This window comes from Nocardioides sp. NPDC023903, from assembly GCF_040639295.1.
Classification (GTDB): domain Bacteria; phylum Actinomycetota; class Actinomycetes; order Propionibacteriales; family Nocardioidaceae; genus Nocardioides.
In genome coordinates this window covers 674,464-729,736 of sequence record NZ_JBEZZS010000001.1, presented here as the reverse complement: position 1 = coordinate 729,736, position 55,273 = coordinate 674,464, and the positions used below count along the sequence as shown (strand labels likewise).

Genomic DNA, 55,273 nt, shown 5'->3' with positions numbered 1-55,273 from the left:
AAACCCGGTATTGGCCCCACCCACGCTGGAACTCAGGCACAAGGCACCAGCACCGTGGATCAGCCGCGCGCCTGCCGGTCGTACGCCGTGTAGCTCCGCTGCGTAGCGATGTGGCCGGCGACGTGCTTGGCGTCGTGCCACACGCCCCAGATGAAGGACGAGCCGCGGCGGGAGAGCCAGGGGAGGCCGACGAAGTAGACGCCGGGCTCGGTCGAGACGCCGCGGCGGTGGGCCGGGCGGCCGTTCTCGTCGAGCGCGTCGACCTGGAGCCAGCCGTAGTCGGTCGCGAAGCCGGTCGCCCAGATCACCGTGGTGATGCCGGCCTCGGCAAGGTCGAGGGAGAGCAAGGGCGTTGTCGCAGCTGAAGGGCTGGGGCCGAGGTCGCGGGCGGCGGGCTCCTCAGGCAGGTCGATGCCGTTGCGGGTGACGTACTCGTCGGCGGCGTCGAGGAGGGCGAGGTAGTTGGCGTCGCCCTGGGCGATGTTCTCGGCCAGGTCCTCACGGAAGGTGAGGGTGCCGGCGTCGTAGGTGTCGGTCATGCCGACGAGCTGGATCCCGCTCGCCTCGAGGGCACGGAAGTCGACGGTGTGGCCGCCGCGGGCGCCGCTGACGGCGATCGTGACGTGCTCCGCGCCGGCGGCCGGGGTCTCCAGGTCCCACAGACCCAGGACGCCGAGCCACCAGCAGAAGTCGCGGCCGCGGTAGCTGCGCGGGGGACGGTCGTGCGGGCCGACCGAGAGGTGGACCTGGCGCCCGGAGCGCTGCAGCTCGTCGGCGATCTGGACGCCGGAGGAGCCGGCGCCGACAACGAGGACGTTGCCCTCGGGAAGCTGGTCGGGATTGCGGTAGTCGCTCGAATGCATCTGCACGTCGACCGCGCCGTCGGGGACGATCGGCGGGTAGACCGGCCGCTGGAACGGGCCGGTCGCCGCGACGACGAACCGGGCGTCGATGACGCCGTCGGAGGTCTCGACCCGGAAGCCCGGACGGCCCTCGTTGCGGGTCACCGAGGTGACCTCGACGCCGGTCCTGATCGGGGCGGCGATCTTCTCGGCGTACGCCTCGAAGTAGGCGGCGACCTGGTCCTTGGTGGCGAACGCGTCCGCGTCGATGTCCTGGAACTCCAGTCCCGGGAACCGGTCGTGCCAGGCCGGGCCGTTGGCGACGAGCGAGTCCCAGCGCATCGTGCGCCAGCGCTCCGCGATCCGGTCACGCTCCAGCACGAGATGGGGGACGCCGTTGTCGCTCAGGTGCTCGCTCATCGCCACGCCGGCCTGGCCGGCGCCGACGACGAGGACCTCGATCTGTTCGTTGGACATACTCAGATCCTGAGCCGCCGGGTTGCTCGTGTCCAACAGATGTTGTTGGCCTTACCCATCGGATCGACTGATGCAATCCCGGGCGGCGTCACTGCATCTGTTTCATTGACGATAGTCCTTGGAAACATCTGTTGGACACATGCTTTGGGACGAGGTGGACTGGTCGTCGTGGAGACCAACAAACCCAGCAGCAGCATCGTCGTCGGCGGGCACACCCGAATCCGCCCGTTCAACACCAGCGTCACCTACCCCGAGCAGAACCTCGACAACGACCTGTGCCAGGCCGTCGTCGCGGGCAACACGGTCTACGTACGCGGTCAGATCGGGCAGGACCTGGACACCAGCGAGTCGGTCGGCATCGGCGACGTCGAGGCGCAGACCGAGCAGGCGATGGCCAACATCAAGATGCTGCTCGAGGAGGCCGGTGCCGAGATGGAGCACCTGGTCAAGCTCACCATCTACATCGTCGACCCGCGCTACCGCGAGACGGTCTACCGGACGATCGGCCGCTGGACGAAGGGCGTGCACCCGATCTCCACCGGCCTGGTGATCTCCGCCCTGGCCCGCCCGGAGTGGCTGGTCGAGGTCGACGCGATCGCGGTCATCCCCGAGGTGGCGAAGTGACCTTCTCCGTCCTCGCGACCGACGGCAAGGGCGCCGTCGGCATCGCCGTGACCTCCTCCAGCCCGGCCGTCGCCGCGCGCTGCATACACCTGCGCCCCGGCGTCGGTGGCGCTTCGTCGCAGAACATCACCGACCCGCGTCTGGGCACCGAGCTGCTCGAGGCCCTCGCCTCCGGGCTCGACGCCCGGGCCGCGCTCGCCTCGGTCACCCAGGGCCGTGAGCACATCGAGCATCGCCAGCTCACCGTTCTGGGACTCGACGGCGCCGGTGCGGCGTACAGCGGCTCCGGGTCGCTCGGCATCCACCACCACGCCGTCGCGCCACAGGTGGTCGCCGCCGGCAACCTGCTGGCCGGCACCGAGGTCGTCGACGCCGTCGTCGCGGGCTTCGAGACCGCGACCGGGGACCTGGAAGAGCGGCTCCTGGCCGCCCTGGAGGCCGGGCTGGCCGCGGGCGGCGAGGCCGGACCCCTGCACTCGGCGGGCCTCTCCGTCGTACGCGACGTCGCCTGGCGGGTCACCGACCTCCGGGTCGACTGGAGCGAGCGCCCGGTCGAGGACCTCCGCGACCTGCTGAAGGTCTGGATGCCGCAGCGCGACGACTACGTGACCCGCGGCCTCGACCCCACCGCCGCCCCGTCCTACGGCGTGCCCGGGGACGAGTGAGTCGATGACCACCTCGAAGCAGTACGCCGCGACCACGGTCAGCAGCGACGCCGAGCGCCTCGTCCGGCTCTCCGAGCAGCTGCACGCGAACCCCGAGACCGGCTGGGAGGAGCACAAATCCTCGCGCTGGGTCGCGCAGTTCCTCGAGGAGGCCGGGTTCACCGTCACTTCGGGATATCTCGGTCTGGAGACCGCGTTCCTGGCGACCTTCGGCAGCGGCCCGTTCCGCCTCGGCCTGTGCGCCGAGTACGACGCCCTGCCGGGCCTGGGCCACGCCTGCGGCCACAACCTGATCTCCGCGATCACCGTCGGCGCCGCCCGCGCGCTCGCCCCGCTGGCCGACGCCGCAGGGCTCACCATCGAGGTCTACGGCACCCCTGCGGAGGAGGGCGGTGGCGGCAAGATCGAGCTGCTCGAGCGCGGCGCGTTCGCCGGCCTGGACCTCGCGATGATGGCCCACCCCGCTCCCGTCGACGTCGCCGAGGCCGAGCCGTTCGCGGTGTCGCACTCGCACGTCGAGTATCGCGGCAAGGCGGCCCATGCGGCGGCCTACCCCGAGCAGGGCGTCAACGCCGCCGACGCCTTCACCATCGCCCAGGTCGCGATCGGCCTGCTCCGCCAGCAGCTGCCGCCGACCGTGCGCGTGCACGGCGTGATGACCAACGGGGGAGAGGCGCCCAACGCGATCCCCGCGCGCACCGAGGGCCGCTGGTACGTCCGCGCCGAGAGCCTCGCCCAGCTCGCCGAGACCGAGGAGAAGGTCTGGCGCTGCTTCGAGGCCGGCGCGCTCGCCACCGGCGCGAAGCTCACCGTCGAGCCGGAGAGCAAGCCGTACGCCGAGTTCCGCACCTTCGCGCCCGCGCTGGCGGCGTACCGGCGCAATGCCGAGGAGATCGGCCGGGTCTTCGACCCGGGGACCCCCGCTCGCCGGATGAACCGCGCGTCCACCGACCTGGGCAACGTCTCCCAGGTCGTGAACGCGATCCATCCCTACGTCGGCATCAACTCCGGGACCGCTCTCAACCACCAGCCCGAGTTCGCCGCGCACTGCGTCGGCGGGGACGCCGAGAAGGCGCTCCTCGACGCAGCTACCGCGCTGGCCTGGACCGCGCTGGATGTCGCCGAGGAGGCCAGCGCACGATGACCACCGTCGATGCGCCGGCCACCCGCACCGAGCACGACTCCCTCGGCCCGTTCGAGGTCCCGGCGGCCGCCTACTGGGGCGTGCACACCGCCCGCGCGCTGCGGAACTTCCCGATCAGCGGCACGACGGTCGGGAGCCACCGCTCGCTCGTCGCCGCGCTCGGCGCGGTCAAGCTCGTCGCCGCCCGCGCGAACCACGAGCTCGGCCTGCTCGACGACCGTCGCCACGGCGCGATCGCGGCCGCAGCGCAAGAGGTCCGCGACGGCGCCCTCGACGACCAGTTCGTCGTCGACGTGATCCAGGGCGGCGCCGGCACCTCGACCAACATGAACGCCAACGAGGTAGTCGCCAACCGCGCGCTCGAGATCCTCGGCCTGCCGTACGGCAGCTACGACGAGATCCACCCGCTGGACCACGTGAACCGCTGCCAGTCGACCAACGACGTCTACCCGACCGCCGTCCGGCTCGCCCTGGTCGGGGCGATCGACCGCCTGGCCGAGGCCACCGAGGCCCTCGCCGACTCGTTCGCCCGCAAGGCGGCCGAGTTCCGCGCGGTCCCCAAGATCGGCCGTACGCAGCTCCAGGACGCCGTCCCGATGACGGTCGGCCAGGAGCTCGGCGCCTTCGCCATCACCCTGCGCGAGGAGCTGGCCCGGCTGGCCGACTCGCGGGTGCTGCTGTGCGAGATCAACCTCGGCGCCACCGCGATCGGCACCGGGATAACCGCGCATCCCGACTACCGGCGGCTCGCTGTCCAGCACCTCGCCGAGATCACCGGATTGCCGGTGGTCGGCGCGGGCGACCTCGTCGAGGCGACCAGCGACACCGGCGCGTTCGTGCAGGTCTCCAGCGTGCTGAAGCGGATCGTCGTCAAGGCGTCCAAGATCTGCAACGACCTCCGCCTGCTCAGCTCCGGACCGCAGGCCGGGCTCGGCGAGCTCCAGCTCCCCGCCCGCCAGGCGGGGTCGAGCATCATGCCCGGCAAGGTCAACCCGGTCATCCCGGAGATGGTCAACCAGGTCGCCTTCTGGGTGATCGGTAACGACCTCACCGTCACCATGGCCGCCGAGGGCGGCCAGCTCCAGCTCAACGCGTTCGAGCCGGTGATGGCGCACGGACTGCTCCAGGGATTCACCTGGACCGCCGCGGCCTTCGACTCGCTGCGAGAGCTGTGCGTCGACGGGATCACCGTCGACGCCGCCAAGCTCGCCGCCGCTGCTGCCGGCAACGCCGGCCTCGCCACCGCCCTGACCCCGCTGCTCGGCTACGCGCGGTCCGCCGAGATCGCCAAGGCCGCCTTGAGCGGCGGGGGTGACGTACGGGATCTGGCTCTTGCCGCCGGTGGTCTCGACCCGGCGGTGCTCGACGCGCTGCTCCGTCCCGAGACGCTCGCGAACCTCGACGCAACCGGCGTCGACGGCGCCAACGGGGCCAAACGAGAGTGACTTCGGGCAGGATGGCTCGCATGGCCGAGCCGTCCTTCACCTTGACCCAGCTGCGCTACTTCGCCGCGGCTGCGGAGCTGGGCAGCATGACCGCCGCGTCGCGGCAGCTCGTGGTCTCGCAGTCGGCCGTCTCGACGGCCGTCGCCCAGCTCGAGAAGGAGCTCGGCGTCCAGCTGCTGCTGCGCCACCACGCACGCGGCCTGACCCTGACGGCGGCAGGCGAGGAGTTCTTCCGCGAGCTGCGCAGCTACCTCGTCCACACCAGCGAGCTGGTCGAGGTCGCGCGCTCCGCCGGCCAAGCGCTCGTCGGCGACCTCGCCATCGGCTGCTTCACCACCCTGGGCCCCTTCGAGCTGCCGCGGCTGCTGGCCGCCTGCGAGCAGGACCACCCCGGCATCCACGTCTCCGTCGTCGAGGACGAGCACGCTGCCCTCAAGCACGCGCTGCGCTCGGGCAGCTGCGAGCTGGCGCTCATGTACGGCTACGACCTCGACGACGACATCGACCACGTCCGGGTCGGCCTCGCGGCGCCGTACGTCCTCATCGGCAAGGGCCACCGGCTGGCGCGCCGCAAGAAGGTCGCGCTCGCCGAGCTCGAGGAGGAGCCGATGGTGCTCCTGGACCTGCCACACAGCGGCCAGTACTTCGAGCGGCTCGTCGAGTCGGCCGGCTTCCGCCCGCAGATCCGCCACCGCAGCGCCGGCTTCGAGACCGTCCGGGCGATGGTCGCCAACGGTCAGGGATGGTCGGTCCTCAACCAGCGCCCGGCCAGCGACACGACGTACGACGGCGCCCAGATCGTGACTCTCGAGATCACTGACGAGGTCGAGCCCCTCGAGGTCGTGCTGGCCTCGATGAAGGGCGTACGCCTCACCGCCCGCGCCCAGGCGTTCGTCCGCTCCTCGGGCCGAGCAGCGCGACGGCGGGAAGGCCGCTGACGCGACCTCCCCGCCGGTGAGCCGGTGGCTGAGGGTTCCTCAGGCGATCGCCATCTCGCTCGGTGCGAGCTTGCGGCCGCGCGCGAGCAGGTAGTAGATCGGCGCGGTGGCGACCAGGCCGATGATCCAGCTCAGGTCGGCGCCGCCGAGCTTGTCCGCGACCGGCCCGGTGTAGAGCGGTGTGGCCATGAACGGGATCTGGACGAGGATGCCGATCACGTAGGCGAGGATCGCCTGCCCGTTGAAGCGGCCGTAGATGCCGCCGTCGGCCGCGAAGATCGAGTCGAGGTCGTAGTTGCCGCGGTGGATCAGGTAGAAGTCGATCAGGTTGATCGCGGTCCACGGGACCAGCACGACGAGCAGCGCGAGCACGATGTCGACGAAGTACGAGATGAAGTTGCCGGAGACGCCGATGGCGAAGTACGTCGAGGCAGCCATCACCACCAGCGACAGCACCACGCGGCTGCGGGCGGTCGGAATCCAGGACGCGACGAACGTCTGCACGCAGGTGATGACCGAGAGCACGGTGCCGTAGAGGTTGAGCGCGTTGTGGCTGATCACCGAGAGCAGGAAGAGGACGAGCAGCGGCGTACCGAACGCACCGGTGGTGTCGCGCACCCCGGTCATGACCTCGATGCCCGGCTTCATCGCCAGGGCCACGATCGCACCGAAGACGAACGGCAGGATCGAGCCGAGGGTGCAGCCGAGGTAGGTGGCGGTGAAGGTCGCCTTCACCCCGACACCGGCCGGCAGGTAGCGCGAGTAGTCCGAGACGTACGGCGCGAACGCGATCTGCCACAGAGCGCCCAGCGAGACCGTCGCGAGGAAGCCGGCGGTGCTGTAGCCGCCCTGCGTCCAGAAGCCCGCGGGCAGGCCGGAGACGAAGATCGCGACGGTGCCGAGCACGATGCCGATGCCGAGGACCCAGGTGGCGACCTTGTTGAGCGAGTGGATCACCTTGTAACCGATCACCGCGATCAGTCCGGACCCGAGCGCGCCGAGGACGATGCCTGCCTCGACCGGGATCGGGTCGGCGATGCCGTGCAGCGACTGGCCGGCGAGGACGATGTTGGAGGCGAAGAAGGCCAGGTACATCACGGCCGCGATCACCACGACGATCAGCGCCCCGTAGGAGCCGAACTGGCCGCGACTCTGGATCATCTGCGGGATGCCCATCTGCGGGCCCTGGGCCGAGTGCAGCGCCATGAAGACGCCGCCCACGAGGTGGCCGACCACGATGGCGACGACGCACCAGAACAGGTCGAGGCCGAAGACGGTGACGCCGGCGGCACCGGTGACGACGGGCAGGGGAGCGATGTTGGTCCCGAACCACAGGGTGAAGAGGTCGCGCACCTTGCCATGGCGGTCCTCGGGTGGGACGTAGCCGATGGTGTGCTTCTCGACGACTGGCTGGTCAGACATGGTCATTCTCCAAAGGGTGTGAGGCGCCCCACCATCGTCGTGACTCGCCTGATCCTCTGGCAAACGAATCCTTTTGGCGTAAGACATCGGCAAAACCGATGCACTCCGGATCGACGTCGAGCGCGAACCCAAACCGTCACACTCCTGTGCTCGCGTTCTTAGGTAAACCTTTCTAAGGTGAGGCTTACCAATTGAAAGGACGGCCGTGAAGCCTATCTCAGCTGTTGTGGTCTCGGTCTCGGTTGCCCTCCTCGGGGCAACGCTCACCTCCTGTTCCTCCGACGACGCGCTCGTCGTCTACAACGCCCAGCACGAGCAGCTCATGGAGGAGCTGGTGCCGGCGTTCGAGAAGGAGACGGGGATCGACGTCGAGCTGCGCAACGGCAAGGACCTCGAGCTCGCCGCGCAGCTGGTCGCGGAGGGCAAGAAGTCGCCGGCCGACGTCTTCCTCACTGAGAACTCCCCGGCGATGGCCGCCGTCGAGCGGGAGGGCCTGCTGGCGACCCTGCCCGATGACGTGACCGCGCCGATCCCGCAGCAGTACCGACCGGAGAGCAACGCCTGGACCGGGTTCGTCGCCCGCTCCACCGTGCTGGTCTACAACACCGACCAGATCACCGAGGCCGAGCTGCCCGCCTCGCTGCTCGACCTGGCCAAGCCGGAGTGGAAGGGCAAGATCTCTTTCTCGCCGACCGGCGCCGACTTCCAGGCGATCGTCGCCGGGGTCCTGGCCACCGAGGGCGAGGCGGCCACCAAGAAGTGGCTGGAGGGGATCAAGGCCAACGGCACCGTCTACGACGGCAACAACGTCGTGCTGGAGTCGGTCAACGCGGGTGAGGTGCCGGTCGGCGTCATCTACCACTACTACTGGTATCGCGATCAGGCCGAGTCCGGTGAGGTCAGCGACAGCTCGAAGCTCCACTTCTTCGGCAACCAGGACCCGGGCGCCTTCGTGAGCGTCTCCGGTGCGGGGGTGCTGGCCTCGGCGAAGCACAAGACGGATGCGGAGAAGTTCGTCGGCTACCTCACCGGCAAGACCGGGCAGCAGGGGCTGGCCGACAGCTACGCGCTGGAGTACCCGCTGAACCCGGAGGTGCAGCTCGACCCGCCGGTCAAGAAGTTCTCCGAGCTCGCCCCGCCCGCGGTCGCGATCTCCGACCTCGACAGCGACGCCGTGGTCGACATGATGACGGAAGCCGGGTTCCTCTGAGCAGCGTGCATCTCGGCACGTTTCCGGCCGGCTCCTCCGGGAGGTGGCTGATGCCGGCGGTGGCCGGCGCGATCGCTGCGGCCTGCCTGCTTCCGGTGGCGTACGTCGTGTGGTCGACCGCCTCGCTGGGGCCGGCGGAGGCGTACGACTTCCTGGTCCGCCCGCGTATCGGCGAGCTGCTGTGGAACACCGGCAGGCTGCTGGTCGGCGGGGTCGCGCTCTCGGTGGTGTTCGGGGTCTGCGGCGCCTGGGTGGTCGAGCGGACCTCCCTGCCCCTGTCCGGTTGGTGGCACGGCGCGCTGTGCGCGCCGCTGGCCATCCCGGCCTTCGTCAACGGCTACGCGTGGGTCGCCACGACCCATGCGGTCCAGTCCTATCTCGGGGCGGTGCTGGTCGTCTCGCTCTCCTACTATCCGCTGGTCTACCTGCCCACGGTGGCAGCCCTGCGCCGCCTCGACCCATCGCTGGAGGAGGTCGCGGCGGTGCTCGGGCGGCGGCCGCGGGAGGTGTTCCTCCGCGTGGTCCTGCCGACCGTCGCGCCGGCGGTGCTGGGTGGCGCGCTCCTGGTCGGGCTGCACCTGCTGGCCGAGTACGGCGCGCTCCAGCTGCTCAACTACCCGACCCTGACGACCGCGATCCTGCAGCAGTACGGCACTGCCTTCAACGGGCCGGCGGCGACCCTGCTGGCCGGCGTGCTGCTGCTTGCCTGTCTGGGGCTGCTGGCCCTGGAGATGCTGATCCGTGGTCCTGCCCGGCGCGCCCGCGTCGGGAGCGGCACCGCCCGCCCCACGACCCGGCTGCGGCTGGGGCGGGGGACCGTGCCGGTGGTCGTCGCCCTCGGGGTCTTCGTCGCGCTGGCCGTCGGACTTCCGGCGGCGAGCCTGGTGCGCTGGCTGGTCCGGGGTGCCTCGGCCGAGCTCGACCTGAGCCGTCTGCTGCCTGCTGCCGGCACCAGCGTCGCGCTGGCCGCCGTCGCCGGAGTCGTCGCGACGGCCGCCGCGGTGCCGGTCGTGTGGCAGGCCGTCCGCCGTCGGACGAGCTGGTCGCTGGGCGTCGAGCGGGTTACGTACGTCACCAGCGCGCTGCCCGGTGTGGTCGTCGCGCTCGCCCTGGTCACCGTCGCCATCGGCTGGCTGCCCGGGCTCTATCAGACGGTGCCGCTGCTCGTGGCGGCGTACGTCATCCTGTTCCTGCCACGCGCGCTGGTCGCCGTGCGCGGGGTTCTGGAGCTGGTGCCGCCGCGGCTGGAGGAGGTGGCGCTCAGCCTGGGGCTGACCCGGGCCGGGGTGATGCGCCGGGTGACCCTGCCGCTCCTCCTGCCCGGGCTGGCGACGGCGACCGCGATGGTCGCGCTCGCGGTCTCCACGGAGCTGACCGCGACGCTGCTGCTGGCCCCGATCGGGACCACGACGCTGGCCACCGAGTTCTGGAGTGAGGCGTCCTCGGTCGCCTACGGCGCCGCCGCGCCCTACGCGCTCGCGCTGGTGCTCCTCGCGATGCCGGCGACGATCCTGCTGGGTCGCTCCTCGAGAGGGGTGGCCCGATGACCGCGGCGTTGGAGGTGAGCGGGCTGCGGGCCGGACACGGTCGGCGCCAGGTGCTCGACGGGCTCGACCTGACCGTCGAGGGCGGCGTGACCGCCGTCCTCGGTGCCTCGGGCTGCGGCAAGACGACCCTGCTGCGGTGCGTGGCGGGGTTCATGACGCCGACCGCGGGCGAGATCAGGATCGGCGGTCGCCCGGTCGCCGGGCTGGCGCCGCGCCGCCGCGGGATCGGGTACGTCCCCCAGGAGGGCGCGCTCTTCCCGCACCTCGACGTCGGCGGCAACATCGCCTTCGGGCTGCGCCGGAACGTGGCCCGTGCCGAGCGGCAGGACCGCGTGGCCGAGCTGCTCCGGCTGCTCGAGCTGCCGGCCGAGCTGGCCGATCGGCATCCCCACGAGCTCTCCGGCGGCCAGCAGCAGCGGGTCGCCGTGGCCCGCGCGCTCGCACCCCGGCCCCGCCTGGTGCTCCTCGACGAACCCTTCTCCTCGCTCGACGCAGGGCTGCGCGAGGAGTCCGGGCGCGCGGTCGTGCGGGCGCTGCGTACGGCCGGCGCGGCAGCGCTGCTGGTCACCCACGACCAGGGCGAGGCGCTCTCGCTGGCAGACCAGGTGGCCGTCATGGCCGCCGGGCGCTTCCTGCAGGTCGGCTCGGCGGTGGACGTCTATCTGACGCCCGAGCATCCCGGGGTCGCGGCCTTCCTCGGCTCGGCGACGCTGCTTCCCGGTGAGGTCGGCGGCGACGGGCGGGTCGACTCGCCGCTCGGCGAGGTCGCGCTCATCACGCCGCAGCCCGCCGGGCCGGTGACACTGGTCGTTCGCGCGGAGCAGGTGCAGGTCTCGGTCGACGCCACCTCCGGCAGCAAGGGCGTCGTCGAGGAGGTCTCCTTCTTCGGCCACGACGCCACCATCCGCGTGCGGCTGAGCGATGACGTACGCGTGACCGCCCGGGTCCCGGGCACCGGGATCCCGGACATCGGAGCCACGGTCGCCCTCGAGGTCGTCGGGCCGCTGGTCGGCTATACCGGGGACGCGCGATGAGCTCCACGATCGCGACCGGTGCGCATTTGCTCCTGAAGGGGCGGCCCGGGGACCCGGCGGTCATCACCGACGAGACGACGCTGACCTACGCGGAGCTGGAGCAGGCGGTGATGGACCGGGCGGCCGCGTACGGTTCCGCCCGCGGGGTCGTGTTGCTCGAGGCGGGCAACGACCTGGACTCGGTGATCGGCTACCTGGCCGCGCTCGCCGCTCGTCGTCCGGTGCTGCTGACGCCGCCGGGTGGTGATCACGCCGAGCTGCGGACGCGCTACCGGGCGGCGTTCGATGGCAGGGCTGATCTCCATCCCGACCTCGCGCTGCTGCTGTCGACCTCGGGGTCGACCGGGTCGCCGAAGCTGGTCCGGCTCTCCAGGGACAACCTGACCGCCAACGCCGCCAGCATCGCGGCGTACCTCGGGCTCACCTCCGCCGACCGGGCGATGAGTTCGCTGCCGCTGCACTACTGCTACGGCCTCTCGGTGCTCAACTCACACCTGAGCGTGGGGGCCGCGGTGATCCTCACCGATCTCTCGGTCGCCGACGAGTGCTTCTGGGACGTCGCGGCGCGTCACGGCGCCACCTCGTTCGCGGGCGTTCCCTACACCTTCGACCTGCTCGACACCTCGGGGTTCGCCGAGCGCTCGTTGCCCTCGCTGCGCTACATCACCCAGGCCGGCGGCAAGATGCCGCCCGAGACGGTCCGTCGCTATGCCGCGCTGGGGGAGTCGCGTGGATGGGACCTGGTCGTGATGTACGGCCAGACCGAGGCCACCGCCCGGATGGCCTACCTACCGCCGGCCCTCGCCGCGAGCCGGCCCGAGGCGATCGGTATCCCGATCCCCGGCGGGCACTTCCGTCTCGATCCCGTGGACGGTCCCGTAGGCGAGCTGGTCTACACCGGGCCGAACGTGATGATGGGGTACGCCGAGAGCGTCGCCGATCTCGCCCGCGGCCCCGAGCTCACCGAGCTCCGCACCGGCGATCTCGCCCGTCAGGCCGACGACGGGCTGTGGGAGATCACCGGCCGGAGCAGTCGGTTCGGCAAGATCCTCGGGCTGCGCATCGACCTCGACCGGATCGAGTCCGAGCTCGGGTCGACGCGTGCCGTCGCTCCGGGTGGCCGCCTGCACCTGTTCACCGACGATCCGGGGTCCGCCGACCGGCTGCCGGCGCTCGTGGACGGCATCGTGGCGCTGCCACGCGCGCTGGTCCAGGTCCACCGGATCGACGAGGTGCCGCGTACGCCGAACGGCAAGGTCGACTACGCCACCCTCAACGCCTGGGCCAGCGTGGCGGACGCGGCCGGGCCACCAGATGCCGGGCTGGCGGAGGGAGCGGACGCCGAGGCGCTGCGTACGGTCTATGCCACGGTGCTGAGGCGCCCGAACGCGACCGTGGCCGACAGCTTCGTCTCGCTCGGCGGCGACTCGCTCTCCTTCGTCGAGATCGCCACCCAGCTCGGCGAGCGGCTCGGCACCCTGCCCTCCGGCTGGCAGCACCGAAGCATCGCCGAGCTCGCCGCGAGCGCGCGGAGTCCGCGGCGGTGGCTGCGGCCGGTCGAGACACCGGTGCTGCTGCGCGCGGTGGCCATCGTCGCCATCGTCGGCAGCCACGCCGACGTCTGGACCCTCCTCGGCGGCGCCCACATCCTGCTCGCGGTGGCCGGCTTCAACCTCGCCCGCTTCGGGCTCACCGCTCCCACCCGAACCCTGCGCGCGCGCCGCCTGCTACGGGGTGCCGCCGCGGTCGCGCTCCCGGCCGCACTCTGGGTGGTCGCGGTGGCCCTGGTCAGCGACCGCTACCACTGGCCGACCGCCCTGGGGCTCAACCAGGCGTTCGGCAGCGACGAGTGGACCCGCGACTGGCAGCTGTGGTTCCTGGAGGTCATCACCTGGTCCTTCGCCGGGATCGCCCTCCTGCTCCTGGTGCCCGTCCTCGACCGATGGCAGCGGCGCCACCGGTTCGGCGCGGCTCTCGTGGTGGTGGGTGCGACCCTCGCGGTGCGGTACCTGTGGGTCGGCATCGAGGCCGGTGCGACCGAGCGCTACACGATCGGCTGCGTGCTGTGGTGCCTCGCGCTGGGATGGGCGGCGGCCGAGGCACAGCGGCCGTGGCAGCGGGTGCTCGTCGCGATGACGGTCGTGGTGGCGACGTACGGCTTCTTCGGCGACCCCGTCCGCGAGGCGACCGTTGCCCTCGGCATCCTCGTCCTGCTGGTCCCGTGGCCGCCCCTGCTGCCCTGGCCGCTCGCCCGGCTCGCCGCCGTGCTCGCTGCGTCGTCGCTGTGGATCTACCTCGTCCACTGGCAGATCTATCCCGGTCTCGAGGCCGCCGGGCTGGGGTGGCTGGGCGTCCTCGCCTCCATCGCGGCCGGTGTGGCCGCCGCGCTCGGCCCGGCGGCCTGGGTCGCCCGAGCCCGAGTCCCTAGATCCCGGCTCGCTAGATTGACCGCGTGAGGATCACGGTCGTACGCGAGGACATCACCGAACAGCAGGTCGACGCGGTCGTGAACGCCGCCAACTCCTCGCTGCTGGGCGGGGGAGGGGTGGACGGGGCGATCCACCGGCGAGGCGGCCCAGCGATCCTCGAGGAGTGCCGGCGGCTGCGGGCGGGTGACTTCAGTGGTGGCTTGCCCGTAGGGCAGGCGGTCGCGACGACCGCCGGCGATCTCCCGGCGCGGTGGGTGATCCACACGGTCGGGCCGGTGTACACCGACGGCCAGGACAACGTCGCCCTACTGACCTCGTGCTTCCGTGAGTCGCTCCGCGTCGCCGACGAGCTCGGGGCGCGCACGGTGGCGTTCCCTGCGATCTCCACCGGCGTCTACCACTACCCGCTCGACGAGGCCGCGTACGTCTCCCTGTGGACCCTCGCCCGGACTCCGACCTCGGTCGACGAGGTGCGTGTCGTGCTCTTCGACCAGAAGGCGTACGACACCTTCGACCGCGCCCGCGAGGCGCTCGATCCCTCCGATGCCCAGGTCGAGACCGAGCTGCGGAGTGTGCCGGAAGCGACGTGGCTCAAGGCCTTCTCGGCCGCTGATGCGCTGACGGCCCAGGACCGTGACTTCGCCTGGGGTGGCGGCCAGAAGACTGAGAGCGGCGCGATCCAGGCGCCGTATCCCGCCTACAGCGACCGGGTCCGTCAGCTCTACCGCTCGCTCCCGGGGGCTTCGATCGACTGGATGAAGTGGATGCGGGGCAATCCGCTTCTCTCCGACCCCTCGCTGCTCGCCACCGCGCCGTTCGCCGACGCTGCCCGTCTGGCCACGGTCTACACCCGGGGCGAACGGTTCAACGACGGTGTCTTCGGGCATGCTCTTCAGGACGGGTCCATCGACGCGATCGTCGCTCGGTTGCGTACGTGGTGTGAGACTGAGCGCTGAGAGGCCAAGACCCTTGTCTCGGGAACGAAGGGAATGCTGTGAGCACTCGTGTTGTCGTCGTCGGTGTTGTAGTCGCACTGCTCGTAGTGGGAGGCGGCGTCTGGAAATGGTTCAGCGGCCTGACGCCCCACTACGAGAAGGCCACGGTGTGTGGCATCTCGACAGACTTGGTCGAAGACTTGTTCGGCACGGACCGGTTCGTGGAGCGCTACGGCTTCGGGCGGCGGTGCTCAGCGCTCGTCGGAGGTGCCGGTTCGGAGGCCGGTGAGCTCGAGTTCAGCCTGCACTCCGATGACGCTTCCACCTGGCCGATACGCCTCCGGGCCATTGCGTCGAGCCCGCATCGTCTGACGGTCAACAAGGGACGCGCCGGTTACGCCCAAGTCGATGGCAGCTTCGAGGGCAAATGGGTGTGTTCGCGGTACTGGCCGGGCGTATCGGCGGTTTCCGTCTGGGCCTCCTCCGAGGTCGGAGGGTCGGCGAAGGCGTTCGAGAAGGTGCTCGGAGCGGCGGCGGAGTATGCCGCCGGCTGCGACGCCGATCCGTTGGACGGACCTTTCGAGACGTACGCCGAGCAGACCGCCTGTGGGATGAGCACCCGCCACGTCGCGTCGGTGCTCGGCACCAGGCTGTTCAGAGGGGCTGACCCCGAGCCGTTGCCTCTCGAGGATCGGGGAAGTTGGACCTGTGCCGTCGTCACCGACAGCGTAGGCGGGGAAGTGGGCAGCGTCGTGGCTGCGGCATCGGTCGAGCAGGACGACTGGGAGGGTGAGCACCGGCGGATCAGCGCGCTGAAGAACTCGTTCGCGGTCGCCGGCGGCCAGGCGTACGTCGATGGCGGCGGCCGCGCCGCGAGCGCGTTCTGGGCATGTGATCTGGGGCCGGACGTCGACGGTGGTGGCACGATCGCAACGATCGGTGCCGCGGGCGTTACGCAGAAGCCGCTGCCTGTCGCGGACCTTCGGGCGATGGTCACTGAGATCGCGATTGCAGCTGGCTGCGGACCGCCCTGACCTGCTGCACCGGTCGAGCTTGTCGAGATGACGCCACTTACCGTCCACAGAGACGATGCCGTTCGCTTACCGCAAGACAGGTTTTGACCTGACTACCGGATGGCACGATTCGGTTCACCCGTCGTCCGTGACTGCGCCGTCGGATACCCGCCGGAAGTCGCCGGTGAGGCGCCCTAGTTTCGAGGCATGGGTACGCATGTCGACATCGATCCGGCCATCCTCTACTTCGGTACGCCGGTGGTACTGCTCTCCACTCTCAATGAGGACGGCACCACGAACCTGATGCCGATGTCGTCGGTCTTCTGGCTGGGACGTACGGCGGTCCTAGGGATCGGCGGGTCGTCGCAGACGGCGCGCAATGTGAGGGAGCGGCCGGAGATCGTGCTCAACCTTCCGAGCGTCGACCTGGTCACCCAGGTCGACCGGCTCGCGCTGACCACGGGCAATGCGGCGATGTCGGCGGCGAAGGCCGAGCGCGGGTATGTGCACGTGTCCGACAAGTACGCGCATGCGGGCCTGACGCCGTACGGCTCCGACACGGTACTGCCGACGTCGGTGGCGGAGTGCCCGGTGCACATCGAGGGGACGGTGGCGGCGCTCCACGAGCTCGGTGAGCCGAAACTGGTCGCCGTGGAGGTCTCGGTGACTGCGGTGCGGGTCGCACCGGAGCTGCGCCTCGACGGCCACGCCCACCGGATCGATCCTGATCGGTGGCGGCCGCTGGTGATGAGCTTCCAGCAGTTCTACGGGCTGGGGGAGCGGGTCCACCCGTCGCGGCTGGCGAGCATCGACGAGGAGCTCTACCGGTGAGCGGCGGCGCCGGATCGATACAGCCGAGCACCGGATTGTGGTCCGGGCCGACATAGACCTGTGGCGGGCGTCACATCTACGGTCGGTCTGCCTGCCGGGCGGCGGCGGGCTGGTCTCGCTCAGGAGGATCGGTCATGGGTCTCGGGTTTCGGATCTCGTCCAGGCTTCGGCAGCAACGGATCGGCGCCGCACTCGCGGGCCTCGGCCTGGCGCTGGCCGTCGGAGCGGCCATCGCGGTAGCGCCACCCGTCGAACCCGCGGCCGCCGCCGGCACGTGGTCGGCGAGGACGGCGGGCGGGATGACCACCCAGCTGTACGTCCCCAGCACCGCTCCGACGCTCGGCACCGGGCGTGCGCTCATGGTCAACCTGCACGGCTGCGTCCAGACATCGGCCGCCCTGCGTGACGGCGGCAATTGGGCGGCGACCGCGGATGCGCGCGGGATGGTCGTGGCGATCCCGGCGGCGCCGAACGGCGGCGTACTCCTCGGCTGTTGGGACTACTACGACAGCAACCACTCCCGGACCTCGCCGGGGCGGCACGACGACAACCTCCTCCAGTTGGTCAGCGACCTGCTCGCCGACCCGGCCCTGGACATCGATCCTGACCAGGTCTATCTGTCCGGGCTGTCCTCGGGCGGCGGCGAGACGATGGTGATGGGCTGCCTCGCACCCGACGTGTTCGCCGGGATCGGGATCAACGCCGGCCCGTCGGTCGGGACGACGTCGGGGCAGATCGGGTCCGTGGCGGTGACGCAGTCACAGGTCACCAACACCTGCCGGACCTTCGCGGGCTCCGCCTCGTCGGGATTCGGCAGCCAGGTCACCTCGGTGATCTACGGCTCCAACGACACCACCGTCGCCCCCGGCTACAACACCCTGAACGCGCAGGTCATGGCCGGGATCTACGGTGCCGGGTCGCAGTCGTCCTTCTCCCTGTCGGGCCTGGCCGGCAACAACACCACCGGCTCCGGCACGCTGTGGTCGGACGGCAGCGGTCCGCGCGTGTCCCTGATCCAGAACACCGGGATGGGACACAACTGGCCGGCAGGCAGCGGCCCCGGTGGCTCGTACGTCACGACGAACTCGATCGACTACCCGGCGTACGTCACGGACTTCTTCTTCGACAACAACCGCCGGGTCGAGCGGGGCGCCGAGCCCACCGACCCGCCGACGGAGGAGCCCACCGACCCGCCGACAGAGCCGGGCCTCTACTGCGGAGCGGCGACCAACGCCCAGCACGAGGCCGCCGGGCGTGCCCACTCCTACGGCACCAACCCCTACAACCCCTTCTACGCGAACGTCTCGGAGGACTACCTGGGACAGGGCGACGCCACCGTGACGACCCTCCAGGAGTCGGCGGGCGGCCGCTTCGACGTGGTCACCGCCTGCTGAGCGGGTCACGATTCACGGAGCCTGAGGCGGCCGAAGATGCGGTTGAGCCAGGGCGGCAGGTACCAGTTGGCGCTGCCGCCCAGCCGCATGGCTGCCGGGACGAGGACGCCGCGGATGATCGTGGCGTCGACGAGGATGGCCACGGCCGTACCGATGCCGATCATCTTCAGATACATGACCTCGCCGGAGGCGTAGACGGCGAAGGAGGCCGCAAGGGTGACGGCGGCTGCGGTGATCAGCGGGGCGGAGCGTTGCAGGCCGAGGAGCACGGCTTGTCGATTGTCCCCGGTTCGGTCGTACTCCTCGCGGATGCGGGAGACCATGAACACCTCGTAGTCCATCGACAGCCCGTAGACGACGCAGAACATGAGTATCGGGAACGCGGGATCGAGGGTGCCGATCGGGGTGAAGCCGAGGAGGTCGGCGAACAGCCCGTTCTGGAAGACGACGGTGAGCACCGCGAACATCACAGCGATGCTCACCATGTTCAGGAGCACTGCCTTCAGCGGGATCAGCAGGCTGCCGCTGAACAGGAACAGCAGCACGAAGGTGACCGCCAGGATCAGGACGCCGACCAGTGGGAGCCGCTCCATCAGCGCGTCGCGGAAGTCGACCAGCTCCGCCGGGTCACCGCCGACCACCTGCTCGGTGAAGGGACTGTCCAGGGTACGCACCTGGTCGACGAGCTCGGACGGGACACCGGCGTCGAGCGCAGCGCGTGACGGGACCACCTCGAGACGCTGCCCGTCGGCCTGGTCGAGGCGGTCGGGTGCTGTGGCGATGCGGGTGCCGTCGGCGAAGACCCCGGCGGGGGAGTTGACCTGCACGACCCCGTCCACGGTGGAGAGGTCGATGGCGTACGCGACGATGTCCTGGGGTGCCGCGGCGGGCCCGGTGTTGATGACCTGTAGAGCGTCGTTGGGTTCGGCCGAGAAACCTGCCCGCAGCTCGTCGTAGGTGTCGCGTACGGAATGACCTGGAGGGAGTACGCGGTCGTCGGGGACTCCGATCTGCACCCCCGCCGCGGGCGCGGCGAGCGCGATCAGGCAGATCAGCGCGATCCCGCCCCAGGCGAGCGGACGGTCCATCACCCGTTGCCCCAGCCGGTACCAGCGCCCGGACTCGATCGGCCTCGAGGCTGGGAGCGTGCGACCGCGCCGGGTCATTCGCGCGCCGATGACTGCGAGCGCGGCCGGGAGAACGACGATGGCACCGATGCCCGCCGCGAGGACGGTGAGGACGCCGGCCCATGCGAAGGAGCGCAGGAAGTCGTACGGCAGGAAGAACAGCATCGACATCGCTGCCGCGACCGTCAGACCGCTGAAGATCACCGTACGTCCGGCGGTGTCCAGGGTCTCGGCCAGAGCCTCCGACACCGACCGCCCTGCGCCGAGGGCCTCGCGGAATCGAGAGATCACGAACAGGCTGTAGTCGACGCCCAGGCCGATGCCCATCACCAGGGTGATGTTCGCGGCGAACGAGGCTATCTCGGTCACGCCGGTCAGGGCGCGGAGTCCGGCCAGCGTGCCGACCACGGCGAAGACACCGACGGCGAGGGTCAGCAGCGCGAAGCTGAGCCGGCGGTAGATGATCAGCAGCAGGACGAGCATCAGCGGAAGGATGATCAGCTCGGCGCGCACGAAGTCGAGCGCTGCCTGCTCGCTGATCTGAGTCGATGCTGCCTCTCCGCCGGCCACGCGTACGTCGATCGTCTCGCCGTGGATCGTGTAGGCGGGGATCAGCTCGGCGATCACCTCGCGCGCACTCGTGGCGTCGCCGGCGACGTGGGCGAGAACGACCGCGGAGCCAGCGTCGTCGCTGCGCATGGACGGGTCCATTCCGGTCGACCAGTAGGACCAGACCTCCGCCACCCGCGGCTCCTCGGCGAGCTCGGCGGAGACGGCCATGGCCTCCCGCTCGACCGAGGGATCATCGACCGATCCGCCGGTCGCCTCGACGAGCAGGATGACGTTCGCCGTGCCGGTGCCGAAGCGCTCGGCGAGCTCGTCCTGCGCCGCCACCGACTCGGTGCCCGCCACCTCCCATCGAGACAGTACGAACGATGACATCGCCCCGGAGGCGACGAACCCGAGAACGAGCAACGCGCTGATCGCGATGCCGAGGATCCATCCGGGACGACGGGCGACAACGCGGCCCAGGCTCGCCAGCCAGGTCGAGCGGAGTGCCGGCGCGGTGGAGGTAGTGGGGGCGTATTCGCGGATCGGCTCGACCATGGTCGCGCTCTCCCTGATAGTTTTACGAGTAGATGCTCGCGATAAAGATACGAGCATCTACTCGCATATTCAAGGGAAGGGCGAGATGACCGATCCTGTGGGCCCGATCCGGACACGCCGCAAGCGGCAGGCGCGCGGGGAGGAGCGAATGCGCGAGATCGTGCGTGCCGCCGCGGTGGTCTTCGCCGAACGAGGACCGGAGGGGGCGACGACCAACGCGATCGCGGCCGAGGCCGGGATCTCGCCGGGCTCGCTCTATCAGTTCTTCAGCAGCAAGGCCGACATCGCCCGCGCGCTCAGCGAGCACTACGCCGGAGAGCTCTCCGGTATGCGCCAAAGGATCATGGACCTCGGCCAGGAGGCGTCGATCGAGGCCTCGATCGACGCCGTGATCGGTCCGCTGGTCGAGTTCAATCTCGCTCACCCCGGGTTCAAGGCCCTCTTCGCACGATCTGACCTCCCGGCCGACATGCGCGATGCCGTCGCCCCGGTCCAGCAGGCGATGCACCAGACGGTCGCGACGTTGATCGCACGGTTCATGACCGAGCGCGACCCGGCAGACGTCGACCGCATCGCCACCGTCGCGATCCAGATCGTTCGCAGCATGATGCCCCTGATCACCGAGGCTCCCGAACCGGCAACCCGCGATGCGCTCACGGCCGAGCTCCGCACTGCGTTGACCGGCTATCTCACTCGCGCCTGAACCTGTGCCGCTCCGAGGCGGACCGTCCGGGGTGGCTGACGTAGGCTTCGTCTCCCGAACAGAACGAGGTGCAGCATGACAGCGAGCAGGTCAGCTCGTGAGCGGAAGGCAGCCTCGCAGGCCGGGCCCCTGGCCACGGTGAGGATCGACCTCGACGCGCAGGAGCAGTTCGTCTACAAGATCACCTGCACGGAGTGCGTCGTCAGGGACAGGATCAAGTGGGCGACCTATCGCGCCGGTGAGGACAACGGCTTCATGGCAGCCATGGACCGATGGATCTTCCACCTGACGCAGAAGCATCCCGAGGCGGACGCCCCGTGCCTGAAGTTCCTGCCCGAGGCGCAGCAGCGGCTCGAGGAGCGGCGGCAGGGACGACCCGTCGACTGACAGCGTCAGCCCTGCATGGCGGCGGCCTTGATCTCCTCGAACTGCTCGCCCATCCGGGTGGCGAGGGCCTCGGCGGCACGCAGCGGGCGGACCATCACCTTGAAGTCGACGATCCGGCCCTCCTCGTCGTAGGTGAGGAAGTCGCAGCCGTTGAGGTCGAGGCCGTCGACCTTGGCGGTGAACTCGTAGGCGTGGTGGACGCCGTCGTGGATCTCGCGTACGTAGGTGAAGTCCTCGAACACCTTCACCACGGCGCGCAGGATCGCTGCGGTGATCGCCCGGCCGGGGTAGGGCTTGAACGCGACCGGGCTGGTGAACACGACGTCGTCGGCGAGCATCGCCTCCACGGCGTCCACGTCCTTGGCCTCGATCGCCTCACGGAAGGTGGTCATCTGGGCTCCTCCTGGGGTCGGCTGCTGGGCCGAGCCTAGAGGCACGGGTGGTGGAGCGGCGGGGGAGTCACCATTCGGCGATGATCGGTGACCCTGGCTCCTGCTGGGTCCACGCGGCGTCGAGTCGTGCCAATCGCTTCGGGGATGCGATGCCGCGAACCGTAGCGATCTTGCCGCCGAGGACGTCGAAGGCGACGACACCGACGACCCGGTCGTCGACGACGGCCAGCATCGCGGGCGTGCCGTTGACGAGCGCGTAGTGGAAAGCGGGCGTGCCGCCGGCCAGTCTCCGTTTCGCGGGCGTGGGCCTGAAGCCCGTCCGCGCGATCGCGGCGATCTTGCGAGGAGTGTCGTACCGCAGGAGTCGTTCACTGATGCCGCTGCCGGCGCCGTCGGAGACCGCGGTGGCGTCGTCGGTCAGCAAGGCGACCAGGCGATCGGTGTCCCCCGAGGAGGCAGCCTGCAGGAATGCCTCGACGGTCTTGCGGGCCGAGGCTGGGTCGACCTCGACGACCCCGCGCTGCCGTCCTGCCGCGATGCGTCGTCGGGCCCGATGCAGGTGCTGTTGGCTGGCGGACTCGCTGATCTCCAGGACCTCGGCGATCTCGGCGTGGGCGTACGAGAACGCCTCGCGCAGGACGTACACACCGCGCTCGGCGGGCGAGAGCCGTTCCATCAGCGCGAGTACGGCCAACGAGACCATCTCGCGCTGCTCGACGGTCTCGGCGGGCCCGAGCATCGGGTCGCCGTCGAGGACGGGTTCGGGCAACCAGGCGCTGGCGCGCTCGTTACGCCTGTGTGCTGAGCGCAGCCGGTCGAGGCTGAGGTTGGTGACGACCTTGGTCAGCCACGCCTCGGGGACGTCGATCCGCTGCCGGTCGGCGCACTGCCACCGCAGGTACGCGTCCTGGACGGCGTCCTCGGCCTCGGACGCCGACCCCAGCAGGCGGTACGCCAGGGAGGCCAGCCGGTCACGGCTGGCCTCGAAGCGATCCGCGTCGAAGCGGTCGATGACGTCGCTCACGCTGGGACATGCTCCACGACGGAGTCCCGGAAAGCCGCCACGCGGTGCTTGCGGCGCGGCAGGCCGAAGGTCGGATGCGACGTGGCCCACAGCGAGACCTTCAGGACGGTCGCCTTGAAACGTACGGCCCTGCGCCCGGCCACGTGCTTGGGCTTGGCGTGTCCCTCGTCGTCGACCAGCTGCAGGATGCCGTCCTTCCGTCCCAGGCTGATGTGGTTGCCGGGGTAGGAGAGCTTGGTGGTCGGGACCCGACGACCCGTGAGTTCGCCAATGATCGACTCGACCGCCTGGCGGGCGGTGAAGCCGGCCGATGCGCACGACATCGGCAGCGGCCGGTCGTTGTCGCCGATCGCGTACACGCTGTCGCCGGTGGCGTACACGTTGGGATGCGAGGTCGACCTCATCATGCGGTCGACGACGATCTGGCCGGACTCGGTGACCTCGAGGCCACTGGCAGCGGCGATGGGGCTGACCGCGAACCCCGCGGTCCACACCGTGGCGTCGGTGGCCAGAACGGTGCCGTCGGCACAAATGACTCGGGTGGCCTCGACCGACTCGACCTGGGTGTGCTCCACGACGGTGACCCCCAGCCGTTCGTAGACCTGGCGCAGATGGAGGCGCGCTCCGGCAGAGAGCCGAGAGCCCAGCTCGCCGCGCGCGACCAGTGTCACCGCCAGCTCCGGCCGCGACTCGGCGATCTCCGCGGCGGTCTCGATCCCCGTCAGCCCATCCCCGACCACGACCACGTTTCCACCCTGCCCGGCCTCGCTCAGCTTGTCGAGGCGCCGCCGAAGCCGCAGCGCGGACGGTCGGCTCGCGATGTCGAAGGCGTCCGCGTCGGCTCCCGGCACCTGGGAGTCTCCGCTGCTTCCGAGCGCATAGACCAGCGTGTCGTAGGTGACCTCCTCGCCGCCGTCGGAGTCGGCGACCCCGACCACCTGGCGGACCGGGTCGATGTCGACGACCCGGCCCAGGCACAGGCTGACGTCCGTGCCGGCGAAGACCTCGGTCAGCTTCGGCGCCTCGACCTCCTGGCCGGCGGCGAGCTGATGCAGCCGCAGACGCTGGACGAAGTCGGGCTCGGCGTTGACCACGGTGATCTCGACGTCCTTCGGCGAGAGCCGACGAGCGAGGGTCCCTGCTGCGTACGCTCCGGCATAGCCGGCTCCCAGCACGACGATGTGGTGCCTGCGGCGTTCGTTCATGGCGATGCTCCTTCTCTCTGATGTGCTTGCGAGAGATGAGCGAGACAGCGGCGCGGTTCCTGACACCTGGCTGATGTGATCTGGAACACATCGCCGGCGTCTAGTGCGACGGGTGCTGCTGCGTACGGCTCGGGAGGTTCCGGAACCCGGCGCCGACGGCGATCCCGACCGCTGCGGGGGCGAGGACGAGCCCGGCGAGGAACGGGGTCAGGTTCCACAGGTCGCTCCACAGCACGCCGAGGTCCTGACCCTCCTCGATCCAGATCCGGAACGGGCTGCTGAGGCCGACCACGCCGGCGATCAGCGCCCAGCGGACGAAGACGGGCGGGAGGGTCTTCGCGTGGTGGCCGTCCCACAGCCCCCAGATTCCCGAGACGGTGAGCAGCAGCGCGAAGTAGATCAGGCCGGCACCGATGTTCGCGTCCTCGGTCGGGAAGAGGTTGGTCATCACGATCGAGAACAGGAGGCTGCCGCCGAGGATCACGGCGAGGCGTACGAGGAGCTTCATGTCTCCAGCCTCGCTGATCGGGCTGCGGGGCGCATGAGTGCGAGTACTCAGCCTTGCGGGAACGACTCGACCCTTGACACTGATCAGCTATGCCTCGATCGTGCTCGATAACGATTTCGAAGGAGTTCGTCATGACTGTCAGCCAGGACCCCGGGTTCGTGCCGGGAGGCGCGGTCCGTCCGACGCCGACGCCGCTCGCCGCCGCCAGGGGCACGGGCAACGTTGCCGCTCTCACCTTCGACGACGGCCCGAACCCCGGCGAGACGGATCGCTTGCTGGAGATCCTGGCGGCTCACCAGGTCACCGCGGTGTTCTGTGTCATCGGCCAGAACGTCACCGCCCCGGGCGGCGCCGAGCTCCTCAGACGCATCGTCGCCGCGGGCCACACGCTGTGCAACCACTCCACGTCCTACGCCGACATGGGCAGCTGGTCGCACGCCCAGGTCGAGCGGGATCTCAAGGCCAACCTCGCGACGATCCGAGAGGTGCTGGGAAACCCGGCTCAGAAGGTGCCCTACTTCCGGGCTCCCAACGGCAGCTGGGGCAACACTGGAGAGGTCGCCGCATCCCTCGGCATGCAGCCGCTCGGGCTGGGCAACGTGATCTTCGACTGGGACGGCAACGACCTGTCCGAGGAGACGCTGGCGAGCAACCTCCGCGCGGCGATCCAACCCGGCGCGGTGGCCCTGGCCCACGACGGTGGTGGCAACCGCGAGAACACCGTCGCCGCGGTCGAGACGGTGCTCCCGGAGAAGCTTGCCGAGGGATACACCTTCACCCTGCCGCAGGGCGGCATCCCGGGCGCAGGCTGGATCCCCGGAGCGCGGTAGTGACGTACGAGCTCCTCGGCCCGGGCCGAGGTCGGCGACGTCGGCTAGATTGCGCGTCGTGAATGGATCGACGAGCAGCCGGAGTGCCCTGGTGGTCGGTGCGGGGATCGGAGGGCTCACGACGGCGCTCGCGCTGTCTCGGGTGGGATGGCAGGTGACCGTGCTCGAGCGCGCGCCGGAGCTCGGCGAGGTCGGGGCCGGCCTCTCGATCTGGCCGCGGGCATGGAAGATCCTTGCCGACCTCGGGGTCGCGGACCGCCTCGTGGACGGGACCCGGCCGGCGATCCAGGCGGGACTGCGGCGGCCCGACGGGCGCTGGCTGGCGAAGGTGGGTCCCGACGCCGCCGAGCGGACCCCGGTGATGGTGCATCGGGCCCGGCTGCACGAGGCGCTGGTGGGCGAGCTGGAGACGCGCGACGGGGTCGAGGTACGCACCGGGGTGACCGTCACCTGCCTGGCTGATCTCGACGACATCGAAGACATCGACGGCCGCGGCCCTGCCGACGTGGTGGTCGCTGCCGACGGAATCCGCAGCACGATCAGGAACGAGCTGCACCAGCGCGACGACGTACGTTATGCCGGCTACACCGCCTACCGCGGCGTCACCGCGGAGCCGGTGCCGGGTGAGGCCACGACGACGGGAGGGGAGACCTGGGGGACCGGGGTGCGCGTCGGCTACGCGCCGCTGGTGGATGGCCGGACCTACTGGTTCGTCACCGCCAACCGGCCGGAGGGGGAGACCGGCGGGGATCACCACGCCGACGTCACCGCGCTCGTCGGCGACTGGCACGATCCGATCCCGCAGCTGTTGGCGGCGACGCCGCCGAGCGCCGTCCTCCGTGGAGACATCTGTGACCTGCGGCTGCCGCTGAAGCGGTTCGACCACGGGCGGGTCGTGCTCCTCGGTGACGCCGCGCACGCGACCACCCCCAACCTCGGCCAGGGTGCCTGCGCCGCGATCGAGGACGCCGCCGTCCTGGCGGCGCAGCTCGCCGGGCATGCTCGCGTCGAGAGTGCGCTGGTGGCGTACGACCGGACCCGGCGGCCCGCGACCTCTCGGCTGGTGCGGGCGTCTCGGCTGGTCGGGGTGCTCGGCCAGGTCGACAACGGTCCCGTCGTGGCGGTCCGTGATGCCGGGCTCGCGGGGCTCGGCGCGATCGCGGGGCTGCTGAGCAGGTAGGCGTCACAGCCCCGGCACCGCTGGTGTCTGGATGACCATGACGGCTACCTATCTCACCCTGACGCTCATCGCCTCGATCGCCGCGCTCGGCGGGGCGGTGCTCAACCTGACCGGTCATCGGATACCGGTGACCGAGGCCCAACGGCTCTCGGTGCCGCTGGAATGGCTGAGGTTCCCGATCGGGGCGTCCTACGCGCTGGGCTTCCTGGGCCTGCTCGTCGGGCTGGCGGTCCCGGCGGTCGGGATCGTCGCCGCCGCCGGGTTCGTGGTCTTCTTCGTGCTCGCGATCGGGGCGCACCTGCGGGCGGGGGACCGGAGCCTGGGCCGCGCGGCCGGTGGTCTTGCGCTCTCGCTGGCAACGCTCGTCGCCACCGGGATGTACGCGGCCGGGCAGGACGATCTCGGCGGGGTGGTCGAGGCGTACGTCAACGATCTTCCGGACCCGTGGTGGCCGGTCGTGCTGCTCGCGGTGATCCAGATCGGCGACGCGGCGATGTGCTTCAAGCCGGCCAGCTTCATCGCCCAGTGCTTCACCGACGTCGGGCTGCCGCGGGCGCTGTGGCCGGTGATGCCGTGGATCAAGGTCGCCGCCACCGCCGGCCTGGTCGCCGGGCTGTGGGCGCCGTACGTCGGGGCGCTGACCAGCGCGGCGCTGGTGGTCTACTTCGTGTTCGCCGTCTCGGCCCACATCCGCGCCCGCGACTTCGGCCGCAACCTCGCCCTCAACGCAACGGGGTCGCTGGTCCTGTGCGTGGCCGTCTTCGTCTTCTGCTTCCTGCGCTGAGCCGGTCTACGCGGCGCCGAACAGGGGCAGGCACGGCGCCAGGCCGCTGACCGCGATCTCGCTGCGGTCGTTGAGCTCCCACCGTTCCCGGCCGAGCCGGAGGCGGTGGGAGACGAGCACCTCACCGTCACGTACGTCGCGGGAGATCCCGTCGGGCTCGTAGCCGAGCTTGGTCGACACCCCGACGGAGGCGGCGTTGTCGGGGAAGGCCTCCGAGGTGGCGTAGGCGCCGCCGAGGTGGTCGAAGACCAGGGCGAGGGCGCCGAGACGGGCCTCGGTGCCGAAGCCGCGGCGATGGTGTCGCAGGCCGAGCCAGGACGCGGTGCTGACCTCACGGCGGGTGGCGAACTCGCTCGCCGAGACCCATACGGCCCCAATCGGGTCGCCGTCGAGGAAGATGGCCAGCCCCAGGCTCCAGTCATCGGGCTTCCACTCGCCCCGGCTGGACCAGGCGCCGCGCATCACGTGGCGGGCCCGTTCCAGCGGTGGCCGCTCGGCCCACGGGGTCAGGAACGGCCGCTGCGTCGGCTCGTGCACGCCGTCGGCGGCGACCTGCGCCAGCCGCGCGAGCTCGACGTCGGTCGGCAGCCGCAGCTCCAGGCGCGGGGTCCGGATCACCAGGCCGAACAGCGGCCACACCTCGGTCGGAGTCATCCGGCCATCATTCGAGAACGCGTACGCCGCGAGCAACCGGATATCACCCCTCGGAGTGACTCCTCACGTGGTCGAGCAGGTCGGCTGCCGCCGAGGTGTAGCGGTCGACCTCCTCGCCGGTGTCGCAGGTACACAGCAGGATGGTCACCTCACCGGCGCGCGGCCAGATCGCCTCCCAGGTCGCGCCGGCCTGCTCCCAGCGGAGCAGTCGCTCGAGGTCGTACGTCATCTCGTGATCCGTGGGGTCAGCCGAGGACGGCGTCGACGGACTGGGCCCAGAGCCCGGCGGCCTCGTCGATGGCGGCGGAGTCGACGACGAGGGCGGGGATGAACCGCACGACCTGGCCCCAGGCGCCGCAGGTGAGCAACAGCAGGCCGCGTCGGGCGGCCTCCTGCTGGGCCGCGGCGGCGGTGGCGCCGTCGGGCTCGCCGTCGGGGGTGCGGAACTCGTTGCCGAGCATCAGCCCGAGGCCGCGTACGTCGGTGATCGCCTCGTGCTTGCTCGCGACCTGCTCCAGAGCCGAGCGGAGCTCGGCGCCGCGCTCGGCGGCGTTCTTCACCAGACCCTCCTCCTCGATGACGTCGAGGGTCGCCAGCGCAGCGGCGCAGGCGACGGCGTTGGCGCCGTAGGTGCCGCCCTGCGAGCCGGGCCAGGCCTTCGACATCAGCGCCTCGCTCGCCGCGATCGCGGACAGCGGGAACCCGGAGGCCAGGCCCTTGGCGGTCATGATGATGTCGGGACGTACGCCGAAGTGGTCGTGTCCCCAGAACTCGCCGGTGCGACCGAAGCCGGTCTGCACCTCGTCGATGATGAGCACGATGCCGTGCCTGTCGGCACGCTCGCGCAGGCCGTTGAGGAAGGTCTCGTCGGCGGGCACATAGCCGCCCTCGCCGAGGACCGGCTCGACGAGGAACGCGGCCGTGTCGGCAGGGGCGCTCTGGGTCTGCAGCGTGTAGTCGAGCTGGCGCAGCGCGAACTCGGTCGCCTGCTCCTGCGGCCAGCCGAAGTGGGGTGCGTCGGGGAAGGGGGAGACCACGACGCCGGCCATCAGCGGGCTGAAGCCGGCGCGGAACTTGGTGCCCGAGGTGGTCATCGAGGCGGCCGCGACGGTGCGGCCGTGGAAGCCGCCGTGGAAGACGACGATGTTGGGGCGGCCGGTGGCCTGCCGGGCCAGCCGGATCGCGGCTTCGGCGGCCTCCGAGCCGGAGTTGGCGAAGAAGAGACTGTCGAGGCCCTCTGGGAGGACGGGTCCGAGACGGTCGACCAGGTCGAGGAGCGGGCGGTGCCTGACGGTTGTGTACTGCCCGTGGACCAGGTTGGCGATCTGGCGCTGGGTGGCCTCGACGACCTTCGGATGACTGTGGCCGGTGCTGGTCACGCCGATGCCGGCGGTGAAGTCGAGATATCGGCGGTCGTCCTCGTCGAAGAGCTGGACGCCTTCACCGCGAGCCGCCACGACCGGGGTTGCCTGCTTGAGGATGGGGGAGAGCTTGGCCACCGGGGACTCCTGTTGATTGTCGACAATCCGACTGGCTACTACAGTAGGCGAGCGTTCGACGGCTGTCAGTAGGACAGTCGAATGCTGACCTTGGAGGCTGATGCGGGATGGGCGGAGAACCGAACGAGGCACGGGTCGTGGCAGGGGTGCCGAAGGGGCTCCTTGTCGCAGGTCAGTGGGTGGATGCGAGCGACGGCGCGACCTTCGACGTACTCGACCCGTCGACGGGGGAGACGCTGTGCGCGGTCGCCGACGCGACCCCCGAGGATGGCCGTCGTGCGCTCGATGCCGCGGCAGGCGCACAGAAGGAGTTCGCCGCGACCGCGCCGCGCGCCCGCGCCGACATGCTCATGGCCGCCTTCGACCTCCTGCACGAGCGGATCGACGACCTCGCGCTGCTGATGACGCTCGAGATGGGCAAGCCACTGGCCGAGGCGCGGGGCGAGATCGCGTACGCCGCGGAGTTCTTCCGCCACTTCGCCGAGGAGGCTGTGCGGATCGAGGGCGGCTACCAGACAGCGCCCGCAGGAGGCTCCCGGTTCCTGATCACGAAGCAGCCGGTCGGGCCGGCGCTGCTGATCACGCCGTGGAACTTCCCGATGGCGATGGGCACCCGCAAGATCGGACCGGCGATCGCGGCCGGCTGCACCAGCATCATCAAGCCCGCCCAGCAGACGCCGCTCTCGATGCTGGCGCTGGGGGAGATCCTGCGCGAGGCGTGTGTGCCCGAGGGAGTTGTCAACATTCTGCCGACGACCCGGCCAGGTGAGCTGACCGAGCCGCTGCTGCGCTCCGGCGTGATCCGCAAGCTCTCCTTCACCGGTTCCACAGCGGTGGGGCGGGTGCTGCTCGCCCAGAGCGCGGAGAAGGTGTTGCGTACGTCCATGGAGCTCGGCGGCAACGCCGGCTTCGTCGTCTTCGAGGATGCCGACATCGACGAGGCGGTCGCCGGTGCGATGGCCGCGAAGATGCGCAACACCGGGGAGGCGTGCACGGCCGCCAACCGGATCTTCGTGCAGCGCTCGGTCATCGAGGAGTTCGGCGACCGGCTCGCCAAGGCGATGTCCGAGCTGCCAGTGGGTCGCGGCGTCGAGGAGGGCGTACGCGTCGGGCCGCTCATCGACGAGGCGGCCAGGGAGAAGGTGCAGACCCTCGTCGACGACGCGGTGGCCGGCGGTGCACGGGTGCTGACCGGCGGCTCGGCGCCCGACGGGCCCGGCTACTTCTACCCGCCGACCGTGCTCACCGGCGTCCCCGCCTCCGCGAAGATGGGCAGCGAGGAGATCTTCGGCCCGGTCGCGCCGCTGACGCCGTTCGACACCGAGGACGAGGTGGTCGAGGCGGTCAACGACACCGAGTACGGCCTGGTCAACTACCTCTTCACCAACGACCTGCGCCGCGGCTTGCGGGTCGCCGAGGCGCTCGAGTCCGGCATGGTCGGGCTCAACCAGGGCGTGGTCTCCAACCCCGCCGCCCCCTTCGGCGGTGTCAAGGCCTCGGGGCTGGGGCGGGAGGGCGGGCGTACCGGGATCGAGGAGTTCCTCGAGACCAAGTACGTCGGGATCGCGATGTGATCCCGGGAGACGTCAGAGCAGGATCGCCTTCAGTTCGGTGAACTCCTCGATCCCGGCCTTGCCCATCTCTCGGCCGGTCCCGGAATGCTTCCGTCCACCGAAAGGCGCCAGCGGCGTGAACGCCCCACCGTTGACGTGAACCTGGCCGACCTCGAGCCGCCGTGCGATCGAGAGAGCTCGGTCAGGACTCCCGAACACCGCCGCCGTGAGGCCGTACGGCGTGCCGTTGGCGATGCGTACCGCATCGTCGTCGTCGGTGCAGGCGATGACGCTGAGCACCGGTCCGAAGATCTCCTCCTGGGCGATCGTCGAGTCCGGGTCGACGTTCGCGAAGATCGTCGGGCGGATGAACGCACCGCCCTCGAGGCCGGGCACCCGTCCAGGCCCGCCGACGACGAGCTCGGCTCCCTCCGCGAGACCCTTCTCGATGTAGCCGTTCACCCGGCGCCACTGGGCCTCCGATGCGACCGGTCCGAGGCGGGTCGCATCGTCGGCAGGGTCGCCCACCGTGTACGCGCCGGCGGCCTCGCGCAGCTTCGCCACGATCTCGTCGTGTCGTGCGGCGGGGACGAGCAGCCGCGTCCAGGCGCCACAGGCCTGACCGCTGTTGCTCCAGGCGTACTGCAGGGTCTGCGCGACCACTTCGTCGAGGTCGGCGTCGTCGAGCGCGATGCTGGCGGTCTTGCCGCCGAGCTCGAGCCCCACTCGCTTGACCGTGCCGGCAGCGACCGCTGCGACACGCCTGCCTGCGGCCGTCGAGCCCGTGAACGACACCATGGCGATGCCGGGGTGCGCCGCGATGGCCTCGCCGACGACGCTTCCCGTGCCGTAGACGATGTTCAACACACCAGCCGGGATACCGGCGGCCGCTGCTGCCTCGGCCAGGATCGGTCCGGTCAGCGGAGCGGTCTCGGCAGGCTTGAGGACCACCGTGTTGCCGGCCAGCAGCGCCGGGACGACCTTCGTCACGACCTGCTGGAGCGGGAAGTTCCACGGGGTGATGGCGCCGACGACACCGACGGGCTCGCGGATGAGCACTGCGTTGCCGGCCTGCTCCTCCCAAGTGATCTCGGCGGCCAAGGCGGCGACTGCGCTGGTCACCAACGGTGGGAACCCCGCCTGCGCGAGCCGGGAGAATGCGATCGGCACGCCGATCTCGGTCGAGATGGCGTGAGCGATCCGCTCGCTGCGAGCCGTCAGCTCGTCCGCGAGGGCCCGCAGCACATCGGCTCGGGCGGCGGGGCCGAGGTCGGCCCAGCCCGGAAGTGCCGTACGAGCGGCCTCGACCGCCCGATCGACGTCGGCGGCGGTGCCGAGCGGAGCGGTGGCGACAACTCGCCCGTCAACCGGGCTGACGATCTTCATCGTGGTGGTCGCGGGGACGACGGTGCCGGCCACCCAGTGGCCAGGAACGTCATAGGTCAGGTCAGTGCTTGTCATGCCACCACGGTGCTTCGCCCGACGGACCCCATCCATGCCCGGTCATGACAAGGCTGGAGGGAGTACGAGATCGCCTGCCGTTGTTGAGACGACGTGAATCGCGTACGACTCGCAGAGTTTCTGCGCACGCGCCGCGAGGCGCTTCAACCAGAGGACGTCGGACTTCCCAGGGGCGGTCGCCGCCGGACGCCAGGACTCCGGCGCGACGAGGTCGCAGAGCTCAGTGGCATCTCCACGCACTACTACACCCGCATCGAGCAACCGCGTGGCCCGGTGCCGTCAGCACAGGTGCTCGCGGCGATCGCCCGAGGGCTGCGGCTCAACTCCGACGAGCTCGATCACCTTCAGCGCCTGGCGGGCCATCCAGCCGTACGTCCGGCGGACCCGCAACACGGGATCAGCCCGGGTCTGCGGAGGATCTTCGACCGGCTCCAGGACGAGATGGCCCTCATCGTCGACGAGGTCGGCGAGACCCTCTTGCAGACCCCCTCGGCGGTCGCTCTCCTCGGGGACGAAACCCGCTACTCCGGGATGATGCGCAGCCGCATCTATCGATGGTTCACCGACCCTGCGACGCGCCTGCGCACGCCCATCGAGGATCATCCGGCTCACAGCCGAGCACTGGTTGCCCAGCTCGCACACGCCGCCGCCTCCGGCAGGTGTCCCCGCGCCGAAGCGATGATCACCGCGCTGCGGCGCTCGAGCCCCGAGTTCGAGGAGCTGTGGAGCGATCACCCGGTCGTCGGGCCCTACTGCGATGCGAAACGCCTGATCCACGACGAGGTCGGCGAGCTCGAGCTGCACGGCCAGACTCTGCACGATCCGGATCGACCCCAGGCTCTGACGGTGTTCACGGCCGAGCCCGGGAGTGAGAGCGAGCGTCGACTCAGGATGCTGTCGCTGGTCTAGACGTAGCCCTCGTCGTTGTCCTCGGCGTGGGTGAGGCGCCGTAGCGCCTCGTCCATGTGCAGCTCGACGCGCTTGAGAGTCAGCTTCACATCGCCGGCCTCGATGGCGTCGACGATCTGGATGTGCTCCTCGACCAGCTCGAGAGGCTGCTGGTAGGTGCCCTCCAGCGCAGTCAGGCACATCCGCGTCTCGACGATCAGGGTCTGGTGCATCCGGGCCAGGCGCCGGCTTCCGGAGCACTGCACGAGTACGTCATGGAAGCGGAAGTCGGCATCGCTCAGTTTTGCTGGGTCGCCCAGCTCGAGGGACTTGGTCATCGCGTCGCAGGCGGCGCGGAGCTCGCGCAGCGCCGCGGGGATCCGCGCCTTTGCGATCATCGTGGCGGCGGCACCTTCGACGGCTGCCCTGGCCACGTAGATGTCTCGGATGTCGGCCTCGTCGAGCTCGATCACGAAGAGCCCGCGGTTGGGCTCGCTGCGGAGCAGGCCCTCCTGGACCAGGCGCTGCATCGCCTCGCGCAGCGGGCCGCGGCTGACGCCGAACTGGGCCGAGAGCGCGGTCTCGCTCAGCTGTGCACCGGGCTGCAGGGTGCGCTCCATGATCGCCGTGCGCAGCTGGCGAGCGATGACCGAGGCCGTCGACTCTCTGTGCACGGGTTCGAAGCTCGATGTCACTGTCAACGTGGTCTCCGATAGGTCACCGAGAAAGAGTTTGATTGTTGACAATCATTGCATGTGGCCAGGGTCGCGGGACGGAAAGACCAGCGAGCGGGCCGGGCACGAGTGACGCGCTCGGCCCGCTCGTCAGCAGTCGCTGATCAAAGGGTCTCGGCCTTGTCGAGCTGGGCGAGCTCCGCCTCGGACTCCGGCGTACCCGGGATCTCGGTGCCCCGGATCGACTTGCCCGCCGTCTCGACGACGAAGAACAGCGCGATCAGGCCGACCACGGATCCGGCGATCATGTAGTAGGCCGGCATCAGCACGTCGCCGGTGGCGCCGATCAGGGCGTTGTTGACGTACAGGGCCGTGCCGCCGAAGGCGGCGGTGGAGATGTTGTAGCCGATCGCCATGCCGCCGTAGCGCACCTGCGAGGGGAACATCGCCGGGAAGGTCGCCGAGATCGTCGCGAGCTGGGCAACGTAGACGATGCCGAGCACGGTGAACCCGAGGACCGCCGGCCAGAAGCCCTGACCGATCAGGAGGAACATCGGGACCGACAGCACGATCAGCCCGATGAAGGAACCGCCCCACATCGGCTTGCGGCCGACCTTGTCCGAGAGCGCTCCGGCGATCGGCAGGAAGACCAGCATCGCAACCTGTCCGAAGATGACCAGCAGGTCGGCATCGGAGCTGCTGAAGCCGGCCTCCTCCTGCAGGTAGGTCGCCATGTAGGCCAGCAGGGTGTAGTTGGCGATGTTGAGCGCGGCGACCAGGCCGATCAGGGTGAGGATCGGCTTCCAGAAGAGCGCGAAGAGATCCTTCAGGGCGGCCGCGGCGCCGCCCTCGACGGCGTCCTGCGTCTCGAGCTCCTGGAAGACCGGGGTCTCCTCGAGCCTGGTCCGGATGTAGAGGCCGATGAGGCCGATCGGGCCACCGATCAGGAACGGGATACGCCATCCCCACTCGGTCATCGCCGCGTCGCCGATGATCGCCTCGGTGGTGAACACGACGGCGATGGCGGCGGTGAAGCCGACGATGGTGCCGAACTCCAGGAAGCTGCCGTAGAACCCACGCTTCTTGTCGGGTGCGCACTCGGCCATGTACGTCGCGGCACCGCCGTACTCGCCGCCGGTCGAGAATCCTTGGATCACCCGGAGCAGCACGAGCAGGACCACGGCCCAGACGCCGACCGAGTCGTACGTGGGCAGGCAGCCGACCAGGAAGGTGGCGCCCGCCATCAGGATGATCGTCATCGCGAGGACGCGCTGGCGGCCGATGCGGTCGCCGAGGGGGCCCCAGAAGAGGCCGCCGAGCGGTCGCAGGATGAACGAGATCGCGAAGGTCAGAGCAGTGCCGGCGAACCCGTACTCCGGGAAGAAGTTGGCGGTGATCTCGGTCGCGACGTAGGCGAAGGCGCCGTAGTCGAACCATTCGGTCGCATTGCCGACCGCTGAGCCGGTGATGGCTCTTCGAAGCTTCGATTTGTCGGGTTGTGCCTCGTTGGAGGGGATGGTTGGGGTTCCTGACATTTCTTCTCACCTGCTCGGTGTGATTGATGGCTGGGGACCGCGTTTGACCCGCAGTGTTGACTGTAGGTTTGTCAACAATTTGCGCCACGTTAGCGCTGTCTGTGCGCCCTGGCTAGGGCGCGGCGATGGTGACGCAGGGTGTGGCGGGAGGTTTACATAAAGCCGCGAGGCTACCCGAACAGGGCTCCGAGCCCGGGCAGGGGGCGGGGGCTCCCGGCGAGTCGCAGGCCCTCCCAGACGGTCACCTGGTTGGCCGTCAGCACGGGTTTCCCGAGCTCTTTCTCCAACGTGTCGATGCTGGTCAGCGTGTGCAGCGCGGTGTCGGGGACGAGGACGGCCTCGGCCTCGGGAACGTCGACGGCCACGGCCATCTCCAGGACCGCGTCCGGACCGAGACGGCCGGCGTCGACGGCGGTGAAGATCCCACTGGCGCCGAAGGAGACCACGTCGATCCCGCCCGCCGCCAGGAAGGAGCTGAAGTGTCCGGCCAGTTCCTCCGGGTAGGAGGCGGCGACAGCGACCTTCCCGAGTTCGAGCGCCCGGGCCGCCTCGACGAACGCGATCGAGGTCGACGAGGCGGGGACGCCCAGGCGCTCGCTGATCGCGGCCGCCTGGGCCGCGGCGCCGTCCCGGCCGTAGACGAAGCTCCCCGACGTGCACGCCCACATCACCGCGTCGGGGGAGTGGACAGCGATCTCGTCGGCGCCCTGGGCGAGCCTGGCCGCGGAGCCGGTGTCGAGGAGAGCCTCGACGGTGTGCTCGTCGCGACCCATGGACGTGTGGACCAGCGGCAGCCAGATCGCGCCGCCGAGCGCGTTCTCGAGTGCGGGGAAGTCGTCCTCGGCCGCGTAGCCGGGATAGAGCAGCCCGATCACGGGCGGCCGGGTCATGAGGCTTGCCCCCAGAGGTTCTCGGCGGTCGGCGGGGTGCGGCCGACCAGTCGGAGCGCGGCCTCCATGGTCGCCCGGTTGGCCGAGATCACCGGCTTCCCGAGCTCTGCCTCGAGCCGGCCGAGGATGTCGTACGTCGCCAGGTTCGTGCACGAGACGACGACCGCCTCGGCGGTGTCGGTGTCGGCGGCCCGCACCAGTTCGAGCGTGGTCTCGTAGGGAACCTCCCAGATGTGGTGGCCCAGCCCGAGGTCGCCGGTGCTCACCACGGTGACTCCGGCCTCGGCCAGGAAGCTGGCGAACCGGGCGGCGAGCGCGACGTCGTAGGGGGTGGCGACCGCGACCCGGGAGACGCCGAGAGCTGCCAGCGACTCCAGCACGGCGCCGGAGGTGGTGATCGCCGGAGCATCGCCGCCACCGGCGCGTTGCATGGCCGCGGCCAGCCGGCGCTCGCCGTGCCGGCCGTGGACGAAGCTGCCGGAGGTGCAGGCGTAGACGTAGGCATGGGGATCGGCGGCCGAGAGGTCGCGTACGGCCTGCTCGACGGTCGCGGTCTCGCTGATCTCCTCAGCCATCTCGAGGGTGACCGCACGGTCGGTGAAGGGCGTTCGGTTGAAGAGCAGAGTGGTATCGGCCGGGGCCCACCGCCACAGCTCGTGGTCGAGGACCATGTCATGCGGAACGACCACGGCGATGCGTACCGTCGGGGACATCGCACCTCGCTAGGATTGTTGACAATCTTCAATCTGCCCTCCTAGCGTAGTCTCGGATTATTGCGGAGGTGTGTCGATGCGACGGAGGATTTTTCTTGGAGACGTCCCGGCGCCCCGCGATCACGATCCTCTGTCCGCCCGACGGCGGCAGACCCGCCGGGATGGAGCGCCTGGAGGCGGATGCCGAGCTCACCTACACCGATGCCGCCGGCCTGGCCGACGCGCTTCGCGGAGCCGAGGCGCTGCTGCTGTGGGACTACTTCTCCGAGGCCGTCCGTGACGCCTGGTCGAGCACCGGCTCGCTGCGCTGGCTCCATGTCGCGGCCGCCGGGGTCGACAAGCTGCTGTTCCCGGAGCTGGTCGCCTCCGAGGTGGTCGTCACCAACGCCCGCGGGATCTTCGACCGGGCGATGGCGGAGTTCGTGCTCGGCTCGATCCTGGCTGTCGCCAAGGACATCCACCTCAGCCATGACCTGCAGTCGGCCCGGAAGTGGCTTCGCCGCGAGACTCGGCTGATCAGCGGCGAGACCGCGCTCGTGGTCGGCACCGGGGCGATCGGTCGCGAGACGGCCCGGCTGCTGCGCGCCGCCGGGATGGACGTACGCGGCGCCGGCCGCACCGCCCGCAGCGGCGATCCCGACTTCGGTGAGGTCGTCGCGAGCGCCGAGCTGGCCGCGCACGTCGGCTGGGCCGACCATGTCGTCATCACGGCCCCGCTGACCGACGAGACCCGTGGCCTGATCAGCGAAGACGTGCTCGCGGCGATGAAGCCGGGCAGTCACCTGGTCAACGTCGGGCGCGGGCAGATCGTCGACGAGGGCGTGCTCGTCTCCGCGCTCCGCGATGGTCCGGTCGAGGCGGCGTCCCTGGACGTCTTCGAGGTCGAGCCACTCCCCGCCGAGAGCCCGTTGTGGACGATGCCGGGGGTGGCGGTCTCGGCGCACATGTCCGGCGACTACGAGGGCTGGAGGGAGGCGCTGGCGGACCAGTTCGTCGACAACGCACGGCGCTGGCTGAGCGGCGAGCCGCTGCTGAACGTCGTCGACAAGCAGCGCGGCTTCGTCGTCGCGGAGCAGGGGGAGAGGCCATGACCGAACCGAAGAGCGCTTCCGGGTCCGAGCTCAGCGCCCTGACCGCCACTGAGCTCGTGGCCGGCTATCGCGCAGGCGCCTTCACCCCGCTCGACGCGACACGATCGGTGCTCGACACGATCGAGGAGCGCGACGCCGCGGTGAACGCGTTCGTCCGGGTCGACCCCGATGGCGCGCTGGCGCAGGCGACCGCGTCCACCGAGCGATGGCGGGCCGGGCATCCGCTCGGCAGCGCCGACGGCGTACCGACCTCGGTCAAGGACATCCTGTGGACCGCAGGATTGCCGACAATCCGCGGCACCTGGCTCATCGACGAAGTCGGGCCGTGGCCGGAGGACGCTCCCGCGGTCGCGCGGCTGCGTGAGGCCGGCGCCGTGATCACAGGGAAGACGACCACGCCCGAGTTCGCCTGGAAGGGCGTCACCGACTCGCTCCGCTACGGCTCCACCGGCAACCCCTGGGATCCGGGTCTGACCTCGGGCGGCTCCAGCGGCGGTGCCGCGGCGGCGGTCGGTCTCGGCATGGGCCCGTGGGCGCTCGGCACCGACGGCGGCGGCTCGGTACGGATCCCGGCGTCCTTCACCGGCACGGTGACGATCAAGCCCACCTACGGACTGATCCCGCTCTATCCCGCCAGCCCCTTCGGCACCCTCTCGCACGCCGGTCCGATGACCAGGACCGTGACCGACGCGGCGACGCTGCTCGACGTGATCGCCGGCTTCGACTCCCGCGACTGGTCGGCGATGCCGGCGCCGGGAGCTTCCTTCCTGGTCGGCCTGGACGACAGTGTCGAAGGGCTGAGGATCGGGTTCTCGCCCACGCTCGGGTACGTCGAGAACGACCCGGAGGTCGAACGGCTGATCCGCGAGGCGGTCGCCGTGCTCGAGTCCGCGGGCGCCCAAGTCGAGGAGGTCGATCCCGGTTTCGCCGACCCGGTCGACGCGTTCGACGTGCTCTGGTTCTGCGGCGCGGCGAAGGTCATCGACGCCTATCCGCCCGGTGCGATCGACAAGATCGACCCGCTGCTGCGCGAAGGCATCGAGACCAAGGGCCGCGGCTCAGCGGCCGACTACCTGGACGCCACCGCGGTCCGGATGGACCTCGGCCGGTTGATGGGGCGGTTCCACGAGACGTACGACCTGCTGGTCACCCCGACCATGCCGATCACCGCCTTCGAGCGCGGGCTGCAGGCGCCGAAGGGCTGGCCCTCGCAGTGGTGGCCGAGCTGGACGCCCTACACCTACCCCTTCAACATGACCCAGCAGCCGGCGGCGAGCGTGCCATGCGGCACCACCGAGGAGGGTCTGCCCGTCGGCCTCCAGATCGTCGGTGCCCGCCACGACGATGCCCGGGTGCTGCGAGCGGCGCGGGCCTACGAGCGGGCCAGCGGTGAGCTGTTCGTCCGACCTGTCGACAATCCTCGAGGAGCCCGATGAGCCGCTACATCACCGTCACCCTGGAGCGCCGCGGTGTCTCCTGCCTCGCCCGACTGCTCGACGAGGAGGCGCCACGCACCGCCGGCGCCGTGTGGGACGCACTGCCGCTGAGCGGCCAGGTCTTCCACGGCAAGTACGCCCGCAACGAGATCTACAACCTGGTGCCCGCCTTCGCCGCGAAGGAGCCCGGCAAGGAGAACACGACGGTCACCCCGATCCCGGGCGACCTGTGCTACTTCGCCTTCTCCTCCGATGACCTCGGCAACCCGTCCTACGGCTATCCGGAGGACCGCGGGCCGGGAGGTATGACCGAGATCGTCGACCTCGCCCTCTTCTACGGCCGCAACAACCTGCTGATCAACGGCGACCAGGGCTGGGTGCCGGGCAACGTCTTCGGCACGGTCGTCGACGGCCTCGAGGAGATGGCGAAGGCCTGCCAGGACGTCTGGATGAACGGCGCCACCGACGAGATCCTCACCTTCGCGCGCTCGCACGACGACGCGCAGTAGCGACGGCTGGGATCCGGACGGATCGGGTATCGGTCCGGTGTTCGAGGACACCGTCGATAGGGTTTGGACATGTCGTGGTCGGAGAGCAACACCCATCACTGGGACGACTGGTCGCTGGCCGACCTCGTCGCGGCCAAACAGGGGCAGCGGGTGAGCCTCGTGGTCCCGGCGCGCAACGAGGCCGCGACCGTCGGCGGCCTGGTCGACAAGCTGCGTACCAGCCTGATGGAGACCTCGGATCTGGTCGACGAGCTCGTCGTCATCGACTCGGACTCCTCCGACGACACCGCGCGGATCGCCGCCGACGCCGGCGCCGACGTCTACGCCTCGGCCGCGATCCGGCCCGAGCTCGGCTCCTACCCCGGCAAGGGCGAGGCGATGTGGAAGTCGCAGTTCGTGACCACCGGCGAGCTGATCGTCTTCATGGACGCCGACCTGACCGAATGGGACACCCATTTCGTACGCGGCCTGGTCGGCCCCCTTGTCAACAATCCGACGATCGAGCTGGTCAAGGGCTTCTACCGGCGCCCGGGGGAGCACGGGCTCGACGGCGGCCGGGTCACCGAGCTCGTCGCCCGCCCGTTGCTGGCCCTCCACCGCAGGCCGCTGCGGGACCTGATCCAGCCATTGGCGGGGGAGTGGTCGATCCGGCGCTCGCTGTTCGAGCGGCTGCGCGTCCCGACCGGCTACGGCGTGGAGCTCGCCGCACTCGTCGACACGCTGGACACGCGCGGCATGGATGCGATCGCCCAGGTCGATCTCGGCCAGCGCGACCACAGCCACCAGGACCTCTTCGATCTCGGCCTGATGGCGACCCAGATCGTGGGCATGATGTCGCGCCGCCTCGGGACGGGGCCGGCGGGCGACGACGTCGAGATGCGGCAGTACATCCCGATCGACGGCTCGACCAAGGTCGTCGACCGCTCCGTGAGCCTCCTGGAGCGGCCGCCGGTGCGCGACATCTCGGGCGGTATGGTCGCCTGATGCTGCGCCTCGGACGACATGCCTTCGGTGATGACGAGGCGCTGATGATGGCGATCGTCAACCGCACCCCGGACTCGTTCTTCGACAAGGGTGCGACCTGGGCCGAGGACGCGGCCTTCGAGCGCGTACGCCTGGTGGCCTCCCAGGGCGCGGAGATCGTCGACATCGGCGGGATCAAGGCGGCACCCGGGGCCGAGATCGGCGCCGCGGAGGAGAAGACCCGCGTGGTCGACTTCGTCGCCCGGGTGCGCGAGGAGTTCCCGGCGCTGGTGATCTCGGTGGACACCTGGCGCGCCGAGGTCGGCGACGCGGTGTGCGCGGCCGGCGCCGACGTCATCAACGACGCCTGGGGCGGGGCCGACCCGGAGCTCGTCGACGTCGCTGCGGCCCACGGCGCCGCGATCGTGTGCACCCACACCGGAGGCGTGACGCCGCGGACGCGGCCCTACCGGATCGAGTACGACGACGTGGTCCGCGACGCGATCGACTCGACCCTCGGCTACGCCCAGCGTGCCCTGGACGCCGGCGTCGCGAAGGACTCGATCGTGATCGACCCGGCCCACGACTTCGGGAAGAACACCTTCCACTCCCTGGAGATCACCCGCCGGCTCGGGGAGATGGTCGCAACCGGCTGGCCGGTGCTGGTCTCGCTCTCCAACAAGGACTTCGTGGGGGAGACGCTCGACCAACCGGTCGGAGAGCGCCTCCTCGGCACCCTGGCCGCGACCTCGGTCTGCGCGCTGGCCGGCGCCCGCATCTACCGCGTCCACCAGGTGCCGGAGACCCGGCAGACCGTCGACATGGTCTGGACGATCGCCGGCCGGCGACGTCCGAAGCGAGCGATCAGGGGACTGCAGTGACTCGAGTGGCGCTGGTTCCCGGATGCCTGGCCCTGCTGCCGGAGTACGCCTCGCTCGACGACCCCGTCCACGAGCTCCGCTCGGCCTGCCTGGCCGCGGTGGCCTGGCTGGGCGAGGACGTACGCGTGATCGCCGGTGCGCAGGGCGCCCGGGTCGCCTCCTCACTATTGGCCGAGGTCGGCACGGCTCCGGTGACCAGCGGCGAGGCGGCGTACCTCATCGTCGGCAACGGGTCTGCCCGCCGCAGCGAGAAGGCGCCGGGCCACCTCGACCCGAGGGCGGTCGGGTTCGACGAGGGGCTCGGCAAGGCGCTGGTGACGCCCGACCCCGGCGCCCTCGGCGCGCTCGATCTCGCGCTGGCCGATGAGCTCTGGGCCGACGTCGGCCCGATCGTGGAGGCGGCCGACCTGCTGCGCAGCGTCGGCACGGTGGCGGTCGACTACGACGACGACCCCTTCGGGGTGCGTTACTGGGTCGCTCGCTGGGAGTAGCGGAGCAGGTCGGTGAGCCCCGCCGCGTAGACCTTCGGGGTGACGTCGCCCAGCATTAGCCGCTGCAGGATGAAGCCGGGCAGCAGGCCGGTGAGGACCATCGCGATCCTCTCGGGATCGGCGTCCGGGGGGAACCGGCCGGCCTCGATGGCGCCTTCGGCGTAGGTGCGCCAGGCGGCCCGGATGCGGCGCGCCTCGGGGGCCATCAGCTCGCGGACCTCCGGGTCACGGGCGGCCTCGGCCCAGGTCTGCAGGGCGATCCGTGGGAGGTCGACGCCGAGCTCGGCGGAGAGGTCGAGGAGGTGCTGGGTCGCGGCCTCGATCGCACGCTCGGGCGGGGGAGTGTCCTCACCGGAGCTCGGGTCGGGGGTGAAGCTGGTGATGGCTTCGGCGATGGTCGTCAGACCCGACTCGGCGATCACGCGGATGATGTCGCTCTTCCCGCGGAAGTAGGTGTAGACCGAGCCGGCGGACAGGCCGGACTCCTTGACCACCGCGGCCATCGTCGTCTTGTGGAAGCCGTCGCGCTCCACACAGCGCAGCGTCGCCGCGATGATCTGCTGGCGCTTCTCGGCGCGGTGTTCCTCGCTGATCTTCGGCATACCGGAAGCATACCTCAAAAGAAAACGAATATTCATTCTTGATAAATCCGACAGGACGGAGGAGAGTGTCTGTCAAAGAGAATGAACATTCGTTTTTCTGGAGAAGGAACCCGCCATGTCCCAGTCAGCCAAAGCCGTGATCGGGGTCAGCCTCGGTCTGGTCACCTTGCTCACGTTGCTCATCTCCGCGTTCGCCTGGCCCACCAGCGAGCTGGAGCCCAGGTCGCTGCCGCTGGTCGTCGCCGGCCCCGAGGCCGCGGTGACCCAGATCGAGTCCCAGCTCGCCGCCAATGCGGGGGAGGACGCCTTCGAGATCACCGCCGTCGCGGACCGCGACGTGGCGGTCGAGGCGATCGAGGACCGGGAGGCGTACGGCGCGATCGTCGTCGGCCCCCAGGGCTCGGAGTTCCTGGTCGCCTCCGCGGCCAGCGCCAATGTCGCTCAGCAGCTCACCCAGATGGCCGCCGCCATGGGTGCCGAGACCGGCACCCAGCCCCAGGTGACCGACGTCGTGGCGAGTGCGGAGGACGACCCGCGCGGCATCGTCTTCGGTGCCTCCGCGCTGCCGCTGGTGATCGGCGGCATCATGGCCGGCGCCATCACCTCGCTGGTACTGACCCGCACCCGCGACCGGGTCGCGGCCGCCTTCCTGATCGCGATCGGCGGCGGTCTCGCGATGACCGGCGTCGTCCAGGGCTGGCTCGGAGCACTGGAGGGCAACTACCTGGCCAACGCCGGAGTCGTCGCCCTCGCCATCCTCGCGGTCGCGCTCCCGATCATCGGTCTGCGCCACCTCATCGGCCCGGCAGGCGTCGGCATCGTCGCGCTGCTGATCCTGCTCGTCGGCAACCCGCTCTCCGGGATCACCTCGGCGCCGGAGATGGTGCCGTTCGGTTGGCTCGGCCAGCTGATGCCCCCGGGCGCGGCCGGGTCGGCGCTGCGCGGCTTCTCCTTCTTCGACGGCGCCGGGACCACGGTGCCGCTGATCGTCCTCGCCTGCTGGGCCGGGGTCGGACTGCTCCTGACCCTGCTCCCGCACCGCGAGAAGGACAGCGCCGAGGACGCCGGAGCCGGACGGACCGAGCGTGACCTGGACGCCGTAGCACGGTAAAACAGTGGGGATGACTCATTCACACGAGCCGGTCGGCGAGTGGTGGCGCGACCAGGTGGCCGCGCTCCACCGCTGGGGCCGGCTCGTGCTGCGTGATGAGGACGACTCGGTCCACCAGATGCGTGTGACCGTACGCAGGCTGCGCAGCGTCCTGGCGACGTACCGCCCTCTCCTCGACACCGAGCAGACCGAGCCGCTCCGCGCAGAGCTGAGGTGGCTGGCCGCCCTCCTCGGAGACGTACGCGACGCCGAGGTGCTCCGCAAACGGCTGCGGCAGTGGTCGGCCGAGCACGGTCCGGGACCGTCGGGTGTCGAGGCACTCCGGGCCGCGCTCACGGAGCGCCAGACCGTGGGCCGCGCCCGGCTGTTGCCGGAGCTGGACGGCGAGCGCTACCGCACTTTGACCGCCGCCCTCGCCGCGGCCGATGGTTTTCCCTGGTCAGGAGGCGCCCCGGGCAAGAAGAAGCTGCGCAAGCGGGTTCGCCGGGACTGGCGACGACTGGCCGCGGCGGTCGATGCCGCCGAGCACGCCGATACTGCCGTGGAGCGTCGCCGGCAGCTCCACGAGGTGCGCAAGAAGGCCAAACGCACCCGCTACACGGCCGAATCGCTGCGCGAGGTCTTCGGCAAGGACGCCGAGCGTCTCGCCGATGCCGCCAGGTCGATCCAGTCGGCCCTCGGCGACCTCAACGACTCCGCGGTCATGATCCGGGCGATCGAGGACATCCCCGGGCGCGACGACGCGCTCCGCGAGTTCCTCGAAGCCGAGGAGGCCGCCGCCAAGGCCGCCGAGGAGAAGTTCGCCTCCGTCTGGAAGAAGGCGAACCGCTCGAAGGTCCACGGCTGGCTGAATCCCTGAAACCCTGAGTCCCCGGTCAGCCGATGGGGAAGTCGAAGTACGTGTCCGGGTAGGGCTCCTCGATCAGCGAGTAGTGCCACCACTCGTTCTCGTAGCGGCTGAACCCACATGACTCCATCACCGAGCACAGGTGCGACCGGTTGCGCGCCGCGACCTCGGAGACCCCGGCCGCGCCGTGGTGGGAGATCTCGTCCATCAGGTCATGGTCGCCGCCCATGTCCAGCAGCGCCCCGGTGGCCAAGGAGAAGAGGGTCAGGTCGACGGTGCTGCCGCGGCTGTGGCCGGACTTCGTGGCGACGTACCCCTTCTCGAACATCTCCGGGCGGGTGATCGAGGGGTAGTGCACCCGCTTGCGCTCGTCATCGTCCGGCGCTGGCTCCTCGGCCCAGCGCAGGAAGGCGTCGACGGCGCGCTGGGGGCGGTAGCCGTCCCACAGCAGGATCCCGAACCCGAGGGCGGCGGCCTTGTCCCGCGCCTGGGCGAGCGCGGCGCACAGCTCGCGGGTCCCGACGATGCGGTTCACCAGGTAGCCGTCGACCGGCTTGCCGGTGAAGTTGTCCCAGGTGGCGTACTTGCTGTCCCAGCGGATGCCCGGTGCCAGCTCGTCGACGAAGCCGAAACCGTCCTTCATCGCGGGGTCTCTTCAAGAGCCAGGGTGACCGCGCGGTCGAGGAAATCCGTCATCGAGATCCCGGCCGCGGCCATCATCCGCGGGTAGCGGCTGTAGGAGGTGAGCCCTGGCAGCGTGTTGACCTCGTTGAGCACCACGGTCCCGTCCGCCTTGAGGAACATGTCGACCCGCGCCAGACCACGGCAGCCCAGCGCGCGGTAGACCCGCTGCGCCTCGGTCTTGACCAGCTCCTGTGCCTCGATCGGGATGTCGGCAGGCACGATGAAGGTGGCGTTCTCCGAGCCGGTCTCGGGGGCGTCCTCCTGGTGGATCTTGAAGAAGCCGTGCGAGAGCGCGACGTGGTCGACCTCTCCGGTGACGAGCTCGGCGCCATTGCCGAGGATCGCGCAGCCGATCTCCTCGGCGACGACCCCCTCCTCGACGAGCACCTTCTCGTCGTACTGCCGCGCGGTCGCCACCGCGTCGGCCAGTTCCTCGGCCGAGGTGACCTTGCTGACCCCGAACGAGGACCCGGAGCGGGCCGGCTTCACGAAGACCGGATAGGGGAGTACGCCGGGGTCGCCAACAGTCTGCACAGTGTCGCCGGCGTCGAGGATCCAGAAGTTCGGCGTCGGGATCCCGGCCTCGCCGACGACCGTGTAGGCCAGCGACTTGTCCATGCACAGCGCCGAGCTCTGCACGTCGCAGCCGACGTACGGGATCCCGGAGAGCTCGAAGAGCCCCTGGATCGCACCGTCCTCGCCGAGCTTGCCGTGCAGGACCGGGAGCACGACGTCGAGCCGGATCGTCTCGTAGCTGCCCTCGTCGAGGACGAGCAAGCCGTGGACGCTGCGGTCGGGGGAGAGCACGACCGGGCGGTGCGCGCCGTCCTCCCAGCTCGCCTCGGGGCCGTGGCACAGGCGCCAGTCACCGCTCTTGGTGATGCCGATCCAGTAGGCCTCGTACTTGTCGGCGTCGAGGTTCTTGGCAACCTCCTGCGCCGACTTCACCGAGACGGGATGCTCCTCGAAGACGCCACCGAAGATGATGCCGACCTTGAGCTTAGACATGCGGAAACCTGCTTTCGAATTCACGACAGTTCACGATGGAGTTCTCGACCGTGTCCATGAGGGCATGGTCGGTGAAGTAGGCGATATGGGGGCTGACCAGCACATTCGGCATCTCCTGGAGCCGCGCCAGCCAGCCGTTGGGGATCTCACGTCCGCGGAGATCGGCGTAGAAGATGCCCTCCTCGCCTTCGATGACGTCGAGGGCCGCACCGCCCAGCCGGCCCTCCTCGAGAGCTTCGATGAGCGCCGGGGTCTCGACGAGCGCGCCGCGACCGGTGTTGATGACGTACGCGCCGGGGCGCATCCGGTCGATGCGCCGCCGGTCGAGGAGATGGTGCGACTCCTCGCTGAGCGGCGCGTGCAGCGTGACGATGTCGCTGAGCTCGACCAGCGTGTCCAGATCGACGTGCTCGACGCCCTCGGCCGCGGGCCGGGGCCGGATGTCATAGGCGAGTACGTCGCAGCCGAAGCCCCGAAGCCGGTCGATGACCGCCGCGCCGATCCGCCCGGTCCCGACCACGCCGACGGTCAGGTCGCGCAGCTCGCGGCCCCGGGTGGCCGCCGGGCGGTAGTCGTGGGTGTCGGTGCGCCGGATCGTCGACTTCGCCTGGCGCACCGACATGAGCATCAGCATCAACGTGTAGTCGGCCACGGAATCGGGTGAATAGGAGACGTTTCCGACCGTTATCCCGATGCTTTTCGCGAAGTCGACGTCGATGTGGTTGAAACCGACGCTTCTCGTCGAGATATACCGGACACCGGACTTCTGCAGTGCGAGAAGCGTCTCGTTCGATATCGGCGACTTATGGCTGACGCTGATGCACTGGTCTCCGACCGCGAGCTCGACATTGTCCTCGGAGACGGGCTCGGTCGTGGTCCTCAGCGAAACCCCGAGCCCAGGCGCCAGTGCGTCGAAGATGCGGCTCTCATCAGGGGCGCAGCCGTAGACCGTGATCCCGACGGTCGGCGAGATCACGGTCTGCTCCATCGGCTCGGTGGGCGCCGTCAGGGTCGGCTCGTGGTAGATCATCGACGCCAGCAAACCTCAGGAACGGTTGCGGGCCCGTATGGAATTTCTGATATGCCGACGATAGGTAATCGGGGAGTTATCGTCCGTATATCGATTAGCGGATACGCGCTGGCAACGTGGGTTTTCGAAGACTGATGGGATGATTCCCCTCAGCTTGGACGAAATCGCCTCGTTGGTCGGCGGGAAGGTCGTCGGCGACGGCTCGGTGACCGTGAGTGCGCCGGCAGTGATCGACGGTCGCGAGGCCGACCCGGGCGGCCTCTTCGTCGCGTTCGCGGGTGAGCACACCGACGGCCACGAGTACGCACCCCAGGCCGCTGCGGCCGGTGCCGTCGCCGTGCTCGGCTCCCGTCCGACGGCGCTCCCGACGGTCGTCGTCGACGACGCGCAGGCCGCGCTCCAGCGCCTGGCCGCCCACGTCATCGCGCTGCTGCGCGACGAGATGACCGTCGTCGCCATCACCGGCTCCCAGGGCAAGACCAGCACCAAGGACATGATCGAGGCGGTGCTGGCGAGCGAGGCACCGACCGTCGCGACCTCCGGCTCGTTCAACAACGAGCTCGGCGTACCGCTCACCATGCTGCGCGCCGACGCGACCACGAGGTTCCTCGTCCTGGAGATGGGAGCCCGGCACATCGGCGACATCGCCGAGCTGACCGGCCTGGTCGCGCCGGACATCTCCGTCGTGACCAACGTCGGCCAGGCCCACCTGGGTGAGTTCGGGTCGCGCGAGGCGATCGCGACGGCCAAGAGCGAGCTGGTGCGGGGCATGGCGATCGGCGGCACGGCTGTGCTCCACGCCGACGACCCGCGGGTGCTCGCGATGGGCGAGCTCACCGACGGTCCGGTGCTGGCCTTCGGTGCCGGCGAGCGGGCGGGCGTACGCGTGCGTGACCTCGCCCTGGACCGGCTCGGCCGGCCCACGTTCACCCTTCAGCACATGGACGCCGAGGCTGTCGTCTCGCTCCCGTTCGTCGGCGCCCACTGGACGCTCAACGCCGCGGCCGCCGCGGCGGCCGGACTGGCCGCCGGGGTCCCGCTCGAGCAGGCCGCGGCCGCGCTGACCACGGCCTCGATCTCGAAGTGGCGCATGGAGCTGCGCGCCCTGACCAGCGGCGCGACCCTCCTCAACGACTCCTACAACGCGAACCCCGAATCCACCCGTGCCGGTCTGGACGCGCTCGCCTCGATCGACGCCAGGCGCCGCATCGCCGTCCTCGGCGAGATGCTCGAGCTCGGCGAGACGAGCCGCGACGCGCACCACGAGATCGGGACGTACGCCGCCACCCGGGCCGACCTGGTCCTCACCGTCGGCGAGGCCGCTGCCGTCATCGCGGACGGGGCGGGGGAGAGGGCGATGGCCCTCCCCGACAACGCCGCCGCGATCGACTGGCTGCGGAGCCACCTCGCGCCCGGCGACGTGGTGCTCGTCAAGGCCTCACGCGGAGCCCGCCTCGACCAGGTCGCCGCGGCGCTGGTCTGAGGTCGGTGGAACGGAACGCCGGCGGCGCCACCACGGCCACGACAAGATCGCGGCCAGGGCGGCGCCGCCGGCGTTGAGGAGCACGTCGTCGATGGAGGAGACCCGGTCCAGGCGCAGGGTGTACTGCAGGGTCTCGATCGTCACCGAGCCGGCGACGCCCAGTGCGAGGACCCGCCCCACCGAGCGCAGCGCCCGGAAGCGGATCGGGCCGAAGAAGCCGGCCGCGGCGAAGAGCAGCAGGTTGCCGACGACACCGACGGTCGTCATGGTCGGCAGGTCCGCGAGCGGCACCAGGCTCACGCTGCCGTCGACCAGGCCGGCCATCGGGCCGGGGACCATCGTCAGGAGCACGAACGGCACGGTGCCGTAGACGATCGCGACCTCGGCCAGCGACGTACGCCATGCGCGGCCCGGCGTGACACCGAGTGCCCGGCGCAACATCGCCAGGACCGGCACCGCCAGCACCGCCACGGGCAGCGCCAGGATGGTGAGCAGGGCGATGCCCGTGAAGGTGAGTGAGCCCGATTCGTTCACCATCACTGGCCTCGCCGCCTCATGTAGAGGTCGAAGGCCCGGTAGACGATCGGCCGCAGCGGCAGGTCCCACTCGCCGACGTACCTCACCGCCTGCCCGCCGGTGCCGACCTTGAACTGGATCAGCCCGACGTGGGAGTCGTCGGTGGACAGGGTGGGGGTGATCCCACGCAGGTCGTAGACGTCGCAGCCGGCGGCCAGCGAGTCGCGGATCATCGCCCACTGACAGGCGTTGGAGCCGCGTACGTCCCGCTTTTCCGTGGAGGAGGCGCCGTAGACGTACCAGGCGTGAGCGCCGACGCGGACATAGATCGTCGCGGCCACCAGGTCGCCGTCGTGACGGGCCAGATAGAGCTTGATCCGGTCGCTGTCCTCGGCGGACAGAGCCGCGAACATCTTCTCGAAGTAGGCCAGCGGCCGCGGTGTGAAGTGGTCGCGCTCGGCGGTGTGGATGTAGAGGTCGTGGAAGGCCTTCAGGTCCTCGCCGCCGACCGACGTGGTGACCTCGACGCCGGCCTTGGCGGCCTTCTTGATGTTGCGCCGCCAGAGCTGGTTCATCCCCGCGAGCACGTCGTCCTCGGACCGGGCGGTTCCGTCGGGGTGGCGCAGCGGGATCTCGTACGTGAACTGCGGCTGCCCCGCCCCGAACCCGTCCTCGGGGTTCTGCGGGATCCAGCCGGAGTCGCGGAGATAGCGTGTCACTCCTGCGCCGACCGGGTCGGCCCGGCCAGGGACGTCGGTGAGGCGTACGACCTCGGGATCGGCGATGCCCTCCTTGACCTGCGCCGCGTTCCAGGTTTCGGTGGGCACCGGGGGAGCGACCCGGATCGCGAACGCGCCCTGCGACCGCAGGTAGGCGACCAGCGGCGGGAACCAGACGGTGAGCCCGCCGGCCCAGTCGATGTCGGGACCCCAGGGGAGGTAGGCCAGCGTGTAGCCCAGCCGCGGCACCGGCCGGTGCAGCACCAGTCCGGTCCCGGCCAGCCGGTCGCCGGCGTACCAACCCAGCGACTCGCTGCGCCACTCGGTCTTCACGTCGGCCCAGGCCGGGGTCTGCAGGAAGCTGACCGATCGCCGCGACCGGACGTGGTCGAGGTGCTCGGCGGGGCTGATCGGTCGGACAGTGAAGGTCACCGTGCCAGTCAACCCGCGGAGATGTCGTCAGGGCGTATGGCATTTCGGATACGTCGGCGATATGTCATCAACCTAGGATCAGAGCATGCGGGTGCTGGTGGTCGAAGACGAGCCGTTGATGGCTGGAGCGATCCGGGACGGGTTGCGGCTGGAGGCGATCGCCGCCGACATCGCCGGTGACGGGGACACGGCTCTGGAGCTGTTGAGCGTCAACGCCTATGACATCGCCGTGCTCGACCGTGACATCCCTGGGCCTTCGGGGGATGAGGTCGCCAAGCGCATCGTTGCCTCCGGCACCGGGATGCCGATCCTGATGCTCACCGCGGCCGACCGGCTCGACGACAAGGCCTCCGGGTTCGAGCTCGGTGCCGACGACTACCTGACCAAGCCGTTCGAGCTGCGTGAGCTGGTGCTGCGGCTGCGCGCGCTCGACCGGCGCCGCGCCTACAACCGGCCGCCGGTACGGGAGATCGCCGGCCTGCGGGTCGACCCGTTCCGCCGCGAGGTCTACCGCGACGGCCGCTACGTCGCGTTGACCCGCAAGCAGTTCGCCGTGCTCGAGGTGCTCGCCGCCGCCGAGGGCGGCGTGGTCAGCGCCGAGGAGCTGCTGGAGCGGGCCTGGGACGAAAACGCAGACCCGTTCACCAACGCCGTACGCATCACCGTCTCCGCGCTGCGCAAACGGCTCGGCGAGCCCGCGATCATCGCCACCGTACCGGGCGTCGGATACCGGATCGATGTCGATTCCTAGACGTCCGGGGGTGAGCGTCAGGCTCAAGCTGACGCTCAGCTACGCCGGGGTCATCGTGGTCACCGGGGTGCTGCTGCTCGCGGTCGTGTGGGTCTTTCTGCTGCGCTACGTCCCCGACGGGGTGTGGCTGGAGTGGCCGCAGCGGCCGGGGAGCCCGAGTGCTCCCTTCGTCCCGAACCGCTCGGATTTGGAGCGCGCCTTCGTGCCACGGGCGGCCACGATGATGGGCTTCCTCGTTGTGTTCGGCCTGGTGGGAGGCTGGATCCTCGCCGGCCGGATGTTGGCGCCGCTGACGAAGATCACCGAGGCCACACGTACGGCAGCGACCGGGTCGCTCTCGCACCGGATCGAGCTCGAGGGCCCCGGCGACGAGTTCCGTGAGCTGGCCGACGGCTTCGACGACATGCTCGCGAAGCTCGAGTCGCAGGTCGCCGAGCAGCAGCGGTTCGCGGCCAACGCCTCCCACGAGCTGCGCACGCCCCTCGCCATCACGCAGACGCTGCTCGACGTCGCGGGCAAGGACCCGAACCGTGACGTCGACGAGCTCGTCGACCGGCTGCGCCTGATCAACTCCCGCGCTATCGACCTCACCGAGGCTCTGCTCGTGCTCAGCCGAGCCGACCAACGCTCCTTCGCCCGTGAGCCGGTCGACCTGTCGCTGGTCGCCGAGGAGGCGGTCGAGACGCTGCTGCCGCTGGCCGAGCAGCGCGGCGTGAAGATCGAGACGTCCGGAGACCAGGCGTCGGTCAGCGGCTCGCCGGCGCTGTTGCTGCAGGTCGCGACCAACCTGATCCACAACGCGATCGTCCACAACCTGCCCGAGGACGGCTCGGTGTCGGTCACGATCAGCGCGAACGAGAGGAGCGTGGTCCTCACCGTCGCGAACACCGGCGAGGAGCTCTCCCGCGAGCTCGTGGCCACGCTCACCGAGCCGTTCCAGCGCGGCACCCAGCGCATCCACGGTGACCATGCCGGGGTCGGCCTGGGCCTGGCGATCGTCAAAAGCATCACCCGCGCCCACGACGGCAACCTCGCCGTGCTGGCCCGTTCCGGCGGTGGGCTCCGGGTCTCGGTCGAGCTGCCCAGAGCCTCCTGAGCCATCGGTCAGCGCGGTGTGGCTCCGGTGCGCAGCAGGTCGAGGGTGCGCGGCTCGATCAGGGTGGAGAGGGTGACCACGCTGGTGGAGCGGACGACGGCATGGGACTGGTCGATGCGTACGAGCACCTCCTGCAGCTTCGCGTGCGACCCGGTCGCCACCTTGCAGAAGACGTCGAAGGAGCCCGTGGTGACGTACGCCTCCAGCACCTCGGGGATCTCGGCGAGGTCGCGACGTACGTCCTCGAGGGCTCCCTGGGAGATCTCCAGGGTCACGAACGCCTGGACCGTGTGGCCGGCGGCGGCCGGGTCGATGGTCGGCGCCCAGTCACGGATCACCCCGGCCTCGGTCATCTTGCGCAGCCGGCTCTGCACGGTGGCGCGGGCGACGCCGGCGACCCGGGAGAGCTCGAGGTCGCCGACTCGCGGGTGGGCGTGCAGGGTCTCCAGCAGGGTGACGTCGAGGTCATCGAGGTTCATGGCTCGATGGTAGTCAGATTGCCTAGCCAAGCGTGATGGATGCTGGTCCGATCTGACAGATTGACCAGTGCTCGGTGGTCAACTTGTTTGGTGTGACTCGGCCCACTTGACTTGCCCGCATGACGCTTGCAGACACCCTGACCAACCAAGAGAAGCTCGCCGGACTCGGGCTGGCCGAGCTGGAGCAGCTCGTCGGCCTGGTGGCCTACGACGACACCTCCGACCCCTTCCCGGTCACCGGCTGGGACGCGGTCGTGTGGGCTGTCGGCAACGCCACCCAGACCGCCCACTTCTTCCAGAGTGCCTTCGGCATGGAGCTCGTCGCCTACTCCGGTCCCGAGACCGGCAACCGCGACCACCACGCGTACGTGCTGCGCAGCGGGGGAGTGCGGTTCGTGATCAAGGGCGGCGTCGCTCCCGAGAGCGAGATCATCACCCACCACGCCCGCCACGGTGACGGCGTCATCGACATCGCCCTCGAGGTGCCCGCCGTCGACCGCTGCATCGAGCACGCCCGCAAGCAGGGCGCCCGCGTCCTGGAGGAGCCCCACGACGTGAGCGACGAGCACGGCACCGTGCGAATCGCCGCCATCGCCACCTACGGCGAGACCCGCCACACGCTGGTCGACCGGTCCGGCTACGACGGCCCCTACCTGCCCGGCTATGTCACCCGCACCTCGACGCTGAAGAAGCCCGAGGGCGCCCCCAAGCGCCTCTTCCAGGCGCTCGACCACGTCGTCGGCAACGTCGAGCTCGGCAAGATGGACGAGTGGGTCGACTTCTACGGCCGCGTCATGGGTTTCACCAACATGGCCGAGTTCATCGGCGACGACATCGCCACCGACTACTCCGCCCTGATGTCGAAGGTCGTGGCCAACGGCAACCACCGGGTGAAGTTCCCGCTCAACGAGCCGGCGATCGCCAAGAAGAAGTCGCAGATCGACGAGTACCTGGAGTTCTACCAGGGCCCCGGCGCCCAGCACCTCGCCCTGGCCACCGGCGACATCCTGGCCACCGTCGACGCACTGCGCGACGCCGGCATCGAGTTCCTCAACACCCCCGACTCCTACTACGAGGACCCCGAGCTGCGCGCCCGGATCGGTGAGGTCCGCGTGCCGATCGAGGAGCTGCAGAAGCGCGGCATCCTGGTCGACCGCGACGAGGACGGCTACCTGCTGCAGATCTTCACCAAGCCGATCGGCGACCGCCCCACGGTCTTCTTCGAGATGATCGAGCGCCACGGCTCCCTCGGCTTCGGCAAGGGCAACTTCAAGGCCCTCTTCGAGGCCATCGAGCGCGAGCAGGAGCGCCGCGGCAACTTCTGACCCCGCTGGTCGAGCCGGATTCGTGAGGAACGAGCGAATCCGTGTCGAGACCAACACAGTCGCGCGTACGAACTGTGTTGGTTTCGACACCGGCTCGCTGGCGCTCGCCGGGCTCAACCAGCGGTCGCCTGGCTGACTAGCCGTACGGGGGCGTTGCCGGCGCCGTAGCCGTCGTAGCGGTCGCGCCGCTCGACGAGCTCGAAGAAGACCTCGCCGACGGTCTCGGTGTAGCAGTGCAGGTATTCGCCGTCGGCATCGCGGTCGTAGAGCAGATCGAGGTCGCGCAGGGTGGTGACGAGGTCGTCGGCGAGGCCGAAGCGGGCGACCAGGTCGTCGTAGTAGTTGCCCGGGACCTCGAGCGGCCGCAGACCGCGCTCCCGGGCGGCCGCGACGACCCCGATGATGTCGTGGCAGGCGAGGGCGATGTGCTGGGCGTGGCTCTGCTGGTCGTTGGGAAGCTGTCCGGTCGGGAGCAGGTTGAGCGGAAGGCGTACGCCGCCGGCCGGCGAGCTCATCACCTGGCTGCGTACGAGGCCGGACGGACCGGCGACCTCCTGGGTCGGCTGCGGGTTCAGCGACAGCACGCTGGTGTAGAAGAGGACCGCCTCGTCGAAGCTGTGCCAGGGCTGGACCAGGTTGACGTGGTCGATCCGCACGGCGTGCCCATCGGTGCTCGAGGCTCCGCCGTCGAACTCGCCGATCCAGTCCTCCGCGTGCGAGAGGAAGACCTCGGTGCCGTCGGGAGAGGTGAAGGC

General features: G+C 70.0%; 55 protein-coding genes and 1 pseudogene (1 of these 56 cut by a window edge). 33 read left to right on the top strand and 23 right to left on the bottom strand.

Annotated features, from left to right (window positions below):
• Positions 1-59 precede the first annotated feature (59 nt).
• Positions 60-1,319 (bottom strand): NAD(P)/FAD-dependent oxidoreductase, encoded by a 1,260-nt coding sequence (locus AB0F44_RS03525; RefSeq protein ID WP_357352686.1) that lies wholly within the window; start codon positions 1,317-1,319, stop codon positions 60-62.
• Positions 1,320-1,487: 168 nt separating this feature from the next.
• On the opposite strand from AB0F44_RS03525, the gene AB0F44_RS03520 reads away from it, so the two are divergent.
• From AB0F44_RS03520 to AB0F44_RS03500, 5 genes are read left to right on the top strand one after another with little or no spacing between them, the layout of a single operon-like run.
• Complete coding sequence (locus tag AB0F44_RS03520; RefSeq protein WP_357352684.1) at positions 1,488-1,943, top strand: RidA family protein; 456 nt, start codon at positions 1,488-1,490, stop codon at positions 1,941-1,943.
• Complete coding sequence (locus AB0F44_RS03515) at positions 1,940-2,608, top strand: DUF1028 domain-containing protein (protein ID WP_357352682.1); 669 nt, start codon at positions 1,940-1,942, stop codon at positions 2,606-2,608. Before AB0F44_RS03520 ends, AB0F44_RS03515 begins: the two co-directional genes overlap by 4 nt.
• 4 nt (positions 2,609-2,612) lie before the next feature.
• Positions 2,613-3,752, top strand: coding sequence for a M20 family metallopeptidase (locus AB0F44_RS03510; protein ID WP_357352680.1), 1,140 nt, complete (start codon positions 2,613-2,615; stop codon positions 3,750-3,752).
• Entirely contained in the window at positions 3,749-5,197 is a 1,449-nt protein-coding gene (locus tag AB0F44_RS03505) for an aspartate ammonia-lyase (RefSeq protein ID WP_357352678.1), read from the top strand. The genes AB0F44_RS03510 and AB0F44_RS03505 overlap by 4 nt, the downstream gene beginning before the upstream one ends.
• 20 nt (positions 5,198-5,217) lie before the next feature.
• Positions 5,218-6,135 carry a LysR family transcriptional regulator gene (locus tag AB0F44_RS03500; protein ID WP_350665232.1) on the top strand — a complete coding sequence of 306 codons (918 nt, stop codon included), beginning with the start codon at positions 5,218-5,220 and terminating at the stop codon, positions 6,133-6,135.
• A 39-nt stretch (positions 6,136-6,174) separates the two neighbouring features.
• Here the strand turns inward: AB0F44_RS03500 and AB0F44_RS03495 are convergent, their stop codons facing one another.
• Positions 6,175-7,557 carry a cytosine permease gene (locus AB0F44_RS03495; RefSeq protein WP_357352676.1) on the bottom strand — a complete coding sequence of 461 codons (1,383 nt, stop codon included), beginning with the start codon at positions 7,555-7,557 and terminating at the stop codon, positions 6,175-6,177.
• A 205-nt stretch (positions 7,558-7,762) separates the two neighbouring features.
• Here AB0F44_RS03495 and AB0F44_RS03490 point away from each other — a divergent pair, with 205 nt between their 5' ends.
• The 9 genes and pseudogenes from AB0F44_RS03490 to AB0F44_RS03450 all read left to right on the top strand — a co-directional run bounded on the left by AB0F44_RS03490 (position 7,763) and on the right by AB0F44_RS03450 (position 17,950).
• A complete protein-coding gene (locus AB0F44_RS03490; protein WP_357352674.1) occupies positions 7,763-8,767 on the top strand; it encodes an iron ABC transporter substrate-binding protein in 1,005 nt (334 codons plus the stop codon).
• Positions 8,768-8,772: 5 nt separating this feature from the next.
• On the top strand, positions 8,773-10,314 hold the full coding sequence (locus AB0F44_RS03485; protein ID WP_357352672.1) for an iron ABC transporter permease: 1,542 nt from the start codon (positions 8,773-8,775) through the stop codon (positions 10,312-10,314).
• Positions 10,311-11,348: an ABC transporter ATP-binding protein gene (locus tag AB0F44_RS03480; RefSeq protein WP_357352671.1), complete on the top strand. Its 1,038-nt coding sequence runs from the start codon at positions 10,311-10,313 to the stop codon at positions 11,346-11,348. The genes AB0F44_RS03485 and AB0F44_RS03480 overlap by 4 nt, the downstream gene beginning before the upstream one ends.
• The gene (locus AB0F44_RS03475; RefSeq protein ID WP_357352669.1) at positions 11,345-13,804 is read left to right on the top strand and encodes a non-ribosomal peptide synthetase; all 2,460 of its coding nucleotides are present in this window, start codon (positions 11,345-11,347) and stop codon (positions 13,802-13,804) included. The genes AB0F44_RS03480 and AB0F44_RS03475 overlap by 4 nt, the downstream gene beginning before the upstream one ends.
• Positions 13,801-14,277, top strand: a pseudogene (locus AB0F44_RS03470) (O-acetyl-ADP-ribose deacetylase); the annotation flags it as partial. The gene AB0F44_RS03475 and the pseudogene AB0F44_RS03470, both read left to right, overlap by 4 nt.
• Positions 14,257-14,733 carry a DUF6508 domain-containing protein gene (locus AB0F44_RS03465; protein WP_357352718.1) on the top strand — a complete coding sequence of 159 codons (477 nt, stop codon included), beginning with the start codon at positions 14,257-14,259 and terminating at the stop codon, positions 14,731-14,733. The pseudogene AB0F44_RS03470 and the gene AB0F44_RS03465, both read left to right, overlap by 21 nt.
• 38 nt (positions 14,734-14,771) lie before the next feature.
• Positions 14,772-15,746, top strand: coding sequence for a hypothetical protein (locus tag AB0F44_RS03460; protein WP_357352667.1), 975 nt, complete (start codon positions 14,772-14,774; stop codon positions 15,744-15,746).
• 186 nt (positions 15,747-15,932) lie between these two features.
• A complete protein-coding gene (locus AB0F44_RS03455) occupies positions 15,933-16,556 on the top strand; it encodes a flavin reductase family protein (protein ID WP_357352665.1) in 624 nt (207 codons plus the stop codon).
• Between the two features lie 134 nt (positions 16,557-16,690).
• Positions 16,691-17,950 (top strand): PHB depolymerase family esterase, encoded by a 1,260-nt coding sequence (locus AB0F44_RS03450; protein WP_357352663.1) that lies wholly within the window; start codon positions 16,691-16,693, stop codon positions 17,948-17,950.
• A 5-nt stretch (positions 17,951-17,955) separates the two neighbouring features.
• On the opposite strand, the gene AB0F44_RS03445 is transcribed toward AB0F44_RS03450, so the two are convergent.
• The gene (locus tag AB0F44_RS03445) at positions 17,956-20,184 is read right to left on the bottom strand and encodes an MMPL family transporter (RefSeq protein WP_357352661.1); all 2,229 of its coding nucleotides are present in this window, start codon (positions 20,182-20,184) and stop codon (positions 17,956-17,958) included.
• An 85-nt stretch (positions 20,185-20,269) separates the two neighbouring features.
• Here AB0F44_RS03445 and AB0F44_RS03440 point away from each other — a divergent pair, with 85 nt between their 5' ends.
• Both AB0F44_RS03440 and AB0F44_RS03435 read left to right on the top strand, forming a co-directional pair.
• Complete coding sequence (locus AB0F44_RS03440; RefSeq protein WP_357352659.1) at positions 20,270-20,887, top strand: TetR/AcrR family transcriptional regulator; 618 nt, start codon at positions 20,270-20,272, stop codon at positions 20,885-20,887.
• A gap of 75 nt (positions 20,888-20,962) precedes the next feature.
• A complete protein-coding gene (locus tag AB0F44_RS03435) occupies positions 20,963-21,274 on the top strand; it encodes a hypothetical protein (RefSeq protein WP_357352657.1) in 312 nt (103 codons plus the stop codon).
• Between the two features lie 5 nt (positions 21,275-21,279).
• On the opposite strand, the gene AB0F44_RS03430 is transcribed toward AB0F44_RS03435, so the two are convergent.
• The 4 genes from AB0F44_RS03430 to AB0F44_RS03415 form a co-directional block, all read right to left on the bottom strand.
• The gene (locus AB0F44_RS03430) at positions 21,280-21,666 is read right to left on the bottom strand and encodes a nuclear transport factor 2 family protein (RefSeq protein ID WP_357352656.1); all 387 of its coding nucleotides are present in this window, start codon (positions 21,664-21,666) and stop codon (positions 21,280-21,282) included.
• A 67-nt stretch (positions 21,667-21,733) separates the two neighbouring features.
• Positions 21,734-22,690, bottom strand: coding sequence for a sigma-70 family RNA polymerase sigma factor (locus AB0F44_RS03425; protein ID WP_357352654.1), 957 nt, complete (start codon positions 22,688-22,690; stop codon positions 21,734-21,736).
• Complete coding sequence (locus AB0F44_RS03420; RefSeq protein ID WP_357352652.1) at positions 22,687-23,895, bottom strand: FAD-dependent oxidoreductase; 1,209 nt, start codon at positions 23,893-23,895, stop codon at positions 22,687-22,689. The genes AB0F44_RS03425 and AB0F44_RS03420 overlap by 4 nt, the downstream gene beginning before the upstream one ends.
• A 100-nt stretch (positions 23,896-23,995) precedes the next feature.
• On the bottom strand, positions 23,996-24,403 hold the full coding sequence (locus AB0F44_RS03415; protein WP_357352650.1) for a hypothetical protein: 408 nt from the start codon (positions 24,401-24,403) through the stop codon (positions 23,996-23,998).
• 131 nt (positions 24,404-24,534) lie between these two features.
• Between AB0F44_RS03415 and AB0F44_RS03410 the strand changes: the two genes are divergently transcribed.
• From AB0F44_RS03410 to AB0F44_RS03400, 3 genes are read left to right on the top strand one after another with little or no spacing between them, the layout of a single operon-like run.
• Complete coding sequence (locus tag AB0F44_RS03410) at positions 24,535-25,233, top strand: polysaccharide deacetylase family protein (protein ID WP_357352648.1); 699 nt, start codon at positions 24,535-24,537, stop codon at positions 25,231-25,233.
• Between the two features lie 58 nt (positions 25,234-25,291).
• Positions 25,292-26,413 carry an FAD-dependent oxidoreductase gene (locus AB0F44_RS03405; RefSeq protein ID WP_357352646.1) on the top strand — a complete coding sequence of 374 codons (1,122 nt, stop codon included), beginning with the start codon at positions 25,292-25,294 and terminating at the stop codon, positions 26,411-26,413.
• 31 nt (positions 26,414-26,444) lie between these two features.
• Positions 26,445-27,197, top strand: coding sequence for a DoxX family protein (locus AB0F44_RS03400; protein WP_357352644.1), 753 nt, complete (start codon positions 26,445-26,447; stop codon positions 27,195-27,197).
• 6 nt (positions 27,198-27,203) lie between these two features.
• Here the strand turns inward: AB0F44_RS03400 and AB0F44_RS03395 are convergent, their stop codons facing one another.
• Genes AB0F44_RS03395 through AB0F44_RS03385 form a run of 3 tightly spaced genes read right to left on the bottom strand, consistent with a single transcriptional unit; the run spans position 27,204 to position 29,350 of the window.
• A complete protein-coding gene (locus tag AB0F44_RS03395) occupies positions 27,204-27,851 on the bottom strand; it encodes a GNAT family N-acetyltransferase (protein WP_357352642.1) in 648 nt (215 codons plus the stop codon).
• A 43-nt stretch (positions 27,852-27,894) separates the two neighbouring features.
• Positions 27,895-28,080, bottom strand: coding sequence for a hypothetical protein (locus AB0F44_RS03390; protein ID WP_357352640.1), 186 nt, complete (start codon positions 28,078-28,080; stop codon positions 27,895-27,897).
• Positions 28,081-28,096: 16 nt separating this feature from the next.
• Positions 28,097-29,350 (bottom strand): aminotransferase class III-fold pyridoxal phosphate-dependent enzyme, encoded by a 1,254-nt coding sequence (locus AB0F44_RS03385; protein ID WP_357352638.1) that lies wholly within the window; start codon positions 29,348-29,350, stop codon positions 28,097-28,099.
• Between the two features lie 107 nt (positions 29,351-29,457).
• Between AB0F44_RS03385 and AB0F44_RS03380 the strand changes: the two genes are divergently transcribed.
• Complete coding sequence (locus tag AB0F44_RS03380; RefSeq protein ID WP_357352636.1) at positions 29,458-30,924, top strand: NAD-dependent succinate-semialdehyde dehydrogenase; 1,467 nt, start codon at positions 29,458-29,460, stop codon at positions 30,922-30,924.
• A gap of 12 nt (positions 30,925-30,936) precedes the next feature.
• Here AB0F44_RS03380 and AB0F44_RS03375 read toward each other — a convergent pair whose 3' ends face one another.
• Positions 30,937-32,364: an aldehyde dehydrogenase family protein gene (locus AB0F44_RS03375; RefSeq protein WP_357352634.1), complete on the bottom strand. Its 1,428-nt coding sequence runs from the start codon at positions 32,362-32,364 to the stop codon at positions 30,937-30,939.
• A 93-nt stretch (positions 32,365-32,457) separates the two neighbouring features.
• Between AB0F44_RS03375 and AB0F44_RS03370 the strand changes: the two genes are divergently transcribed.
• Entirely contained in the window at positions 32,458-33,273 is an 816-nt protein-coding gene (locus tag AB0F44_RS03370) for a helix-turn-helix transcriptional regulator (RefSeq protein ID WP_357352632.1), read from the top strand.
• Here AB0F44_RS03370 and AB0F44_RS03365 read toward each other — a convergent pair.
• The 4 genes from AB0F44_RS03365 to AB0F44_RS03350 form a co-directional block, all read right to left on the bottom strand.
• Positions 33,270-33,926 carry a GntR family transcriptional regulator gene (locus AB0F44_RS03365; protein WP_357352630.1) on the bottom strand — a complete coding sequence of 219 codons (657 nt, stop codon included), beginning with the start codon at positions 33,924-33,926 and terminating at the stop codon, positions 33,270-33,272. The two genes, AB0F44_RS03370 and AB0F44_RS03365, sit on opposite strands and share 4 nt — an antisense overlap.
• Before the next feature lie 164 nt (positions 33,927-34,090).
• Positions 34,091-35,461, bottom strand: coding sequence for an MFS transporter (locus tag AB0F44_RS03360; RefSeq protein WP_357352628.1), 1,371 nt, complete (start codon positions 35,459-35,461; stop codon positions 34,091-34,093).
• Between the two features lie 170 nt (positions 35,462-35,631).
• Positions 35,632-36,351 (bottom strand): maleate cis-trans isomerase, encoded by a 720-nt coding sequence (locus AB0F44_RS03355; protein WP_357352626.1) that lies wholly within the window; start codon positions 36,349-36,351, stop codon positions 35,632-35,634.
• Entirely contained in the window at positions 36,348-37,064 is a 717-nt protein-coding gene (locus tag AB0F44_RS03350; RefSeq protein WP_357352624.1) for an aspartate/glutamate racemase family protein, read from the bottom strand. Before AB0F44_RS03350 ends, AB0F44_RS03355 begins: the two co-directional genes overlap by 4 nt.
• A 95-nt stretch (positions 37,065-37,159) precedes the next feature.
• On the opposite strand from AB0F44_RS03350, the gene AB0F44_RS03345 reads away from it, so the two are divergent.
• The 6 genes from AB0F44_RS03345 to AB0F44_RS03320 all read left to right on the top strand — a co-directional run bounded on the left by AB0F44_RS03345 (position 37,160) and on the right by AB0F44_RS03320 (position 42,435).
• Entirely contained in the window at positions 37,160-38,155 is a 996-nt protein-coding gene (locus AB0F44_RS03345) for a D-2-hydroxyacid dehydrogenase (protein ID WP_357352622.1), read from the top strand.
• The gene (locus AB0F44_RS03340; protein ID WP_357352620.1) at positions 38,152-39,591 is read left to right on the top strand and encodes an amidase; all 1,440 of its coding nucleotides are present in this window, start codon (positions 38,152-38,154) and stop codon (positions 39,589-39,591) included. The genes AB0F44_RS03345 and AB0F44_RS03340 overlap by 4 nt, the downstream gene beginning before the upstream one ends.
• Entirely contained in the window at positions 39,588-40,100 is a 513-nt protein-coding gene (locus AB0F44_RS03335; RefSeq protein WP_357352618.1) for a DUF3830 family protein, read from the top strand. The genes AB0F44_RS03340 and AB0F44_RS03335 overlap by 4 nt, the downstream gene beginning before the upstream one ends.
• 69 nt (positions 40,101-40,169) lie before the next feature.
• Positions 40,170-41,084 carry a glucosyl-3-phosphoglycerate synthase gene (locus tag AB0F44_RS03330; protein WP_357352616.1) on the top strand — a complete coding sequence of 305 codons (915 nt, stop codon included), beginning with the start codon at positions 40,170-40,172 and terminating at the stop codon, positions 41,082-41,084.
• Positions 41,084-41,944 (top strand): dihydropteroate synthase, encoded by an 861-nt coding sequence (folP, locus tag AB0F44_RS03325; protein ID WP_357352614.1) that lies wholly within the window; start codon positions 41,084-41,086, stop codon positions 41,942-41,944. Before AB0F44_RS03330 ends, folP begins: the two co-directional genes overlap by 1 nt.
• On the top strand, positions 41,941-42,435 hold the full coding sequence (locus tag AB0F44_RS03320) for a hypothetical protein (protein WP_357352612.1): 495 nt from the start codon (positions 41,941-41,943) through the stop codon (positions 42,433-42,435). Before folP ends, AB0F44_RS03320 begins: the two co-directional genes overlap by 4 nt.
• Here the strand turns inward: AB0F44_RS03320 and AB0F44_RS03315 are convergent.
• Positions 42,411-43,037: a TetR/AcrR family transcriptional regulator gene (locus AB0F44_RS03315; RefSeq protein ID WP_357352610.1), complete on the bottom strand. Its 627-nt coding sequence runs from the start codon at positions 43,035-43,037 to the stop codon at positions 42,411-42,413. The genes AB0F44_RS03320 and AB0F44_RS03315 overlap by 25 nt on opposite strands.
• A gap of 115 nt (positions 43,038-43,152) precedes the next feature.
• On the opposite strand from AB0F44_RS03315, the gene AB0F44_RS03310 reads away from it, so the two are divergent.
• Positions 43,153-44,148: a hypothetical protein gene (locus AB0F44_RS03310; RefSeq protein WP_357352608.1), complete on the top strand. Its 996-nt coding sequence runs from the start codon at positions 43,153-43,155 to the stop codon at positions 44,146-44,148.
• 10 nt (positions 44,149-44,158) lie between these two features.
• Positions 44,159-45,007: a CHAD domain-containing protein gene (locus AB0F44_RS03305; protein ID WP_357352607.1), complete on the top strand. Its 849-nt coding sequence runs from the start codon at positions 44,159-44,161 to the stop codon at positions 45,005-45,007.
• A gap of 16 nt (positions 45,008-45,023) precedes the next feature.
• Here the strand turns inward: AB0F44_RS03305 and vanX are convergent, their stop codons facing one another.
• From vanX to AB0F44_RS03290, 3 genes are read right to left on the bottom strand one after another with little or no spacing between them, the layout of a single operon-like run.
• Positions 45,024-45,638 carry a D-Ala-D-Ala dipeptidase VanX gene (gene vanX / locus AB0F44_RS03300; protein WP_357352605.1) on the bottom strand — a complete coding sequence of 205 codons (615 nt, stop codon included), beginning with the start codon at positions 45,636-45,638 and terminating at the stop codon, positions 45,024-45,026.
• On the bottom strand, positions 45,635-46,687 hold the full coding sequence (gene vanA, locus AB0F44_RS03295; protein ID WP_357352603.1) for a D-alanine--(R)-lactate ligase: 1,053 nt from the start codon (positions 46,685-46,687) through the stop codon (positions 45,635-45,637). The genes vanX and vanA overlap by 4 nt, the downstream gene beginning before the upstream one ends.
• Positions 46,680-47,660, bottom strand: coding sequence for a D-isomer specific 2-hydroxyacid dehydrogenase family protein (locus AB0F44_RS03290; RefSeq protein WP_357352716.1), 981 nt, complete (start codon positions 47,658-47,660; stop codon positions 46,680-46,682). Before AB0F44_RS03290 ends, vanA begins: the two co-directional genes overlap by 8 nt.
• Positions 47,661-47,856: 196 nt before the next feature.
• Between AB0F44_RS03290 and murF the strand changes: the two genes are divergently transcribed.
• Complete coding sequence (murF, locus tag AB0F44_RS03285; RefSeq protein ID WP_357352601.1) at positions 47,857-49,200, top strand: UDP-N-acetylmuramoyl-tripeptide--D-alanyl-D-alanine ligase; 1,344 nt, start codon at positions 47,857-47,859, stop codon at positions 49,198-49,200.
• Here the strand turns inward: murF and AB0F44_RS03280 are convergent.
• A complete protein-coding gene (locus tag AB0F44_RS03280; RefSeq protein WP_357352599.1) occupies positions 49,156-49,737 on the bottom strand; it encodes a VanZ family protein in 582 nt (193 codons plus the stop codon). The two genes, murF and AB0F44_RS03280, sit on opposite strands and share 45 nt — an antisense overlap.
• Positions 49,737-50,867 carry a peptidoglycan bridge formation glycyltransferase FemA/FemB family protein gene (locus tag AB0F44_RS03275; RefSeq protein ID WP_357352597.1) on the bottom strand — a complete coding sequence of 377 codons (1,131 nt, stop codon included), beginning with the start codon at positions 50,865-50,867 and terminating at the stop codon, positions 49,737-49,739. The genes AB0F44_RS03280 and AB0F44_RS03275 overlap by 1 nt, the downstream gene beginning before the upstream one ends.
• 85 nt (positions 50,868-50,952) lie before the next feature.
• Between AB0F44_RS03275 and AB0F44_RS03270 the strand changes: the two genes are divergently transcribed.
• A complete protein-coding gene (locus AB0F44_RS03270; RefSeq protein WP_141804182.1) occupies positions 50,953-51,618 on the top strand; it encodes a response regulator transcription factor in 666 nt (221 codons plus the stop codon).
• 10 nt (positions 51,619-51,628) lie between these two features.
• Positions 51,629-52,714, top strand: coding sequence for a HAMP domain-containing sensor histidine kinase (locus AB0F44_RS03265; protein ID WP_357352595.1), 1,086 nt, complete (start codon positions 51,629-51,631; stop codon positions 52,712-52,714).
• Positions 52,715-52,722: 8 nt separating this feature from the next.
• Here the strand turns inward: AB0F44_RS03265 and AB0F44_RS03260 are convergent, their stop codons facing one another.
• The gene (locus tag AB0F44_RS03260; protein WP_350657732.1) at positions 52,723-53,193 is read right to left on the bottom strand and encodes an Lrp/AsnC family transcriptional regulator; all 471 of its coding nucleotides are present in this window, start codon (positions 53,191-53,193) and stop codon (positions 52,723-52,725) included.
• Positions 53,194-53,312: 119 nt separating this feature from the next.
• On the opposite strand from AB0F44_RS03260, the gene hppD reads away from it, so the two are divergent.
• Positions 53,313-54,518 (top strand): 4-hydroxyphenylpyruvate dioxygenase, encoded by a 1,206-nt coding sequence (hppD, locus tag AB0F44_RS03255; protein ID WP_357352593.1) that lies wholly within the window; start codon positions 53,313-53,315, stop codon positions 54,516-54,518.
• A gap of 113 nt (positions 54,519-54,631) precedes the next feature.
• Here hppD and AB0F44_RS03250 read toward each other — a convergent pair whose 3' ends face one another.
• Positions 54,632-55,273: the end of a TIM barrel protein gene (locus AB0F44_RS03250; protein ID WP_357352591.1), read on the bottom strand. It continues 1,167 nt past the right edge of the window; 642 of the gene's 1,809 nt are visible here — the last part of the coding sequence; its start codon lies off the right edge, out of view; it ends in the stop codon at positions 54,632-54,634.

Bases quoted from the DNA above. Each gene is read 5' to 3' on its own strand.
- AB0F44_RS03525 (WP_357352686.1), bottom strand. From the start codon at position 1,319: ATGTCCAACGAACAGATCGAGGTCCTCGTCGTCGGCGCCGGCCAGGCC.
- AB0F44_RS03510 (WP_357352680.1), top strand. From the start codon at position 2,613: ATGACCACCTCGAAGCAGTACGCCGCGACCACGGTCAGCAGCGACGCC.
- AB0F44_RS03505 (WP_357352678.1), top strand. From the start codon at position 3,749: ATGACCACCGTCGATGCGCCGGCCACCCGCACCGAGCACGACTCCCTC.
- AB0F44_RS03500 (WP_350665232.1), top strand. From the start codon at position 5,218: ATGGCCGAGCCGTCCTTCACCTTGACCCAGCTGCGCTACTTCGCCGCG.
- AB0F44_RS03495 (WP_357352676.1), bottom strand. From the start codon at position 7,557: ATGTCTGACCAGCCAGTCGTCGAGAAGCACACCATCGGCTACGTCCCA.
- AB0F44_RS03480 (WP_357352671.1), top strand. From the start codon at position 10,311: ATGACCGCGGCGTTGGAGGTGAGCGGGCTGCGGGCCGGACACGGTCGG.
- AB0F44_RS03475 (WP_357352669.1), top strand. From the start codon at position 11,345: ATGAGCTCCACGATCGCGACCGGTGCGCATTTGCTCCTGAAGGGGCGG.
- AB0F44_RS03455 (WP_357352665.1), top strand. From the start codon at position 15,933: ATGGGTACGCATGTCGACATCGATCCGGCCATCCTCTACTTCGGTACG.
- AB0F44_RS03450 (WP_357352663.1), top strand. From the start codon at position 16,691: ATGGGTCTCGGGTTTCGGATCTCGTCCAGGCTTCGGCAGCAACGGATC.
- AB0F44_RS03445 (WP_357352661.1), bottom strand. From the start codon at position 20,184: ATGGTCGAGCCGATCCGCGAATACGCCCCCACTACCTCCACCGCGCCG.
- AB0F44_RS03440 (WP_357352659.1), top strand. From the start codon at position 20,270: ATGACCGATCCTGTGGGCCCGATCCGGACACGCCGCAAGCGGCAGGCG.
- AB0F44_RS03435 (WP_357352657.1), top strand. From the start codon at position 20,963: ATGACAGCGAGCAGGTCAGCTCGTGAGCGGAAGGCAGCCTCGCAGGCC.
- AB0F44_RS03430 (WP_357352656.1), bottom strand. From the start codon at position 21,666: ATGACCACCTTCCGTGAGGCGATCGAGGCCAAGGACGTGGACGCCGTG.
- AB0F44_RS03420 (WP_357352652.1), bottom strand. From the start codon at position 23,895: ATGAACGAACGCCGCAGGCACCACATCGTCGTGCTGGGAGCCGGCTAT.
- AB0F44_RS03415 (WP_357352650.1), bottom strand. From the start codon at position 24,403: ATGAAGCTCCTCGTACGCCTCGCCGTGATCCTCGGCGGCAGCCTCCTG.
- AB0F44_RS03410 (WP_357352648.1), top strand. From the start codon at position 24,535: ATGACTGTCAGCCAGGACCCCGGGTTCGTGCCGGGAGGCGCGGTCCGT.
- AB0F44_RS03400 (WP_357352644.1), top strand. From the start codon at position 26,445: ATGACCATGACGGCTACCTATCTCACCCTGACGCTCATCGCCTCGATC.
- AB0F44_RS03395 (WP_357352642.1), bottom strand. From the start codon at position 27,851: ATGACTCCGACCGAGGTGTGGCCGCTGTTCGGCCTGGTGATCCGGACC.
- AB0F44_RS03390 (WP_357352640.1), bottom strand. From the start codon at position 28,080: ATGACGTACGACCTCGAGCGACTGCTCCGCTGGGAGCAGGCCGGCGCG.
- AB0F44_RS03380 (WP_357352636.1), top strand. From the start codon at position 29,458: ATGGGCGGAGAACCGAACGAGGCACGGGTCGTGGCAGGGGTGCCGAAG.
- AB0F44_RS03375 (WP_357352634.1), bottom strand. From the start codon at position 32,364: ATGACAAGCACTGACCTGACCTATGACGTTCCTGGCCACTGGGTGGCC.
- AB0F44_RS03360 (WP_357352628.1), bottom strand. From the start codon at position 35,461: ATGTCAGGAACCCCAACCATCCCCTCCAACGAGGCACAACCCGACAAA.
- AB0F44_RS03355 (WP_357352626.1), bottom strand. From the start codon at position 36,351: ATGACCCGGCCGCCCGTGATCGGGCTGCTCTATCCCGGCTACGCGGCC.
- AB0F44_RS03350 (WP_357352624.1), bottom strand. From the start codon at position 37,064: ATGTCCCCGACGGTACGCATCGCCGTGGTCGTTCCGCATGACATGGTC.
- AB0F44_RS03340 (WP_357352620.1), top strand. From the start codon at position 38,152: ATGACCGAACCGAAGAGCGCTTCCGGGTCCGAGCTCAGCGCCCTGACC.
- AB0F44_RS03335 (WP_357352618.1), top strand. From the start codon at position 39,588: ATGAGCCGCTACATCACCGTCACCCTGGAGCGCCGCGGTGTCTCCTGC.
- AB0F44_RS03330 (WP_357352616.1), top strand. From the start codon at position 40,170: ATGTCGTGGTCGGAGAGCAACACCCATCACTGGGACGACTGGTCGCTG.
- folP (WP_357352614.1), top strand. From the start codon at position 41,084: ATGCTGCGCCTCGGACGACATGCCTTCGGTGATGACGAGGCGCTGATG.
- AB0F44_RS03315 (WP_357352610.1), bottom strand. From the start codon at position 43,037: ATGCCGAAGATCAGCGAGGAACACCGCGCCGAGAAGCGCCAGCAGATC.
- AB0F44_RS03310 (WP_357352608.1), top strand. From the start codon at position 43,153: ATGTCCCAGTCAGCCAAAGCCGTGATCGGGGTCAGCCTCGGTCTGGTC.
- AB0F44_RS03305 (WP_357352607.1), top strand. From the start codon at position 44,159: ATGACTCATTCACACGAGCCGGTCGGCGAGTGGTGGCGCGACCAGGTG.
- vanX (WP_357352605.1), bottom strand. From the start codon at position 45,638: ATGAAGGACGGTTTCGGCTTCGTCGACGAGCTGGCACCGGGCATCCGC.
- vanA (WP_357352603.1), bottom strand. From the start codon at position 46,687: ATGTCTAAGCTCAAGGTCGGCATCATCTTCGGTGGCGTCTTCGAGGAG.
- murF (WP_357352601.1), top strand. From the start codon at position 47,857: ATGATTCCCCTCAGCTTGGACGAAATCGCCTCGTTGGTCGGCGGGAAG.
- AB0F44_RS03280 (WP_357352599.1), bottom strand. From the start codon at position 49,737: ATGGTGAACGAATCGGGCTCACTCACCTTCACGGGCATCGCCCTGCTC.
- AB0F44_RS03270 (WP_141804182.1), top strand. From the start codon at position 50,953: ATGCGGGTGCTGGTGGTCGAAGACGAGCCGTTGATGGCTGGAGCGATC.
- AB0F44_RS03260 (WP_350657732.1), bottom strand. From the start codon at position 53,193: ATGAACCTCGATGACCTCGACGTCACCCTGCTGGAGACCCTGCACGCC.
- hppD (WP_357352593.1), top strand. From the start codon at position 53,313: ATGACGCTTGCAGACACCCTGACCAACCAAGAGAAGCTCGCCGGACTC.